At 63.1% G+C, this 56995-nt stretch carries 49 protein-coding genes and 1 other RNA gene (2 of these 50 running past the window's edge); 23 read left to right on the top strand and 27 right to left on the bottom strand.

What is annotated here, in order from left to right:
- On the top strand, nt 1-744 hold the 3' portion of the coding sequence (gene iolB / locus QQL24_RS21715; RefSeq protein WP_284314386.1) for a 5-deoxy-glucuronate isomerase. Its footprint begins 51 nt before the window's first position; 744 of the gene's 795 nt are visible here — the last part of the coding sequence; its start codon lies off the left edge, out of view; its stop codon occupies nt 742-744.
- 118 nt (nt 745-862) lie between these two features.
- Here iolB and QQL24_RS21710 read toward each other — a convergent pair whose 3' ends face one another.
- From QQL24_RS21710 to QQL24_RS21700, 3 genes are all read right to left on the bottom strand, one after another.
- On the bottom strand, nt 863-1606 hold the full coding sequence (locus tag QQL24_RS21710) for an outer membrane protein (protein ID WP_284314385.1): 744 nt from the start codon (nt 1604-1606) through the stop codon (nt 863-865).
- Nucleotides 1607-1901: 295 nt separating this feature from the next.
- Nucleotides 1902-2927 carry a S1C family serine protease gene (locus QQL24_RS21705; RefSeq protein WP_431310732.1) on the bottom strand — a complete coding sequence of 342 codons (1026 nt, stop codon included), beginning with the start codon at nt 2925-2927 and terminating at the stop codon, nt 1902-1904.
- 217 nt (nt 2928-3144) lie between these two features.
- The gene (locus QQL24_RS21700) at nt 3145-4041 is read right to left on the bottom strand and encodes a cupin domain-containing protein (RefSeq protein WP_284314383.1); all 897 of its coding nucleotides are present in this window, start codon (nt 4039-4041) and stop codon (nt 3145-3147) included.
- 909 nt (nt 4042-4950) lie between these two features.
- On the opposite strand from QQL24_RS21700, the gene pdxY reads away from it, so the two are divergent.
- The 3 genes from pdxY (at nt 4951) to QQL24_RS21685 (ending at nt 7534) form a co-directional block, all read left to right on the top strand.
- Nucleotides 4951-5799 carry a pyridoxal kinase PdxY gene (gene pdxY / locus QQL24_RS21695; RefSeq protein WP_284314382.1) on the top strand — a complete coding sequence of 283 codons (849 nt, stop codon included), beginning with the start codon at nt 4951-4953 and terminating at the stop codon, nt 5797-5799.
- A gap of 102 nt (nt 5800-5901) precedes the next feature.
- Nucleotides 5902-6804 carry a PhzF family phenazine biosynthesis protein gene (locus QQL24_RS21690; protein ID WP_284314381.1) on the top strand — a complete coding sequence of 301 codons (903 nt, stop codon included), beginning with the start codon at nt 5902-5904 and terminating at the stop codon, nt 6802-6804.
- Nucleotides 6797-7534, top strand: a complete 738-nt coding sequence (locus tag QQL24_RS21685; protein ID WP_284314380.1) for an NUDIX hydrolase — start codon at nt 6797-6799, stop codon at nt 7532-7534. The genes QQL24_RS21690 and QQL24_RS21685 overlap by 8 nt, the downstream gene beginning before the upstream one ends.
- Nucleotides 7535-8454: 920 nt before the next feature.
- On the opposite strand, the gene QQL24_RS21680 is transcribed toward QQL24_RS21685, so the two are convergent.
- From QQL24_RS21680 to QQL24_RS21665, 4 genes are all read right to left on the bottom strand, one after another.
- A complete protein-coding gene (locus tag QQL24_RS21680; protein WP_284314379.1) occupies nt 8455-9495 on the bottom strand; it encodes an L-idonate 5-dehydrogenase in 1041 nt (346 codons plus the stop codon).
- Entirely contained in the window at nt 9492-9689 is a 198-nt protein-coding gene (locus QQL24_RS21675; protein ID WP_284314378.1) for a hypothetical protein, read from the bottom strand. Before QQL24_RS21675 ends, QQL24_RS21680 begins: the two co-directional genes overlap by 4 nt.
- A gap of 35 nt (nt 9690-9724) precedes the next feature.
- Entirely contained in the window at nt 9725-9982 is a 258-nt protein-coding gene (locus tag QQL24_RS21670) for a hypothetical protein (protein ID WP_284314377.1), read from the bottom strand.
- A 189-nt stretch (nt 9983-10171) separates the two neighbouring features.
- The gene (locus tag QQL24_RS21665; protein WP_284314376.1) at nt 10172-10759 is read right to left on the bottom strand and encodes a hypothetical protein; all 588 of its coding nucleotides are present in this window, start codon (nt 10757-10759) and stop codon (nt 10172-10174) included.
- 348 nt (nt 10760-11107) lie between these two features.
- On the opposite strand from QQL24_RS21665, the gene leuA reads away from it, so the two are divergent.
- Entirely contained in the window at nt 11108-12814 is a 1707-nt protein-coding gene (gene leuA / locus QQL24_RS21660; protein ID WP_284314375.1) for a 2-isopropylmalate synthase, read from the top strand.
- 130 nt (nt 12815-12944) lie between these two features.
- Here the strand turns inward: leuA and QQL24_RS21655 are convergent, their stop codons facing one another.
- The 3 genes from QQL24_RS21655 to QQL24_RS21645 form a co-directional block, all read right to left on the bottom strand.
- Nucleotides 12945-13991 (bottom strand): ABC transporter permease, encoded by a 1047-nt coding sequence (locus QQL24_RS21655; RefSeq protein ID WP_284314374.1) that lies wholly within the window; start codon nt 13989-13991, stop codon nt 12945-12947.
- 46 nt (nt 13992-14037) lie between these two features.
- Nucleotides 14038-15561: a sugar ABC transporter ATP-binding protein gene (locus QQL24_RS21650; RefSeq protein ID WP_284314373.1), complete on the bottom strand. Its 1524-nt coding sequence runs from the start codon at nt 15559-15561 to the stop codon at nt 14038-14040.
- A 190-nt stretch (nt 15562-15751) separates the two neighbouring features.
- Nucleotides 15752-16789 carry a sugar ABC transporter substrate-binding protein gene (locus QQL24_RS21645; RefSeq protein ID WP_284314372.1) on the bottom strand — a complete coding sequence of 346 codons (1038 nt, stop codon included), beginning with the start codon at nt 16787-16789 and terminating at the stop codon, nt 15752-15754.
- 222 nt (nt 16790-17011) lie between these two features.
- Between QQL24_RS21645 and QQL24_RS21640 the strand changes: the two genes are divergently transcribed.
- Nucleotides 17012-18274, top strand: a complete 1263-nt coding sequence (locus tag QQL24_RS21640) for an FAD-dependent oxidoreductase (protein ID WP_284314371.1) — start codon at nt 17012-17014, stop codon at nt 18272-18274.
- A 106-nt stretch (nt 18275-18380) separates the two neighbouring features.
- Here QQL24_RS21640 and QQL24_RS21635 read toward each other — a convergent pair whose 3' ends face one another.
- The 3 genes from QQL24_RS21635 to QQL24_RS21625 form a co-directional block, all read right to left on the bottom strand.
- Nucleotides 18381-19697, bottom strand: a complete 1317-nt coding sequence (locus QQL24_RS21635; RefSeq protein ID WP_284314370.1) for an SAM-dependent methyltransferase — start codon at nt 19695-19697, stop codon at nt 18381-18383.
- Between the two features lie 56 nt (nt 19698-19753).
- Nucleotides 19754-20023, bottom strand: coding sequence for an usg protein (locus tag QQL24_RS21630; protein WP_284314369.1), 270 nt, complete (start codon nt 20021-20023; stop codon nt 19754-19756).
- Nucleotides 20024-20285: 262 nt separating this feature from the next.
- On the bottom strand, nt 20286-20945 hold the full coding sequence (locus QQL24_RS21625; protein ID WP_284314368.1) for a TetR/AcrR family transcriptional regulator: 660 nt from the start codon (nt 20943-20945) through the stop codon (nt 20286-20288).
- 125 nt (nt 20946-21070) lie between these two features.
- Here QQL24_RS21625 and QQL24_RS21620 point away from each other — a divergent pair, with 125 nt between their 5' ends.
- Both QQL24_RS21620 and QQL24_RS21615 read left to right on the top strand, forming a co-directional pair.
- Entirely contained in the window at nt 21071-22225 is a 1155-nt protein-coding gene (locus tag QQL24_RS21620) for an HlyD family secretion protein (RefSeq protein ID WP_284314367.1), read from the top strand.
- A 102-nt stretch (nt 22226-22327) separates the two neighbouring features.
- Complete coding sequence (locus QQL24_RS21615; protein WP_284314366.1) at nt 22328-23899, top strand: MDR family MFS transporter; 1572 nt, start codon at nt 22328-22330, stop codon at nt 23897-23899.
- A 131-nt stretch (nt 23900-24030) separates the two neighbouring features.
- On the opposite strand, the gene ilvC is transcribed toward QQL24_RS21615, so the two are convergent.
- From ilvC to serB, 6 genes are all read right to left on the bottom strand, one after another.
- Nucleotides 24031-25050, bottom strand: coding sequence for a ketol-acid reductoisomerase (gene ilvC / locus QQL24_RS21610; protein ID WP_284314365.1), 1020 nt, complete (start codon nt 25048-25050; stop codon nt 24031-24033).
- A 187-nt stretch (nt 25051-25237) separates the two neighbouring features.
- Nucleotides 25238-25780 carry an acetolactate synthase small subunit gene (gene ilvN, locus QQL24_RS21605; protein WP_284314364.1) on the bottom strand — a complete coding sequence of 181 codons (543 nt, stop codon included), beginning with the start codon at nt 25778-25780 and terminating at the stop codon, nt 25238-25240.
- 115 nt (nt 25781-25895) lie between these two features.
- Nucleotides 25896-27659, bottom strand: a complete 1764-nt coding sequence (locus tag QQL24_RS21600) for an acetolactate synthase 3 large subunit (protein ID WP_284314363.1) — start codon at nt 27657-27659, stop codon at nt 25896-25898.
- A gap of 533 nt (nt 27660-28192) precedes the next feature.
- Nucleotides 28193-28702 (bottom strand): dihydrofolate reductase, encoded by a 510-nt coding sequence (locus tag QQL24_RS21595; RefSeq protein WP_284314362.1) that lies wholly within the window; start codon nt 28700-28702, stop codon nt 28193-28195.
- 132 nt (nt 28703-28834) lie between these two features.
- The gene (gene thyA / locus QQL24_RS21590; RefSeq protein ID WP_284314361.1) at nt 28835-29788 is read right to left on the bottom strand and encodes a thymidylate synthase; all 954 of its coding nucleotides are present in this window, start codon (nt 29786-29788) and stop codon (nt 28835-28837) included.
- Between the two features lie 80 nt (nt 29789-29868).
- A complete protein-coding gene (gene serB / locus QQL24_RS21585) occupies nt 29869-30765 on the bottom strand; it encodes a phosphoserine phosphatase SerB (protein WP_284314360.1) in 897 nt (298 codons plus the stop codon).
- A gap of 18 nt (nt 30766-30783) precedes the next feature.
- Here serB and miaA point away from each other — a divergent pair, with 18 nt between their 5' ends.
- Entirely contained in the window at nt 30784-31707 is a 924-nt protein-coding gene (gene miaA / locus QQL24_RS21580) for a tRNA (adenosine(37)-N6)-dimethylallyltransferase MiaA (protein ID WP_284314359.1), read from the top strand.
- A 14-nt stretch (nt 31708-31721) separates the two neighbouring features.
- Here miaA and QQL24_RS21575 read toward each other — a convergent pair whose 3' ends face one another.
- On the bottom strand, nt 31722-32525 hold the full coding sequence (locus QQL24_RS21575) for a hypothetical protein (protein WP_284314358.1): 804 nt from the start codon (nt 32523-32525) through the stop codon (nt 31722-31724).
- A gap of 376 nt (nt 32526-32901) precedes the next feature.
- On the opposite strand from QQL24_RS21575, the gene hflK reads away from it, so the two are divergent.
- The 4 genes from hflK (at nt 32902) to QQL24_RS21555 (ending at nt 36953) form a co-directional block, all read left to right on the top strand.
- Nucleotides 32902-34047 (top strand): FtsH protease activity modulator HflK, encoded by a 1146-nt coding sequence (gene hflK / locus QQL24_RS21570; RefSeq protein WP_284314357.1) that lies wholly within the window; start codon nt 32902-32904, stop codon nt 34045-34047.
- Nucleotides 34044-34976 carry a protease modulator HflC gene (gene hflC / locus QQL24_RS21565; RefSeq protein ID WP_284314356.1) on the top strand — a complete coding sequence of 311 codons (933 nt, stop codon included), beginning with the start codon at nt 34044-34046 and terminating at the stop codon, nt 34974-34976. The genes hflK and hflC overlap by 4 nt, the downstream gene beginning before the upstream one ends.
- Nucleotides 34977-35077: 101 nt before the next feature.
- Nucleotides 35078-35281, top strand: a complete 204-nt coding sequence (locus tag QQL24_RS21560; RefSeq protein WP_284314355.1) for a DUF2065 domain-containing protein — start codon at nt 35078-35080, stop codon at nt 35279-35281.
- 163 nt (nt 35282-35444) lie between these two features.
- Entirely contained in the window at nt 35445-36953 is a 1509-nt protein-coding gene (locus QQL24_RS21555; RefSeq protein WP_431310730.1) for a DegQ family serine endoprotease, read from the top strand.
- Nucleotides 36954-37055: 102 nt separating this feature from the next.
- On the opposite strand, the gene QQL24_RS21550 is transcribed toward QQL24_RS21555, so the two are convergent.
- The gene (locus tag QQL24_RS21550) at nt 37056-37661 is read right to left on the bottom strand and encodes an SspB family protein (RefSeq protein WP_284314354.1); all 606 of its coding nucleotides are present in this window, start codon (nt 37659-37661) and stop codon (nt 37056-37058) included.
- A 55-nt stretch (nt 37662-37716) separates the two neighbouring features.
- Nucleotides 37717-38072: a transfer-messenger RNA gene (ssrA, locus tag QQL24_RS21545) on the bottom strand.
- Nucleotides 38073-38409: 337 nt separating this feature from the next.
- Between ssrA and QQL24_RS21540 the strand changes: the two genes are divergently transcribed.
- The 3 genes from QQL24_RS21540 (at nt 38410) to QQL24_RS21530 (ending at nt 39327) form a co-directional block, all read left to right on the top strand.
- Nucleotides 38410-38811: a lyase family protein gene (locus QQL24_RS21540; RefSeq protein ID WP_284314353.1), complete on the top strand. Its 402-nt coding sequence runs from the start codon at nt 38410-38412 to the stop codon at nt 38809-38811.
- 102 nt (nt 38812-38913) lie between these two features.
- Nucleotides 38914-39102, top strand: a complete 189-nt coding sequence (locus QQL24_RS21535; RefSeq protein WP_284314352.1) for a DUF4169 family protein — start codon at nt 38914-38916, stop codon at nt 39100-39102.
- A 9-nt stretch (nt 39103-39111) separates the two neighbouring features.
- Nucleotides 39112-39327 (top strand): ribbon-helix-helix domain-containing protein, encoded by a 216-nt coding sequence (locus QQL24_RS21530; RefSeq protein WP_284314351.1) that lies wholly within the window; start codon nt 39112-39114, stop codon nt 39325-39327.
- A 301-nt stretch (nt 39328-39628) separates the two neighbouring features.
- On the opposite strand, the gene QQL24_RS21525 is transcribed toward QQL24_RS21530, so the two are convergent.
- Nucleotides 39629-43306 (bottom strand): AsmA family protein, encoded by a 3678-nt coding sequence (locus QQL24_RS21525; RefSeq protein WP_284314350.1) that lies wholly within the window; start codon nt 43304-43306, stop codon nt 39629-39631.
- 405 nt (nt 43307-43711) lie between these two features.
- On the opposite strand from QQL24_RS21525, the gene QQL24_RS21520 reads away from it, so the two are divergent.
- A complete protein-coding gene (locus QQL24_RS21520; RefSeq protein WP_284314349.1) occupies nt 43712-44014 on the top strand; it encodes a hypothetical protein in 303 nt (100 codons plus the stop codon).
- A 267-nt stretch (nt 44015-44281) separates the two neighbouring features.
- Here QQL24_RS21520 and QQL24_RS21515 read toward each other — a convergent pair whose 3' ends face one another.
- Nucleotides 44282-45694, bottom strand: a complete 1413-nt coding sequence (locus QQL24_RS21515; RefSeq protein WP_284314348.1) for an FAD-binding oxidoreductase — start codon at nt 45692-45694, stop codon at nt 44282-44284.
- A gap of 152 nt (nt 45695-45846) precedes the next feature.
- Here QQL24_RS21515 and QQL24_RS21510 point away from each other — a divergent pair, with 152 nt between their 5' ends.
- The gene (locus QQL24_RS21510) at nt 45847-46365 is read left to right on the top strand and encodes a thioesterase family protein (RefSeq protein ID WP_284314347.1); all 519 of its coding nucleotides are present in this window, start codon (nt 45847-45849) and stop codon (nt 46363-46365) included.
- Here the strand turns inward: QQL24_RS21510 and QQL24_RS21505 are convergent.
- Entirely contained in the window at nt 46352-47158 is an 807-nt protein-coding gene (locus QQL24_RS21505) for a DUF817 domain-containing protein (protein WP_284314346.1), read from the bottom strand. The two genes, QQL24_RS21510 and QQL24_RS21505, sit on opposite strands and share 14 nt — an antisense overlap.
- A gap of 337 nt (nt 47159-47495) precedes the next feature.
- Between QQL24_RS21505 and QQL24_RS21500 the strand changes: the two genes are divergently transcribed.
- From QQL24_RS21500 to QQL24_RS21490, 3 genes are all read left to right on the top strand, one after another.
- Entirely contained in the window at nt 47496-48407 is a 912-nt protein-coding gene (locus QQL24_RS21500; RefSeq protein WP_284314485.1) for an ABC transporter substrate-binding protein, read from the top strand.
- Between the two features lie 87 nt (nt 48408-48494).
- Nucleotides 48495-49571, top strand: coding sequence for a quaternary amine ABC transporter ATP-binding protein (locus QQL24_RS21495; protein WP_284314345.1), 1077 nt, complete (start codon nt 48495-48497; stop codon nt 49569-49571).
- A gap of 20 nt (nt 49572-49591) precedes the next feature.
- Nucleotides 49592-51556 (top strand): ABC transporter permease, encoded by a 1965-nt coding sequence (locus QQL24_RS21490; protein WP_431310731.1) that lies wholly within the window; start codon nt 49592-49594, stop codon nt 51554-51556.
- Nucleotide 51557: 1 nt separating this feature from the next.
- Here QQL24_RS21490 and QQL24_RS21485 read toward each other — a convergent pair whose 3' ends face one another.
- The gene (locus QQL24_RS21485; RefSeq protein ID WP_284314343.1) at nt 51558-52196 is read right to left on the bottom strand and encodes a LysE family translocator; all 639 of its coding nucleotides are present in this window, start codon (nt 52194-52196) and stop codon (nt 51558-51560) included.
- A gap of 263 nt (nt 52197-52459) precedes the next feature.
- On the opposite strand from QQL24_RS21485, the gene QQL24_RS21480 reads away from it, so the two are divergent.
- Nucleotides 52460-54820: an ATP-dependent helicase gene (locus QQL24_RS21480; RefSeq protein ID WP_284314342.1), complete on the top strand. Its 2361-nt coding sequence runs from the start codon at nt 52460-52462 to the stop codon at nt 54818-54820.
- Nucleotides 54821-55096: 276 nt separating this feature from the next.
- Nucleotides 55097-55858: an SDR family NAD(P)-dependent oxidoreductase gene (locus QQL24_RS21475; RefSeq protein ID WP_284314341.1), complete on the top strand. Its 762-nt coding sequence runs from the start codon at nt 55097-55099 to the stop codon at nt 55856-55858.
- A gap of 71 nt (nt 55859-55929) precedes the next feature.
- On the opposite strand, the gene QQL24_RS21470 is transcribed toward QQL24_RS21475, so the two are convergent.
- A protein-coding gene (locus QQL24_RS21470; RefSeq protein ID WP_284314340.1) for a cytochrome P450 crosses the window boundary here: on the bottom strand, nt 55930-56995 show its 3' portion. The gene runs 206 nt beyond the window's last position; the window shows 1066 of its 1272 coding nt (coding positions 207-1272); the start codon falls outside the window, past its right edge — the gene reads right to left on this strand; the stop codon is at nt 55930-55932.

Raw genomic sequence — 56995 nt, 5'->3', positions numbered from 1 at the left:
GTCACGCCGCAAACGGCTGGATGGAGCTATGTCGGCTTCGAGGTGCACCAGCTCGCCGCAGGCGCCACGCTGAGCGCAGAGACCGGCGGCAGCGAGATCTGTCTCGTCCTCGTTGCGGGCAAGGCGGCCATCAAGGCCGGCGACCAGGATTTCGGCGTGCTGGGCGAGCGTAACGACCCCTTCGAGGCGGCGCCCTGGTCGGTCTATGTGCCGGCGAAGTCGCGCTACGAAGTGACGGCCGAGACCCCCCTCGAGCTCGCCATCTGCGCCGCACCCGGCACAGGCGCGCACCAGGCTCGCGTCATCGGCCCCGACCAGGTGGGCCAGGAGACGCGCGGCAAGGGCTCGAACACCCGCCATGTGCGCAACATTCTGCCGGAATGGGAGCCAGCGGAGAGCCTGCTGGTGGTCGAGGTGATCACGCCCTCCGGCAATTGGTCGAGCTATCCGCCGCACAAGCATGACCAGGACAATCTGCCAGCCGAAAGCCTCCTGGAAGAGACCTACTACCACCGTTTCAACCCGTCCCAGGGGTACGGCGTGCAGCGCGTCTACACCGACGACCGCTCGCTCGACGAAACCATGGCCTTCGGCGACCGCGACGTGGTGCTGGTGCCCAAAGGCTACCACCCCGTGGGCGTCGCACATGGATATGATCTGTATTACCTTAACGTCATGGCCGGCCCGAAGCGCGTGTGGAAGTTCCACAACGATCCGGATCATGAGTGGCTGATGAAGGCGTGATTCCTGTGTATCGCAAGATACCAGCAACCGGTTTGCCGCCTCAGAGACCGGTTATTCTGCACCGGCCATACAAAAGCCCGGCACACAGCCGGGCTTTGCTTAAGACACCTGTATAGGGTTAGAACTTGTAGGCGATGCCAACACGAACGTCGTTGGTCTTCAGGTCAATGTGGTCCTTGTAGCCGCCGTCCTGGATAGCGGTGATCTTGTAATCCGGGTTCACCTTGCTGCCATAGTCAGTGTAGCGGTACTCGATCCTAGCAATCAGATTGTCCGTAACGGCATATTCGAGACCGGCACCGATCGTCCACCCCCATTGAGTGTTCTGGTGAGGCACGGCCTTGTCGGTCGGGTAGAACGGACGCCATTTGACCTCGGCACCCGCGACACCACCAGCGATATAGGGCAGGAAGCGATCAATGGCATAGCCAAGACGCAGGCGCGCAGCACCATCCCAGGTCACCCGGGTTGTAGTCGGTGAATTCGGGCGACCGGCCGAGATACCGATACCCACCATGTCGTCCTTGCCATCGATAGCACCGAACTTGCCATCAGCTTCGGCGCCGACGACGAAGCTCGTATTCTCAAACTGGTAATTGGCACCGAGATAGGCCCCCCCGGAGACGCCATCCGAATTGATCGTACCGATATAATCGGCCGCACCATCCGTATTGTGCGTATTCTTTACATCGGACTTACCCCAGCTATAGGCAGCCTGGAGACCGCCGTAGAAGCCGGTCCAAGTGAAGGGAGCGGCAACGACCGGCGAAACCGGCTCGGCGGGAGCAGGCGCCAAGTCGGCAGCAAGGGCAGCGGAAGACAGCGCCAAAAGGGAAACCGACGCAAGAATCAGGCGGCTCATTGAATTGCTCCTCATATATTGAGACAATGAGTACCATATTCCGCTGGGGAAATCTGTCACCCAATTGCAACAGTCTCCCTGATTTTACTACCGTAGAGCGCGTTTAAGGGACGCAACGCTCCAGCGTAGCGCCATGTGGAGCCAAAGATTAATCAAATTATCTGAAATTTGATTACAGGAAGTTGTTTCTGATCTGCCTGGCTGCCTAACACCTACCACTTTGGCGTCAAGGGAGTGACTTACGAGATGAAGAGATTCGGCGATATGCACCTTATGATACTACCGCCGGGCTAAGTCAGGAGCCACGCCTCTCCTTGGGTGTAACCTCGAACGAACGCAACTTTCCGTTGCGCAACACATCGAAGCGCGTGCTGCGGCCGATGCATTCCTCGTTCAGCAAACGGATGAGATCATCCACCGCGGACACCTTCTGGCCGTCCAGTGCAACAATGATATCGCCCATCAGCAGGCCTGCCGATTCGGCCGGCTGCCCGATTTCCGCTGCGGAAATCATCACGCCGGCAGGCTGATCGACACCGGCCGACAACTGGACGCGCCGGGCGATCATCGCCTGCTGCGCGGCGATGCCGATCGAGGCGCGGCGCACATGGCCGTGGCGGATGAGCTGCCCCATCACGAAGCTCGCGGTGTTCGAGGCGACGGCAAAGCAGATGCCCTGCGCGCCCATGATGACGGCCGTGTTGATGCCGATCACCTCGCCCAAGGTCGAGACCAGCGGGCCGCCGGAATTGCCGGGATTGAGCGCCGCGTCAGTCTGGATCACGTCGTCGATCAGCCGACCGCTCTTGGCGCGCAACGAGCGCCCGAGCGCCGATATCACGCCCGAGGTCACGGTTGCCTCGAAGCCCAGCGGATTGCCGATGGCGACGGCCACCTGGCCACGGCGCAGCAGGCTGGAATTGCCGAGCCTCGCCGCCGTCAAATTGACCGGCTGCTCGATATGGACGAGCGCGAGATCGGTGTCGGGATCATCGCCGATCAGCCTGGCATCGAAATGGTGACCGTCCTGGGTCTGCACCGAGACGCGGGGCGTACCCTGCGCGACATGGCTGTTGGTGAGAACGAGGCCGTCCGGCGAGAGGATGACGCCGGAGCCGGAGCCCGCGGGCTTGCCGCCCTTGCGGATGTCGAGCTTCACCACGGCTTGGCCGACCCTGTCGATCACGCCGATCACCGTGTTGGAATAGGCATCCAGAAGCTGGGCATCGTCAGGCGTCCCAAGAGACAGGGGAGCAAGAGACTCGGAAGCTTGTGAGGCAGGTTCGTCGTTGAGGACGAAAGTGGGGGAAGTATCGAGCAGCATAGCGATAACCAAGGTCGGTTCATCAATCGGTCAGCGCTATATGGGTGTATTCTTTGATTACTGTAAGGGTGGCCTGCTCGCATGGCTCTGCATGGCTGCGATGAGCGGAACGGGCCCGAAGTCCGGAAGGAAGGCGGGGACCGCAAATATCCAATCCTAACCACCCCTTCCGGAGTTGCGCCGGAATCATAGCTGCTTGAGCGGCAAGGAGCGCTTACCGGCCGAGGACCTGCTTCACCGTCTTGCGCACGCCAACGCGCATCGGCGTCATCACCTGCATCACGGCGGCCTTGGCATGGTCCGCCGAAGGATGAAGACCAGGCTGCTGCGGCTTCATGCCCATCATGCGCAGATAGTGATTGGCCGAACGGGCGTTGCTGCGCTCGCGGCTGGCGTCGGTCTCGAACACGAAGGCATAGGAGACGCTGCGCACGGTGCCGGTCTGGACCCAATGCGGTGCGTTCTGGGGCTGGTGGAACGCCCTGCCCGGCTCCAGGTTGAAAACGTGTTCCTGCTTGGGATCGCAGCGGGCCAGATCGAGCTGCCCGATATCCACCACGCCTTTCACATAGAAGCGCTCGAGATCGGCCTCGTCCACCGCACTGGGGGCGAAGACATGGTAGTTCTTCGGCCCTTCGATCTGGAAGAAATGATTGATCTCGGGATCGAAATGGAACGGAGTGGTGGAGGCTGCCGAGGAGATGAAGACGGAGGACTCGAGCCGCAGAACCTTCTCGCCCCGCAGGCCGCCACGCAGATCCGCCAGGGCGTCGAATAACGTATGCAGGAGGTCGCGGAACTCGGTGTCGTGATTTTCCAAGCGCTTCAGCAGGACACGCACGGGGCTGCTATCCAACTGGCCCAGCGCCTCATGGGGTTTGAACATGCTGTGCTTCACGTCATAGAACTTCGTGCCGGGCGCGGAAGCCGAGGCGGCCACGAAGAAATCCTGCGGCTTGTCGGCATAACGCTCAGCCATCCGGGCCAGTGCCTCCGGCTGGAACATCGGCAGCTTGTGCAAGCTGTGCTGGAAGCCGAAGGGGAGCGTGTCGAAGGCACCGCGGTAACCCACCGGATCGATGGTCAAGAGTTCATCTGCAGAGGGAATCATTTTCAAGCCAACCTTGCGTCGCGGGCGCGGCCATGCGTCGTACAGTATTTTTGCTCCTTGTTTCATGACGACGCAAGTTCAGCCTCTAAGCAACTGGGTATCCAAATTTAGGTGAAGCGGCAGCGCAAGACCGCAATCTGAGGTTGATGGAGATATCTAAAGTGAGCCTAACTCACTGAAAAACCTAAATCATAATTCCGATCATGGCTGTCCGGTCGCCACATTTGACCCCTGCGCCTTATCCACGAATTACTACGAATACAGGAGCCTTAACACTTTATCGCAGGGCCACGACGGATAGGGCACCCTCCAATCAGGCTAGACCTCTACCTCCAAGGAGGAGCATTGAAAGCGCATTGCGGCTACACGATTTCTCGCCGTGGTTGCGCGAAAATCCGGCAGCCAGGCTCTGAAATTGCGTATTTCTTCGGGAAATTCGACGAATCCACTCCATCCGCTTCGATACGACAATTCAATGCAGAAGAGGTTTAAACATACCGTTGCGTCATACGTCAAATCGATGGTACATCGACACGGATAACTAAGTTATACTATGTTAATACTTTACAGTATGGCAACAAGCCGCTCCTTTGCGATACCGGCACAAAGAGCAGCGCTCGACCGAAGTCGAATCTTGGCTATCTCGAACCGGATCGATTGACATTCCCCTGCGTTATGTGGCCGGCAGGCTTCAGCAGCGGAAAAGGCACAAAGGAAGCACCAAGTAGATACCAGGCGGTGTCAGTGGCAGGCCTCACGGATCGCGGCCGGGACCACCTCGCTGGAGAGGTGCGCGGGCTTTGATCGAATCGATCAAAAATCCTGATGGTCCGGCACGCCGTCCAATATTGCGTCCAGAGGCGTTATCGTTTCATCTGCGAGCCCCTCTCCTGCCTTCCCGGTTGTGACATGAATATCCTCTCCATCCAGTCCTGGGTCACCTACGGCCATGTCGGCAATGCCTCGGCCGTCTTCCCGATGCAGCGCCTGGGTTGCGAGGTCTGGGCCATCCACACCGTGCAGTTCTCAAATCACACGGGTTACGGCGCCTGGAAGGGCCGCGTCTATGACGGCACCATGGTGGACGAACTGGTGGAGGGTCTCGCCGATCGCGGCGTGCTCGGCCGCTGCGATGGCGTGCTCTCGGGCTATATGGGCTCGTCAGATATCGGCAATGCCATCATGGCCGCGGTCGACAAGGTGCGGACGGCCAACCCCGCTGCCACCTATTGCTGCGACCCGGTGATCGGCGATGTCGGACGCGGCATTTTCGTGCGTCCGGGCATCCCGGAATTCATGCGCGACAAGGCCGTGCCTGCGGCGGACGTGATCACGCCGAACCGCTTCGAGCTCGAATATCTCTCGGGCCAGGCGATCCGCACGCTCGGCGACGCAAAGTCAGCGGTTTCAGCGCTCCATGCCCTCGGCCCGAAGGTCGTCCTGGTGACCTCGCTCGACGTGCAGGAGACACCCGACGATGCCATCGATCTCCTTGCCTCCGATGCCACCGGTTTCTACCGGCTCCGCACGCCGCGCCTCGGGCTGTCGATCAACGGGGCAGGCGATGCCATCGCCGCGCTTTTCAATCTGCACTGGAAGCGTTTCGGCTCGGCGGCGCAGGCGCTCGACCTCGCCGGCGCCTCGGTCTACGGCCTGCTCAAGCGTACGGAAGAAGCCGGCTCGCGCGAGATCTTGACCGTCGGGGCCCAGGACGAGTTCGTCACGCCGAGTTGGCGCTTTCCGGTGGAGAAGGTCTGACGGCAAGCGCGAACGAGCCGACGTTCTGTTTCCAAGAGCGGACATCGCCGCCACACTGAATGGAGTTCAATGTGGCTGAAGTCCGCGCTCCCAGGAGTTGCCATGCCCCGCCGTTTCTACACCCTCGATGTCTTCGCCGACCGCGCCCTCGCCGGCAATCCCCTTGCCGTCGTGCTCGACAGCAAGGGGCTCGACACCGCGGCGATGCAGCAGATCGCCCGTGAGTTCAACCTGTCCGAAACCGTCTTCGTGCAGCCGCCGACGGACAGCCGGCACCGCGCCAAGATCCGTATCTTCACCCCCGGCCTGGAGATGCCCTTTGCCGGCCATCCCACGGTGGGCACCGCCGTGCTGCTGGCGAGCCTCGACCACAGGAACGAAAGCGGCGACTATCTCTTCGGCCTGGAAGAACTGATCGGCACGGTGCCCTGCGCCGTCAGCCTGGGAGAAGGCGTCGCCTATGCGCGCTTTGACGTACCGGTGCTGCCCACCGAACGCGGCGCGCCCGTCGCCACCGCCCTGATTGCCGAGGCGCTCGGCCTCACTGTCGCGGATATCGGCTTCGAGAACCATGTCCCCACTTTGTTCGGCAGCGGCTTTCCCTACACTTTCGTGCCGGTTCGCACCCTGGAAGCCATGGGCCGCATCCGCATCAACACCAGCCTGTGGAAGGCGGCGTTCGGCCAGGAAGGTCTCGGCGCCGCCTATGCCTATACCCGCCACACGGTGGAACCGACATCGAGCCTGCACGCCCGCATGTTCTCGCCCGGCGACGGCATTCCCGAGGATCCAGCCACCGGTTCGGCCGTGGCAGGCCTCTCCGGCGTGCTCCACCGCTTCGACGATCTTCCCGAGGGTATCCGGCATTTCCGCATCGAACAGGGCTTCGAGATGGGCCGGCCCTCCCTCATCGATCTCACCATGCAGATCGAGCGTATGCGCCTGAGCTCCGCCTCGATCGGTGGCCATGCGGTGATCGTCAGCGAAGGGTTGCTGCATGTCTGAGCCCGAGATCGTCGAACTCGACGAGATCGACTGCCGCTTCGAACCGCGGCCCTGGGTCTTCGCGGAGGACAACCGCGAGGCGATCGCGGCACATTGGCAGGAGGTCATCGCCAGGAAGCCCGCCAGCTTCAACGGCAAGATCCTGCTCCTGCATCGCTGGGAGGTCAGCGGCCGGCGTTTTCGCGGCGCCTATCTGATGACGGACTACGCCAGCTTCCTGGCTTGGCGCGATTTCGGCACGCCGGGCGAGCCCAAGTGGAACTGCTTCGCCATGGCCGCGCTGCAGGCAGCCGATGGCGCCTTCCTGCTCGGCGAGATGGCGGAGCATACCAGCAACGCCGGCGCCATCTATTTCGCCGCCGGCACACCCGATCCCTCCGACCTCGACGGCGACACTGTCAATCTCGCCGGCAGCGTCACGCGCGAGCTGGAAGAAGAAACCGGCGTATCCCCCACCGATGTCGCCATCGCATCCGGCTGGACGGCGGTGTTCCACGGGCCACGCATCGCCATGATGAAGACCGTGCGCTCCTCGCTTCCGTCGACGGCTCTGAAGGCGCGGATCGAGGGCTTCCTCGCCGCCGACAGCGAGCCCGAGCTCAGCCGCATGCATGTCGTCCGCAGCCCGGGCGATCTCATCGCCGACCGGATGCCGCCCTTCCAGCGTGCCTATCTGCTGCATCGGCTGGCGCAGGCGCCCTCCGAGGGGGAGTGCCTCAGCGGGGCGTAGGCGTCGTCAAAAAATGAATGAATCGGCAAGCCGGCGTTCAGAAAACGCGAGAGGCGCGGCGCCTGAAGCCCCTGTTCCTGAACGATCCCTTGGCTACCCGGTCAAACGTCTCGCCCGTGCTCGAATCAATCGACAACACCCTGCCCGGCATCCTCCTTCGCCAATGATAGAGGCGTTGGAGTACGTTGAACATAAAGGATACAAATATTGATTTTTGTTCATTCCCATGCTCTCATCCCTCTCGGAACGAAGCGTCAGCGGCCGGCGTATGATCAACTCGGCTCCGAACGCCTCCATCCACCCCGAGTGCCTGTCCAAGCGGCAGGCGCGCACGGCGGTCCTGCTTCCTTCGAAGCCGGCCTCCAGGGTGACGAGCGGGACAGACGGGATCGGCACCCCATGGAAGTGCCACGCGATGGAAATACCACGCAATCCCTGGACGGAGCGTGACGGGCTTGAGCCCGGCAACGCCTTCGTCCCCACGTCCCGCCGATGCGGTGAAGACGGTTCATGCCACTGTCCGGCCAGGACTGCAGCGCTGAGCCCCTTGACCGAGCCGGCTGGCTCAGGTTTGGATGGTCCGTGCCATCCGCTCCCGGCTCGCCTCCGCCTTCATAAGGCGGAAAAAAACAGGTGGCCTTGCACGCCTTGTCAGCGCGCCAGGCAGCCGGAACGGGGCGATGGCGGCCTGCACCGACAGTGCGGCCTGCATCTTCCATGATCCTGCCTTCACGGCTGCTCCGCAGCCGCCATCGCCCGGTCTCTTCATCAACCCAGCCGGAAAGGGCGTGGGAACGAGAGCGCTTGGGAATTGCGGTGTGAAGGCCGCGGAGGCGGGCGGACAGGTCCCCAGACCCGGCTACCTAATAGGGGCACGGTCAAGAGCCGAGTCCGAAACTCGCGCCCATCAACTCAGGATTTCAAGCCTCTCCCAGGGCGAGCTGGACTTTCACCGACCGGCTCTTGTCAGCGGCAAGATCGAAGGCGCGCTTGGCCTCCTGCAGTGGCACGATCTCGGTGAGGAGCGGGCGTACGTCGATCTGCCGCCTGGCGATGTACGATACGGCGGTCTCGAATTCGGTATCGAAGCGGAAGGTGCCGATCAGGTTGATCTCCTTGGTGACGATGGCGGACATCGGTAGGTCAGCCTGCGCTCCCTGGCCAATCTGCACGATGGTTCCGAGCGGGCGCACCACCTTCAGGCCCACCAGCAGCGGCACGGCGCTGCCAGCCGCCTCGAACATCACGTCGAACCAGCCCTTCTCGGCCTCGTATCCTGCCATGGCCTCCGGCTCGCTGGCGACATTGACGGTGCGGTCCGCCCCCATCCTGCGCGCCATGGCCAGCGGGCCGTCGAGGATATCGGTCGCGACGATCTCGGCCGCGCCGGCGGCCCGGGCGGCGGCGACGGTGAGGATGCCGATCGGTCCGGCGCCCGTAACGAGGACGCGTTGGCCCAGCAGAGGCCCCGCCCGCACGACGGCGTGGAGGCAGACGGCCAGCGGCTCGGCGAAGGCCGCCTCGTTCACCGATGTGCCCTCGGGCATCGGCACGGCCTGCACGGCCTCGCAAACGACGCTGTCGCGGAAGGCGCCCTGGACATGGGGCATGCGCATGGCCGAGCCGTAGAAGCGCATGTCGAGGCAGTGATTGTGCAGCCCTTTCACGCAAAAACGACAGACGCCGCAGGCAAGGCTCGGATTGACGGCAACGATATCCCCCGGTTTCACGGAGGTGACGCCGGGCGCTGCTTCCTGGACGATGCCCGCGACCTCATGGCCCAGGATCATGGGCTCGCGCAGCCGCACGGCACCAAAGCCGCCATGCAGGTAATAGTGCAGGTCCGAGCCGCAGATACCACCGGCCCGCAGGCCCACGCGCACCTGACCGGGGCCAAGCTGCGGCGCCTCCCGTTCCTCGACGCGCAGATCGAACGGCGCATGCAGGACCACTGCTCTCATGACGGGCTTTCCTTCAGTTCATTTGAAGTGGGACCGCCGCGCTTGGCGACAACGTCGAGCGAGCGGGTCAAAAGAAGCGACACGCTCATCTTACGACTGGAAAGCAGCAAGGCCAGCGCCAAGGTGAGAATGGGGATCGCCAGATTGATCGGCCGGGTGAAGACGGTCGAGGCGTCGCGTCCCGAGACGATCATGGCGGGCCGGAAATTCCCCTCGGGCCGCCAGTCCCTCAGCGCACCGGATAGCCGTGGCGGCTCTGGGTGGCCGAGATGATCTGCTCGGCCTTGGCATCGTTGCCGGCGTTGCAGGCCTGTGTCGCCGCAGCCAGGTCCCTGCCCATGTCGTCATGGACCTTCTTGTCCACGAAGCCGGTCTTCACATCCTTGTCGATGATACGCTGCACATAGGCGATACGGCTGGTGCAGGAGGCGGCCAAGGTGGGAACGCAAGAGGCCGCCAGCAAGACGGCGCAGATCAGAAGGCGCATCGAAGACATTCCATCAGGTTCATGGTCGGGACGGTCATTGCGGTAACGCGGCCCCCTCGCCTCTCCCTAGCGCAAGTTCGTTTAAATACCGTGAGGCGCCTCGCCCGAGGGCTCCGAAAACCGACAAGGAGAGGGTGGCCCCACCCTTGTCAACCAGAATTCGGAGACCCTCGGCCTCACCGGGTTCGATCACGGCTTGGGCGGCGGCACGATCTTCAGGTCTGGAGCGAGCTTGTAGGTCGCACTGAAACGCGCCGTGTCGCCGCCGCTTTGCATCGTGCCCTCGGTCTTCACCGGCAGGCGGCTCGCCGGATCGACATAGACGGTCATCGGCACGGTGAAATTCGCGATCGCAGCGTCATATTTGAAGCCAAGATATTTGGTGCCGTCGACCATCGTCTCGCCGAGGCATTGGATGTTCTGCGCCTTGTCGGAATAAAGGATGCCGGCCTGCGCAAAATCGGTCTGCATCTGGCGCGCGGTCGCTTCGTCGAGCGCCAGCCAGAACCCCTTCACATTGCCCCAGGCCTGGCTGCCGGTGACGATCACCTCCTGGTCGCCCTGCGACGTGCTGACATGAACATGGGCGGCATCGGGTGGGATGACCTCGGTCACCGTCACCATGCGCCGCGCACCCACGGATGCTTCCCCATCGACACGGAAAGGCCCGACTTCGCGCCCATGATGCATGATCGTCGCGAAATCGGCGGCGCAGTCGGCCCGGGCGCCGGCAGTGCCGAGCAGGACCGCCGCGAAGGCAAAGAAAGCAAGACGCATGCGTACTCCTCAAGAGAAGGCTTGCGCGACCCTACAGCACAGCATCCGATTCCGAAAACCGGCATCGCGCCCACGTGGGAATGGTCTTGCCCACGCGGCAACATCGCTGTACAAGCCCCTCATCCCGCGCGGCTTCAGCCGCAGCACAAAGAGGACTGAGCCGTGGCGACATCGCCCGCCAAAATCGAAACGCTTGCGCTCTCCGCGCCGGCGCTGGCGCTCGCCCTTCTTTCCGGCCTCCTCCTTAGCCGCCCCTGAGGGCCGGCCGGGCATCAGCCTGGGCGCTCAGGGGACCATGCTCCAGCGGCCTAACCCGCCGCCCTTCCCTATGGCTGAAGAGTTTTCATCATGACATATGCTGCCAAAGTCTCGCAGTTTTCCGCCCCGAAGGTCGACGTATCTGCCAAATACAAGCCCTGGCCGCCGATCGACTTGCCGGACCGCCAATGGCCGTCGAAGACCATCACCCATGCGCCAACCTGGTGCGCGGTAGACCTGCGCGACGGCAACCAGGCCTTGATCGAACCGATGGGCCATGAGCGCAAATTGCGCATGTGGGACACGCTGGTCGGCATGGGCTTCAAGGAGATCGAGGTCGGCTTCCCCTCGGCCTCGCAGACCGATTTCGACTTCGTCCGCTTCCTGATCGAATCCGGCCGCATTCCCGACGGCGTCGCCATCCAGGTGTTGACGCAGGCCCGCGAGGAGCTGATCCGCCGCACCTTCGAAAGCCTGAAGGGCGTCAAGTCAGCGATCGTCCATCTCTACAATTCCACCTCGGAACTGCAGCGCCGCGTCGTCTTCCGCCAGGACCGCGCCGGCATCAGGGACATCGCGGTCAAGGGCGCGGAACTGATCGTCCAGCTCACCAGGGAGCTGGGCATGGAAGACAATATCCGCCACCAGTATTCGCCCGAGAGCTTCATGGGTACCGAACTCGATTTCTCGAAGGAGATCTGCGAGGCGGTGATGGATGTCTACAGGCCGACGCCCGAGAAGAAGCTGATCCTGAACCTGCCGCTGACGGTGGAGATGTCGACGCCGAACATCTATGCCGATCAGATCGAATGGATGTCGCGCAACCTCAAGGACCGCGACAGCGTGATCATCTCGCTGCATCCCCACAACGACCGCGGCACCGGCGTCGCCGCCACCGAGCTCGGCCTGATGGCGGGCGCCGACCGCGTCGAGGGCACGCTGTTCGGCAATGGCGAGCGCACGGGCAATGTCGACCTCGTGATCATGGCCGGCAATCTGATGATGTCCGGCGTCGATCCGGAAATCGACATCACCGACGTGAACGGCCTGGTTCGCGTGGCCGAACATTGCAACCAGCTGCCGATCCATCCACGCCATCCCTATGCCGGCGAACTGGTGTTCACCGCCTTCTCCGGCTCGCACCAGGACGCGATCAACAAGGGGTTCAAGGCGATGGAGACGGCGACCACTCCGGTGTGGGAGGTGCCCTATCTGCCGATCGACCCGAAGGATCTCGGCCGCTCCTATGAGGCCGTCATCCGCATCAACTCGCAATCCGGCAAGGGCGGCATCGCCTTCATCCTCGAGAAGGAGCACGGCATCGAGCTGCCGCGCCTCCTGCAGGTCGAGTTCTCCAAAGTTGTGCAGGGCATCGCCGACGGCGAGGGCGTCGAGCTCAGCGCCGACCGGCTCTGGCATGCCTTTACCGGCGAATATCTCGACAATGGCCGCTACTCCTTCGTTTCCCACCAGGTCACCAGCGATGGCGAGGGCGAGGAGCGCACCATCACCGCGCGCATCCGCGACGAGGGCGTCGAGAAGACGGTGACCGGCCAGGGCAACGGCCCGATCGATGCCTTCGTGCAGGCGATGCGCCAGCAGAGCGGGCTCGACTTCGACGTCGCCAACTACCGAGAGCATGCCATCGGCTCCGGCGCCAATGCGGCCGCCGTCTCCTATGTCGAGCTGCGTGTCGCGAATGGCTCGACCTTGTTCGGCGTCGGCATCGACAAGGACACGACGAAGTCCTCGCTCAAGGCGGTGCTCTCGGGCGTGAACCGGATTTTGAAGAGGTAATCCGGGAGCGCGGACTTCCAGTCCGCTCTTGAAACGGCACACGTGCAAAAAGGGCGCTACCGTCGAGGTCAGCGCCCTTTTCTATTTGAGTCGAGGTTCAAGAGCGGACTGGAAGTCCGCGCTCCCGGGATTACCCTGCCGCCGCGCCCTCGTCCCTCAGCCTCTGGGTGTAGACGTTCATCACCAGGGCCGCGAGCAGGATGATGCCACGGATCAGGATCTTCTGGAAACTGTCGACCTGCTCCATGTGGTCGAGGCCGTTGTTGAGAACACCCAGCACGCAAAGGCCAACAATGGTGTTGCCGATGCCGCCGCGCCCGCCGAACAGGCTGGTGCCGCCCACCACCACGGCGGCGATGGCATCGAGCAGGTAGCTGGTGAATTCATTCTGCTGGGCGCTGCCAAAATGGGCGACGCCGATCATGCCGGCAACGCCAGAGCACACCGCCGATATCACCATCACCGAGGCCAGGATCATCTTGATGTTGATGCCCGAGAACTCCGCCGCCTCGCGATTGCCACCCACCATGTAGATGTAGCGCCCGAACCTCGTATAGGTCAGCACGACGTGGCCGACTGCCAGAAAAACGCCGAGCACGATGACGATCCAGGGTACGCCGCCAACGCTGCCGGCTCCCAGCGTGGTGACCAGATCGGGCACCGCATAGGCAATCTGCCCGCGCAAGAGCACGGCACTGATGCCGTCGGCAATCTGCATCATCGCCAGCGTCATGATGAAGGAAGGAATGAGAATCCGGGTCACGCCGAAAGCATTCACCAGGCCAAGCACGGCACAAACCACCAGGGCCAGCACGATCGCCACGCTGCCAGGCACAATGAAATCGGTATTGGCGATGTTCACGTAGGATTCCTGGGCCGTGAAGAAGGCCACCGCCACCCCGGTGACATTGGCGATGGAGGCCACCGACAGATCGATCTCGCCGCACAGGATCACGAAGGTCAGCCCGACGGCGATCACGCCGGTCACCGAGATCTGCACCAGGATGTTGGACAGATTGTCGAGCGTCACAAAGGATGGGCTCGCGACGGCAAAGAAGACCACCAGCGCCAGCAGGGTGACGAAGGGGGCGATGTTGCGCATCTGGTTGCGCAGGATCGATCCCAATCCTTGCCTTGCGAAGGCCGCCTGGCCGCCATCCTGAACCGGTGTGCTCATCAGCTAAAACTCCCAGGCCTAATCGATGGTGCGAGGAAGCGCTGCTTCACGCGGCTTCCAGCAATCTGTCTTTTGAAATCGTCTCATTGGCGAATTCGCGCACGATCCGCCCTTTTTTCATTACCACTACGCGATCGGCCAGCGAGAGCACTGTTTCCGGCTCGGCCGAGACGACGATCACGGCCAGACCCTTGTCGCGGAGATCGCGCACGATCTTCACCACATCGTCCTTGGCGCCCACATCCATGCCGCGTGTCGGCTCGGAGAGGATCAGAACCTTGGGTGGATAGGTCAGCCATTTGGCCAGCGCGACCTTCTGCTGGTTGCCGCCCGAGAGAGAGCCCAGCAGCGCGTTCACCGAAGGCGGTCGGATATGCAGCGCCTCGATATGGGCCTGCGTCGTCTTGCGCTCGACATTCGGCTTCAGCCACAGCCGCGAGATCCGCTGAAGGATGGAGATGGAGACATTGCGGTAGATCGGCTGGTGGTAGAACAGCATCGAGCGCCGGCTCTCCGGCACGAAGGCGATGCCCGCCTCGCGCGCCTGCGCGGTGTTGCGCAGATGGCGCGTCCTGCCCTGCAGTTCCAGATGACCGCGCGAGGGCTTGAGCTTGCCGAACAAAGTGCGGGCGAATTCGAGCTGGCCACAGCCCATGAAGCCATAGACGCCGAGCACCTCTCCGGCGTGCACGTCGATGCTGACATCGTCGAAGACGCGGCCATAGGACAGGCCCTGCGTCGCCAGCACAGGTGTGCCCGCGGGCTTGGCCGGCAGGCTGATCGAGCCGGAATAGCTCTCCTCCAGCCCTTCATGGCCGCGGCCGATCATGTGCTCGATCACCCAGTTCTTGTCGATCCCTTGCGTGGAGTGGGAGATCACGTGCCGGCCGTTGCGGAAGATGGTCACGACGTCCGAGATCGAGAGGATGTCGTCGAGGAAATGCGAGATGAAGACGATGCTGCGGCCATCGGCCCTCACCTTGCGCAGCACCTCGAACAGGCGCGCCACCTCGGGCGGCGAAAGCGCCGAGGTCGGCTCGTCCAGGATGATGATCCGCGCGCCAGAGAACAGCACGCGGGCAAGCTCGATCAATTGCTGCAGGCCGATCGGCAGGGCACCGATGCGCATCTTCGGATCGACATCGATGCCGAGATTCTTGAGCTGCTCGCGCGCGCCCTTCACCATCGCGGGCCAGTCCACCGCGCCGAAGGCATTGAGCGGCTGCTTGCCCAGATAGACGTTCTCCGCGACGGTCAGGTCCGGCACGATGCTGAGCTCCTGATGCACCATGCGAATGCCGGCCGCCAGGGACTCATGCGCCGAGCGGAAGTGGACCTCCTTGCCGTCGATCTCGAGCTTGCCCTGATATTCGGTATGAACACCGGCAATGATCTTCATCATCGTCGACTTGCCGGCGCCATTCTCGCCGACCAAGCCATGAATCTCGCCGGCCAGCAGCGTGAAATCAACGCCCTTCAGCGCAGCGACGCCACCGAAGGATTTGGAGATGTCGGTCATCTTGAGACGCGGCGTTTCGCCCACGCCTGCCTGTGTTTCATCAGTCGACATCACGCCTCACAGGACGGAAAAGGAACACCGGGAGCCAAACGAGGCTCCCGGATCGGTGTGTTGGTCTTCACAGCCACATCGGCTGTCAGTCGATGTGGCGGGACCGGCATCCTCAGAGCAAGGCGGTGCCTGTCAGGGCGACATCGACAATGCGTCGATAGCACCGGGAAGACAGGCACACCATTCCCGCTCAGATCAGGAAGTGCTTTTCCATCCAGAGCATGCCCTCGGCATTGTCCTTGGTCACCACGGGACCGTCGGTCACGATGTTCTTCGGAATGCCATCTGCACCGGTCTTCTCGCCGCCGACTACGGCCGCAACACCGGCGACGATCGCGCCGCCATGGATACGGCAGGACGGATTGCGCACCGTGGCGAACATGCGGCCGTCGATGACCGCGCTGATGGCCGGCGGCATGGCATCGACACCACCGATCTTGATGTCGGTGCGGTTGTGGGCCTTCATGATATTGGCCGCGGCCAGCGCCATATCGTCATTGTGGAAGAAGGCCGCATCGATCTGCGGATATTTGGTGAGATAGGTCTCCCACAGACGGGCCGTCTTGGTGACGTCCCAGTCGGCAGGCTGGGTGTCGAGCACCTCGATGCCGGGAAACTGCTTGACCACCGATTCGAAGCCCCTCGCCCGGCCCTGCGCGCCCGTATGGCCGAGAGCTCCCTGGGTCATGATGATCTTGCCTTTGCCGCCGATAGCGTTGCACAACGCCTGCGTCACCGAGGCGCCCATGAACTCATTGTTGGGCGCAAGGAAGGAATGCACGTTGATCTTGTCGAGCGGGGCGATCAGCGTGTCCATGTCGATGACCGGGATGCCGGCATCGATCATCTTCTGCACGGGCTGGGTCAGTGTGCCGATGCCGAAGGCCTGGATGGCGACGAAGTCCCACTTCTGCGAGGCCATGTTGTCGATGGCGGCGCGCTGCTTGACGGCATCGAGCTGGCCGTCGAACCAGGTCACTTCGACATTGAAGAGCTTGCCCCAATATTCGGCCGCCTGCTTGCCCTGGGCGCACCAGGTGGCCTGAAGGCCGGCATTGGAGAAGGCCGCCTTCAGCGGCTTGTCTGAACGCCCCGCCACCTCGGCGACCTCGGCCGCGAAAGCCGGGTTCATACCGAAGCCTCCGAACAGAGCAGCGGCAGCACCTGCGGAAAACGAAGCGGTGCGAATAAAGTCCCGCCGCGTGTGCGGCGTCGAATCCTTGGTCATCATGTCCTCCGTAGCGATCTTTGCTTTCAATGCGCGCGCATTGATGCGGCCTTTTTGAGCCTGACGCAGCCAGTTGAGTCCGTTGCGCTCGGCTCATCTTATGATTGTTCGGACAAATGACAACTAGGATTCTTCGTCAATATCTCTCCCGGCCCTACCACAATTGTGGATCAAGGGCGGTGCCAACTGGTTGCGCGCATCGTTTCGACGCTAGGATCGGACATGAGCAGCCTTTCCATCGCGATCGTCGGCGCCGGCATTGCCGGACTTGCAGCAGCCTCCTTTCTTGCCGATGCCGGCCACAGGCCGGTGCTCTTCGAGCGCTTCGAAGAGGCCAAGCCGCTCGGGGCCGGGCTGCTGATTCAGCCGACGGGCCTGGCGGTGATCGAGCGCCTCGGCCTGCGGGAGGAGGCCACGAGACTGGGCTCGCGCATCGAGCGCCTTTACGGCCGCTGCGGGCCGGATGGGCCGCTGATCTTCGACCGGCGCTATGATGAGCTCTTGCCCGGCCTGCATGGCACGGCGATGCATCGGGCAAGCCTGTTCCACCTCCTGATGGGCGCCGCACTCGCCCGCGGCATCGCCCTCGAACAGGCTGCTGATATCGCGGGCGTCGAGGACCTCACGGGCCGCCCCATCCTCCTGGACGGTATGGGACGGCGGCTCGGCCCGTTCGACCTGGTTGTGGATGCCAGCGGTGCGCGCTCACGCCTGCGCGAAGCGGCCGGCCCTGTACACATCCGGCCCTACGCGCATGGCGCCGTCTGGGGCGTCGCGCGCGATACCGGCTTCCTGCGCGATGCCCTGCAGCAGCGCTACAGGACGGCGCGCTTCATGATCGGCGTGCTGCCCGTGGGGCGCCTGCCCGACGATCCCGCACCACTGGATGCCTTCTTCTGGAGCCTGCCGGTGGAGAATCTCGAGCGCTGGAACCAGACCGATCTCGGCGCTTGGCGCGAGGAGGTCGCGGCGATCTGGCCGGAAACCCTGGCTCTCACCGCACAATTCACGCGCAACGACCAGCTGACGCAGGCGCGCTACGCGCAGCTCACCGTCGCGGAGCCGGTGCGCGGGCGCCTCGCGCTGATCGGCGATGCCTGGCACCAGACCAGCCCCCAGCTCGGCCAGGGCGCCAACATGGCGCTGCTCGATGCCGCCGCGCTTGCCGATGCCATCGCCCTCCATAGCAATCTCGGCGAAGCCCTCGCCGCCTTCGTCGCCGGCCGCCGTGCCCATATCCGCTTCTACCAGATGGCCAGCACGGTCCTGACGCAGTTCTTCCAGTCCCATTCCCGGCTCACAGGCCCGCTGCGCAACGCCACCTTTGGCCCGATGGGCAGGCTGCCCTGGCTGAAGACAGAAATGGTCAAGACGCTGGCAGGACTGAAGACGGGGCCGTTCTCGTGGAAGAAGGCGGAGGAACTGGCGGGGTTGAAAGGGCGAATGCCTCGGCCAATTCGAGGGCTTGCCGAGGAGCAGCCCTGACGGAGCAAGGCGCCGTGGCTGGGACCGCGGGCGTCCTCGTTCGCTCTTGGAAACGGGTCGCTCCACGATAGGGGAAGAGCGGACGAGGACGTCCGCGCTCCCAGAGCTACCGATAGAGGTCCTCTCTCGTCGGCGGCAGCCCCGACGGGCCTTTCGCCTTCTTCGAGGCCAGCGTCTGGAAGATGCCCACGGCCGAGCGCTCGAAGGCAAGAGAGCAGCCAGCAAGATAGAGCAACCAGATCCGCGTCTTCGCCTCACCCACCTCGCCGGCGGCCTCATCGCGCCTGGCGTAGAGGTTTTCGGTCCAGGCCTTGGTGGTGCGGGCGTAATGTTCGCGCCAGGCCTCGACGTCATGCACCTCGAAACCATGGCTCTCCAGGCCATTGGCCGACATGCCGACGGTGTCGAGCTCGCCGCCCGGGAAGATGTAGCGTGTCAGCGCCGCAAATTCCGGGCGCTTCCTGCGGAAGGTCTTCATGTTGCGCTTGGCCGGGCGGGCGATGGCGTGATGGAGGTAGAGGCCACGCGGACGAAGCAGGCTGTGGATCTTGCGGAAATAGGCGTCGTGATTGTCGAGGCCGACATGCTCGAACATGCCGATCGAGGCGATCTTATCGAAGCTGCCGGTGACATCGCGGTAGTCCTTCAGTTCCACCGTCACCTTGTCCTGCAGGCCGAGCCTGGCGATGCGCTCCTGCGCGAAGTCGTATTGCTCCTGCGCCAGGGTCACGCCATGGGCGGTGACGCCGTAATGCTGGGCAGCGTGGCAGATCAGGCCGGCCCAGCCCGAGCCGATGTCGAGCATGCGATCGCCTGGCTGCAGGCGCAGCTTGCGGCAGATCATGTCGAACTTGGCGGTCTGCGCTTCGTCGAGCGTGGTCTCGGGCTTCGGCCAATAGGCGCAGGTATAGGCCATGGTCGGGCCGAGGAAGAGGCCGTAGAACGCGTTGGACAGGTCGTAGTGGAATTGCACCAGCGGCTTGTCGTCCCGCCCTTTTTCGACCTTGTCGGCGATATCGCCGGCATAGTCGTGCTTCTCCAACTGCTCTTCTTTCTTCGGGAGCGAGCGCATGAGAAAGGGCCAGAGGCCGCGGGCGAGTTGCACCTTGCTGAGGCGCTTGAACAGGCCCTTGGTGTTCATGCTGCCGCGCCGGGCGGCGACATCGAGCAAGGTGCCGCCTTCGATGCGCAGGCTGCCATCGGCCAGAAGCTGGATGAGCTGGTCGAAGCCCTTGCCCAAGGGCGCCTTGCGCACCAGCCTGGTAATGGCTTCCGGGTTCATGATCTTCAGGCGAAGATCGGTGCGGGCGTCCTTGCCGAGCGGCAATACCTCGCCATTCCATAATTCGACGGCAAAATCCGCCTGCAACTGGTCGGCCAGATGGGTGATCAGCCGCCTTGCCACTTCAATATATCTGTCCACGGAGCCTCCGCCTATTGCGAGGCGTTATACCGTGATCTCCTGGCGGCGCCAGTATTTCAGTGAAGCAGGAACTCCTGCCCCACGGCCCGCAATTCAGCCGGCTTGATCAGGCCGCTATGCGAGACGGTGACCGAATGAAGCGCCCCCTCGAGCCTGTCCCGCCAGAAGGCGAGGAATTTGTGCAGCTCGGGGAAGACGGGGGCCAGATCGTATTCCTGCCAGATATAGGTCTGCAGCACGGCCGGATGATCTGGCAAGCGATAGAGAATACTGGCCGTGGTGAGGCCGTACCCTTCCAACTGACGACGAAACGCAACCGACACCATAGATGGTACCTCCTGCGAGAGTAACGCGCATATTGCACCGCAAGAGTCACATTCCTGCAATGAAAATTTTGTTAATAATTGTTCAAAATCAATATGTTAGCACTCACCCTCCAAGAGTGCTGCCAGAGGAGAAAGCGCAGGTCGGTGTGAGACCTCCAGCTCGACATGGAAACGAGACGTCACAAGGAAGGACCGCCCTGGAGATGAGCATCTTTTCCGCATACACAGCGCTTCCGTGCCGATCTGGAGGTCGGCACACCGTTTACCTCGGCGCCTTGGCGCAGCAGCCTCTCAGAAATACTTTCGCGCAAAGCCTGGCACGGTAGGCGATCTCCTCCTCGTCGGGGGCTTTGCGGCGCCCGAGCATGACGGCGCGCTGCAACTCCATGATCATCATGCCGCGCAGCATGCCGGTCGCCGCCTGGGTATCCGACAGGTCGAGGAGTCCGCGCTCGGTCTGCCGGCGCAGCCAGGTCTCGATGGCCGTGTTGGTGCGCATCACGGCGGTCTCGTAGAAGACGTTGCCGATCTCCGGGAAACGGTCGGATTCCCCGATCACCAGGCGGTTGAGGGCAATCGTCTCCTCGCTCAGCGTCAGCTTGCCATAGGCGACGAGGATGCGTTCCAGCGCCGGCACAAGCCCGTCCTCGTCCAGCGCTTCATCATCGATCACCAGCATGAACAGGTGGATGCGGTCGGCCACGACCTTCGCAAACATGTCAGCCTTGGTCGGGATCAGCCGATACATCGTCTTGGTGGAGACCCCTGCCCGCTGCGCCACCGCACTCATGCTGGTGCCTGCATAGCCATTGACCTGGAATTCCTTGGCCGCGGCTTCGATCACCAGATGCCGGGTCTCCTCATCGGACCGGACCTGAGGCCGGCCGCGCTGGCGCTTCACCAGGAGTTGATTTTGTCGCATGGCGATTTTCCAATTTTCCATTGACAGCGGGCTATTGCATCTTATTTTAGAAAACAATTGATTTCCTAATTAAGACATGCCGACCGGCCCTGCAAGGGCGGCCATAGGAAAACGAGGCAAATAACATGACCAAGCATTCCCCATCCCTCGAGATCGACCGCCCAATTCCGGCCGCCGAGGCTGCTCCCGGCCTGGATATCACCGCCAAGCCGGCCGTGCCCCCCGTTGTTGCACCCCCTGCTCCCACGAAGAAGAGCCGCCTGCGCAAACCGCTCCTGATCGGCGCCAGCTTGCTGATTCTCGCCGGCGCCGCCTATTACGGCGAACAGTACTGGACGGTCGGCCGCTTCCAGGTTTCGACCGACGATGCCTATGTCCAGGCCGACAACACCACCATCGCTCCCAAGATTTCGGGCTACCTTTCTGACGTCCTGGTCGGCGACAATGAAACCGTCAAGGCCGGCCAGGTGCTCGCCCGCATTGACGACCGCGACTTCAAGGTGGCGCTCGACCAGGCCAAGGCCGATGTCCTCGCCGCCCAGGCGGCCATCGCCGGCAAGCAGGCGGCGCTCGACACCCAGCAGTCGATCATCGACGCCGCCAAAGCGACGATCACGGTCGACCAAGCCAACGAGACCTTCGCCGAACAGGACGACAAGCGCTATGCCTCCCTCGCCAATCAGGGCTTCGGCAGCGTGCAGAACGCCCAGCAGGCGAGTGCCCGCATCTTGGCCGCCCGCGCCACCATCCAGCGCGATACCGCTGCCCTGGTCACCGCAACCAAGCAGGTCGACAGCCTAAAGGCCGAGCTGGCCCAGGCGCAGGCTACGCTCGCCCATGACCAGGCGGTGCAGCACCAGGCCGAACTCAACTTGTCCTATACGAACGTCGTCTCGCCGGTGGCTGGCGTGGTCGGCAACCGCACGCTCAGGGTCGGCCAATATGTCCAGGCTGGCACGCAGCTGATGGCGGTGGTGCCGACGCAGGCGGCCTATATCGTGGCCAACTACAAGGAGACCCAGCTCACCGACGTCCACGCCGGCCAGCCCGTCGATATCGATGTCGACATGTTCCCAGGCGCCAGCTTCAAGGGCCATGTCGACAGCCTGGCCCCGGCGAGCGGACAGGAATTCGCGTTACTGCCGCCCGATAACGCCACCGGCAACTTCACCAAGGTGGTGCAGCGCATCCCGGTGAAGATCGTGCTCGATGCCGGCAGCCCGCTGGCGAGCGAGTTGCGCCCCGGCATGTCGGTCTACCCGACGATCGAGACGAAGTAATCCCGGGAGCGCGGACGTCCTCGTCCACTCTTCCCCCAACCCCAACCCGTCGCGTTTCCAAGAGGCGGACGAGGACGTCCGCACTCCCAGGGAATCACGTCCATGTCCAACCCAGCCATCCCAGCCCCTGAAAAGGCCAGCATCACCACCTGGATTGCAATCCTCGCCGGCATGATCGGCGCCTTCATGGCCATCCTCAATATCCAGATCACCAATGCATCGCTGCTCGATATCGAGGGCGGCATCGGCACCGGCGTCGACAATGGCGCCTGGATCTCGACCTCCTATCTGATCGGCGAGATCGTGGTGATCCCGCTGACCAATTATTTCAGTCGCGTCTTCTCCTTCCGCAATTACATGATCGCGAGCACGGTGTTCTTCGCCCTGTTCTCGATGGCCTGCGCCTTCACCCATGATCTCGGCTCGATGATCGCCATGCGCGGCCTGCAGGGTTTCGCCGGCGGTGTGCTGATCCCCATGGCCTTCACCATGGTGGTCACCAAGCTGCCCAAGGCCCAGCAGCCGGTCGGCATGGCGATGTTTGCCCTCGCGGTGACCTTCGCGCCCGCCATCGGCCCCACCATCGGCGGCTACCTCACCGAGAATTATGGCTGGCAGACCATCTTCTTCATCAACACGGCCCCGAGCATCATCATGGTGATCGCGCTCTATTTCACGCTGGAGCGCGAGCCGATGAACTTCGGTCTCCTCAAGGAGGGCGACTGGGCGGGTATCATCACTATGGCTGTCGGTCTGTCGGCTCTGCAGACCATGCTTGAAGAAGGCAACAAGGACGACTGGTTCCAGTCCACCTTCATCGTGCGCCTCGCCGTCACCGCCTTCGTCTTCCTCAGCGCCTTCATCTGGATCGAGCTGACGGTGAGCAAGCCGCTGGTCGATCTCAGACTGCTGAAGAACCGCAATTTCGGTATCGGCACGCTGTCCAATGTGCTGGTCGGTTTCGCCCTGTTCGGCTCGGTCTATGTGCTGCCGCAATATCTCGGCCAGGTGCAGGGCTATAATGCCGAGCAGATCGGCCAGGTGTTGGCCTGGACCGGCCTGCCCCAGCTCCTGCTCATCCCGCTGGTACCGCGCATGATGAAGAGCTTCGACGTGCGCCATATCGGCTTTGTCGGCATCGCGCTGTTCGCCATCAGTTGCTTCATGAACATCTCGATGTCGGCGAACTATTCGGGCGACCAGTTCTTCGTGCCCAACATGGTGCGCGCGGTCGGCCAGGCCATGGTGATCACGCCGCTGACGGCGATCGCCATGCTCGGCATCGGTCCCAAGGACGCCGCCAATGCCTCGGGCCTGTTCAATATGCTGCGCAATCTCGGCGGCGCGGTCGGCACGGCGAGCCTCTCGACCATCATCACCAAGCGCGAGCAGTTCCACTCCAACATCATCGGCCAGTCAGTGACGACCTATCGGGACGTGGTGCGCGAGCGCATCGACCAGATGACGGGCTATTTTCAGTCGCACGGCATCACCGACCAGGCCCTCGCCCATCACAAGGCGATCGCCGCCCTCGGCAACATCGTCAAGAAGCAGGCCCTGATCCTGGGCTTCAGCGACACCTTCGCCGTGATCGGCGTGATGTTGGCGATCGCCGCCGTCTCGCTGCTGTTCGCCCGCAAGGGACAAGTGACGGGCGGGGCCGGGACGCACTAACCTGGGAGCGCGGACTTCCAGTCCGCTCTTGAACCGCCTACGCAAACGACAAGGGCGCCAACGTTATGGTTGGCGCCCTCTCTTTTATTCGAGCTGTTTCCAAGAGCGGACTGGAAGTCCACGCTCCCAGCTTAATTGCGGGCCTTGTCGACCAGCTTGTTCTTGCCGATCCAGGGCATCATGCCGCGCAGCTTCTCGCCGACGGCTTCGATCTGGTGGGCGTCGTTCTGGCGGCGGATGCCCTTGAAGCGCGAAGCGCCGGCGCGGTATTCCTGCATCCATTCCGAGGTGAACTTGCCGGTCTGAATGTCCTTGAGCACACGCTTCATCTCGGCCTTGGTCGCATCGGTGATGATGCGCGGGCCGGAGACATATTCGCCCCACTCGGCGGTGTTGGAGATCGAATAGTTCATGTTGGCGATGCCGCCCTCGTAGATGAGGTCGACGATTAGCTTCACCTCGTGCAGGCACTCGAAATACGCCATTTCGGGAGCGTAGCCGGCTTCCACCAGCGTCTCGAAGCCAGCGCGGATCAGCTCGACCAGGCCGCCGCAGAGCACGACCTGCTCGCCGAACAAGTCCGTCTCGCACTCTTCCTTGAAGTTGGTCTCGATCACACCCGAACGGCCGCCGCCGACGCCGCAGGCGTAGGAGAGCGCGATGTCATGGGCGTTGCCGGAAGCATCGTGATGGACGGCGATCAGGCAGGGCACGCCACCGCCCTTCTGGTATTCGCCGCGCACGGTGTGGCCCGGGCCCTTCGGGGCGATCATGATGACGTCGACGGTCTTCTTCGGCTCGATCAGGCCGAAATGCACATTGAGGCCGTGGGCGAAGGCGATGGCGGCGCCGTCCTTGATGTGGGGCGCGATCTCGTCGCGATAGATGTCGGCTTGCAGCTCGTCAGGGGTCGCCATCATCAGGAGGTCGCCCCACTTGGCGGCTTCCGGCACGGTCATGACCTTGAGGCCGTCGGCCTCGACCTTCTTGGCGGTGGTGGAGTCGGGGCGCAGCGCGATGGCGATGTCCTTGACGCCGGAATCCTTGAGGTTCATCGCATGGGCGCGGCCCTGGGAGCCATAGCCGACGATGACGACCTTCTTCTTCTTGATCAGGTTGAGATCGGCGTCACGATCATAATAAACGCGCATGGTCCTTCGTCCTTCAGACATTTCCAGGGGGAAGATGATTGATGGGGGCGAATAGCCCTTCATCGGGTGGGTGGCAAGTTTCGTTGCGGGAAAAAGCGCGGGAAGCTTTGTTTATTTCGCGCTCGAGTAATAAGACGATGGAAACTCGATCTACACCCTCCCCATCAAGGGGAGGGTGAAAGGCGGCTCAGCCACCGAGCGGGTCCGGGCCGCGCGAAATGGCGGCGATGCCGGTGCGGCAGACTTCGACGAGGCCGATCGGGCGCATCAGCTCGATGAACTGGTCGAGCTTGTCGCCCCTGCCGGTGAGCTCGAACACGAAGCTCTCGACGGTGGCGTCGATGACGCGGGCGCGGAAGGCATCGGCGATACGCAGGGCCTCGCCCCTCTGCTCGCCCTTGCCGCGCACCTTGATCAGCATCAGCTCGCGCTCCAGCGCCCTGCCGGTCTCGGTGAGGTCGACCACCTTGTGCACCGGCACGAGGCGGTCGAGCTGCGCCTTGATCTGCTCGATCACGCTCTTGGTGCCCGTGGTCACCACCGTGATGCGCGAGACATGCTCGGCATGCTGGGTCTCGGACACCGTAAGGCTCTCGATATTGTAGCCGCGGCCCGAGAACAGTCCGACGACGCGGGCAAGAATACCCGGCTCGTTGTCGACCTCGACCACCAGCGTGTGGGTGGAGATGGTCTCGGCCGTGGAGGCCATGAAGTAGGCAGATCCGGTCATAATATCTTCCTGGGAGCGCGGACATCCTGTCCGCTCTTGGAAACGATGTGCTTGCTGGAAAAGAAGAGCGGACAGGATGTCCGCGCTCCCTGCGCACGCAAGTGCGTGCGCGGAATCACACCAATTGCTTGCCCTTGGCGTCGATCACGCTGCCGATATCGACGGCCGCATCGCCCAGGATCATCTCGTTATGCGCCTTGCCCGAGGGGATCATCGGGAAGCAGTTCTCGGACTTGTCGACACGGCAGTCAAAAATGACCGGATGCGGCGAATCGATCATCTCCTTGATCGCCGCGTCGAGATCGCCCGGCCTGGAGCAGCGGATGCCGACGCCGCCATAGGCTTCCGCCAGCTTGACGAAGTCGGGCAGCGCCGCCGAATAGCTCTCCGAATAGCGCCCGCCATGCAGCAATTCCTGCCACTGGCGCACCATGCCCATATATTCGTTGTTGAGGATGAAGATCTTCACCGGCAGGCGGTACTGCACCGCCGTCGACATCTCCTGCAGCATCATCTGGATCGAGGCCTCGCCGGCGATATCGATCACCAGCGCCTTGGGATGGGCGAGCTGCACGCCGATCGCCGCTGGGAAGCCATAGCCCATGGTGCCCAGGCCTCCGGAAGTCATCCAGCGCTTGGGATCCTGGAAATGGAAATGCTGGGCCGCCCACATCTGGTGCTGGCCGACCTCGGTAGTGATGTAGACGTCGCGATCCCTAGTGAGCTGGTAGAGCCGCTCGATGGCGTATTGCGGCTTGATCACCTCGTCCGAGTGCCGGTAGTTGAGCGACTTGCGCGCACGCCAGCCCTCGATCTCGCTCCACCAGCTCTTCAGCGCGGCCTTGTCCACCGTCGGTTTCAGTTCGCGCCAGGCGGTGAGCATCTGCTCCAGCACATGGGCGCAATCACCGACGATGCCGATATCGACCTTGACGTTCTTGTTGATCGAAGAGGGATCGATGTCGACATGGATCTTGCGGCTATGCGGCGAGAAGGCGTCGATGCGGCCAGTGATGCGATCGTCGAAGCGGGCGCCGATATTGATCAGCACGTCGCAATCATGCATCGCCATATTGGCTTCGTAGGTGCCGTGCATGCCGAGCATGCCGAGCCACTGCGGATCGGCAGCCGGATAGGCGCCGAGGCCCATCAGGGTCGACGTCACGGGATGACTCGTCAGCTTGGCGAATTCGCGCAGCAGCGCCGTGGCGCGCGGGCCCGCATTGATCACGCCGCCGCCGGTATAAAACACCGGCTTCCTGGCGCTGGCGATCAGCGCCACCGCCGCCTTCACCTTGTCCTGGTCGCCTTCCAGCCGAGGCCGGTAGGTCTTGTGGATGTTGTCGGTGGGCTTGAAATATTCGCCCACCTTGAACTGGATGTCCTTGGGGATATCGATCAGCACCGGGCCGGGCCGGCCGGACGAGGCGATCAGGAAGGCCTCGTGCAGAATGCGAGGCAGGTCCTCGATGCGCTTCACCAGGTAATTATGCTTGGTGCAATGGCGGGTGATGCCGATGGTGTCGGCTTCCTGGAAGGCGTCCGAACCGATCAGATGCGTCGGCACCTGGCCGGTGATGCACACCAGCGGGATGGAGTCCATCAGGGCGTCGGTCAGGCCGGTCACGGCATTGGTGGCGCCGGGGCCGGAGGTCACCAGCACGCAGCCCACCTTGCCGGTCGAGCGCGCATAGCCCTCGGCGGCATGAACGGCGGCCTGTTCGTGGCGGACGAGGATGTGACGGAGCTTTTCCTGATGGAAGATCGCATCATAGATCGGCAGAACCGCACCGCCGGGATAGCCGAACAGGGTGTCGGCACCCTGGTCGATCATGGCTTGCACCACCATTTCCGCGCCGGTCATTTGCTTCGTCGACATCGCCTTTTTCCTTGGCTTTCAGACTTCGAATTTCATTCGTCGGGTTTTAGGCAATAAAAAAGGCCCTCAAGGGGCCCATGTGCGTCATCGCAGGAGATTCGGGACCTATGCCCGCTCCACCGACGACGCCAAACCTACGATAAGAATGTTGCGCAACGGAGCGCTCCTCTTTGCGAAAGTTACGGGGTTTTAAGAGCTTGAGTCGAAGCGGTCAAGCGCTGATTACGAGAAAGTGATATTTGCTGCACGTTCCCGGGGGGCGGGTCTTCAGACCCGGCTCTTTCCCGCCTATGCTCTTGGTAAGCCGGGTCTGAAGACCCACCCCCCCATTGCGTCCCGCTGCATCGCGCCTACCCGTTCGCCCTCGCCATGCCCTTGTCGGCATCCGTGGGACCTGCGATGCGCACCTCCTCGCCCTCCTCCAGCCCATCGGGCGGCAATGCGATCAGGCGGTCCTTGGCCGTCAGGCCAGAGCCGATCTCGATCTTGTCCAGCGCAACAATCGCAGCGAGTTCAGGGCACGGTATCCGTTCCTATCGCCGCTGCCAGCTCACCACCGCGAAGGAAGCATCGTCCCCCTCCCCACGCGGGAAGGCCACGCGCGAGATTTCCTGCCATTCCTGCGACGAGAAGGCAGGGAAGACGGCATCGCCCTTGGCTTCGAGATCGAGCTCCGTGAGCAACAGCCGATCGGCCTTGGCCAGGGCCTGCTGGTAGATGGTGGCTCCGCCGGCGACAACAATGGCGTCGGCACCCATCTCCGCCGCGACTTCCTGGCCGCGCGCCAGGGCGGCCTCGATGCTGTCCGCTACCTCCACGCCCTCGGCGATGAAGGCCTTGTCATGCGTGACCACGATGCTGCGCCGTCCCGGCAGCGGACGGCCGATGGACTGGTAGGTCTTGCGCCCCATGATCAGCGGCTTGCCCATGGTCGCCGCCTTGAACTGCCTGAGGTCCGAACGCATGTGCCAGGGCAGGCCGTTGTCGACGCCGATGACGCGGTTGCGGGCCATGGCGGCGACCATGATGACGGGAACGGGCATGGGCTCTCCTGGGAGCGCGGACGTCCTCGTCCGCTCTTGGAACCTCGGCGTAGCAGGAAGATGCGAGACCGTCGTGCCTTCGTCTGAGAGGCCGCCGGTTCAAGAGCGGACAAGGACGTCCGCGCTCCCAGGCTACACCGCGATCGGCGCCTCGATTGCGGGGTGCGACTGGTAGTCCTCGATCACGAAGTCCTCGAACTTGTAATCGAGGATCGAAGCGGGCTTCCTGGCAAAACGCAGCTTCGGCCAGGGCAGCGGCGTGCGGCTGAGCTGCTCGCGCACCAGATCGCCGTGATTTTCGTAGACATGCGTGTCGCCGCCGAACCAGACGAACTCGCCGGGCTCAAGGTCGCATTGCTGCGCCAGCATGCGGATCAGCAGCGAGGCCGTCATGATGTTGTAGGGAACGCCGAGGCCGACATCGCAGGAGCGCTGGTGTAAGAGGCCCGAGAGCCGGCCGTTCGCCACGAAATACTGATATGTCGTGTGGCAGGGCGGCAGCGCCATGCCGTCGAGTTCAGCCACGTTCCAGCCGGTGAACATCAGCCGCCGCGAGGTCGGGTTGGTGCGGATATCGTGTATCAGCTTGGCGATCTGGTCGATGCCTTCGGGATCGCGGCGATAGAGCTGCTCTTCGCCCTCGACATCGGTCGGCACGAATAGCGGCCAATGCCGCCATTGCGCGCCGTAGACCGGACCGAGATCGCCCCAACGCTCGGCAAAGGCTTCGTCGGCGACGATGCGCGCCTCGAAATCCTTCTGGGAGATCGGGTCGCCGGTCTCACTGCGATATTTGGCGAGAGGCCAGTCCGTCCAGATCGTCACCTTGTCGCGGAGCAGCGGCCGGATATTGGTGCCGCCATCGAGGAACCACAGCAGCTCGCGCACAATCGTCTTCCAGGAGACGCGCTTGGTGGTGAGCAGCGGCATCGTGCCGTCGGAAAGATCGAAGCGCAGCGTCTGCCCGAACAGAGCGCGCGTGCCGACGCCCGTACGGTCGCGCCGCGGCGAACCCTCACGCCAGACGCGTTCGAGGAGTTCCAGATAGGCCTGTTCGGGATGTGGTTTGTGGGTGCGATCGAGCATGAGGCTTATATAACCTCCCAAGAGCGATTCCGCGACGTCCGAACAGTGTCATCCACCGATGATCAACGCCGAGTAAACGATCATAATGCAAGCGTGAAATCGCGGAGCGCATGTCCCTGCGCATAGAGCAGTGCCGTCAGGTCCCCATGCTCCACCCGCATCCGCGCGGCGGCCGCCACAGCGGGCTTGGCGCGGAAGGCGACGCCGAGCCCCGCTTCCCCCAGCATGGCGAGATCGTTGGCCCCGTCGCCTACTGCCACGGTGTCGGAAGCCGCCAGCCCCCTCTCCCGCCGCAAGCGTTCAAGATTGGCGCGCTTGGCCTCCTTGCCGAGAATCGGCTCCGCCACCTCGCCGGTGAGATGGCCGTCTTTCACCAGCAGAACATTGGAGTGATGCTCGTCAAAGCCCACCATCTCGCCAATCCGTGCCGTGAACAGGGTGAAGCCGCCTGAGACCAGCGCCGTATAGGCGCCGTGCGCCCGCATGGTGCGCACCAGCTCGGGCCCGCCCGAGGTCAGCGTCAGGCGCTCGCGGATCACCTCGTCGACGATACCCGCCGGCAGGCCCTTGAGCAGCATCACGCGCTCGCGCAGGGCCGGCTCGAAGGCGATCTCGCCGCGCATGGCCCGTTCGGTGATCTCGGCCACCAGCGCCTTGGCGCCGACGAAATCGGCGAGTTCGTCGATGCATTCCTGGCCTATCATGGTCGAATCCATGTCGGCGAGGAAAAGATGCTTGCGCCGTCCCGCGCCTTCCTGCACCACCAGATCGACCGGGATGCCGGCCAGCGCCTCGCGCAGTCGCGCCTCGATGGCCTGCGACGCGGCATCGGCGGCGCAGGCGATGTCGGCGGCGATGCCGGGGGCAAGGATCACCGGGCTCTGTGGAGCGCTCAGCGCCTCGGCTGCCCGCGACAGCGCCTCGGCGTTGATGGCGGGCCGGTCGGGATGGGAGATCAGCGTGGCGACAAGGGACATGACAGCAAAGGACTTGAGGTGACAGCCAGACAATTCGATGCGGTGCTTCTGGCAGGTCCGACCGCCAGCGGCAAGTCGGCTCTCGCTCTCGACCTCGCCGAACGTTTCAGCGGCAGTGTCATCAACGCCGATTCCATGCAGGTCTACCGCGATCTCCACATCCTCAGCGCCCGTCCCGACGCGAGCGAAGCGGCGCGAGCGCCTCATCTCCTCTATGGCCATGTCGACGGCGCCATCAACTATTCGGTCGGCCGCTGGCGGGCAGACGCAGCGGCGGTGTTGCGGAGCGTGCAGGACGAGGGGCGGCTGCCCATCGTGATCGGCGGTACGGGGCTCTACTTCAAGGCGCTGGAGCAGGGTCTTGCCGACATGCCGGCCGTGCCGGAAGCAGTGCGCGAGGCGATCCGCCTCAGGGCCGAACCTTTGGAAACGCCCGCGCTTCATGCGTGGCTGGCGCAGGACGATCCGGCCACCGCCGCCCGGCTGCGTCCGAGCGATCGCCAGCGCCTGATCCGCGCGCTCGAGATCTTCGCCGCGACCGGGCGTTCGTTGTCGTCCTGGCAGCAGGAGGCGCACTCCGCGCCTTTGCTCGAGGCCTCACGCTGCCTGCGCCTCTTCCTCGAACCGGAGCGGGCGTTGCTCTATGCCAAGATCGACCGGCGCTTCGACCTCATGATCGAACAGGGCGCGCTCGAGGAAGTCCGCGCTCTCGCTGCTCGCGGCCTCGATCCGGCCTTACCGGTGATGCGGGCACATGGCGTGCCCGGCCTGATCCGCCATCTTCGGGGTGAGATCCCGTTGCGCGAGGCCATGGACGGCGCTAAGGCCGACACGCGCCATTATGCCAAGCGGCAGTTCACCTGGTTCCGCCACCAGATGCCAGGCTGGCGATTCGTTTCGCCGGATGATGCGCCGGCCCTGGGGCGGGAAGCCCTCGACTGACCAGCGTTGCCACGCTACTTGATCACACGCAGCTTCGGTGTTGTCGGCGCAGCCGCCTTGGCCATTGCCTGCAGGGCTTCCAGCCAGTCCTGATGGCGGTCGAGATCGCAGAAGGCGTGTTTCAACTTGGAGTAGGCCAGATCGGGGGCGGCGCGCAGCACGATCTTCTTGTCGATGCCGCGCACACTGCAAAACAGCGCCGTGGCGAAGCAGAGTTCGGGCAAGGTCATGTAATACATGAACAGCTTCCTCCACTCATGCGCGATCTCGGGCGTCATCACCCGGCGGTCGGCCCGAAACTGCATGAGATAGAGCCCGAACCCGCAGAACACCGCGGTGAAATCCGTGCGCATTTCCTCGAATTCCGAATCGCCGGGCGGTGCGCGCTGCGCACCAAGGTCGAGGATCGCATGGGCGGTTTCGTGCGCCAGTACGGCAATCAGATCGGCCGGCACCTTGACCAGTCCGGCGTCATAGCTGATCTCCCTGCCCCGCTCGCCATGCCGATAGGTTCCCGCCGCGTCGCTCCTGGGCTGAATGCCGGTGGCTCCGCTGAACCGCCCACTCGTTCCGAGCGGCGAGAGCGTGATCGGCAGGCCGGCCATTCCGGCAAAGACCTTCACCTGCTGAAACAGGCGCTCGGCAAGGGCGTGCCCGGCAACCCCATTGATCGGAAACACCCGCTCCGACAGAGGCAGCAATTGCGCCTGCGCGAAGGCAGCCCGATGAGAGTGTGCCGTCAGGAGCCATTCGGCCTGCCCGAACATCCACTCCATGATCTCCGGATCGAGCAGCGACTTGCGCTTGAAGGGCCACATGCCTGACCTACTGTGATCGACGCCTCGATGAGGATATATTACGTTAGGTCAGCTACGCTAGGATAAGCCTTGGCGGACCGCAAGCGTTTGACAGGAAAGACGGTTTCTACAGCGATAAGCGTGCGTGAACGAAATTTAACGCCCTCATGGCAGCAGGAGGGCGCCTGTCTCTTCCATTGATAAATTCGAAGCAATATCAATAGCATAAATATAGATTGGGCGCTGCCGGGACGAAGATTGCGCGCTTACGCCAGCCTCGCCGTCGAGTTCCACCTTTTTGTTTCGATTGATCGCAGGGGCGACGTTCCTATATGCAGCCTCTCCATGGACCCGTTTGCCCAGCGGCACGGGGGTGGTGCATCATAAGGACGGAAACATGCCTTGGAGTAACCAGAGCGGCGGTGGTGGCCCCTGGGGGAGCGGCGGCGGCGGCAGCAATGGCGGCGGTGGGCGTCCCGGTGGCGGTGGCCCCTGGGGAGGCGGTCCGTCGGGCGGCGGCACCCCGCCTGACCTCGAAGACTGGCTGCGCCGGAGCAAGGACGGTCTGAGGAACCTGCAGGGCGGCGGCGGCTTCACGCCGCGCAACATCGCCATTGGCCTGGTCATTCTGGTCGCCATCTGGCTTCTGACAGGCTTCTACCGCGTGCAGCCCAACGAAGTGGGCCTCAACCTCGTCTTCGGCGATTACAAGACGCTGAGCCCGCCGGGCCTGCGCTACAACATTCCCTACCCGATCGGCACGGTCGAAAAGCTCACCGTCACCAATGTCGAGACCATCAATATCGGCGCCCGCGGTGACAGCGACAGCGATAACGAGATGCTGACCGGCGACGAGAACATCGTCAATATCGGCTTCACCGTGCAGTGGCAGATCAACCCAGCCAATCCACAGGACTATGCCTTCAACCTGGCCGATCCGCGCGGCACCATCCGCGCCGTCGCCGAGAGCGCCATGCGCGAGGCCATCGGCCAGCGCAACATCACGCCGATCCTCACCGGCGACCGCCAGGCGATCGAGCAGCAGGTACAGTCCGAAATGCAGAAGGCGCTCGACAGCTACAAAGCCGGCGTCCTCGTCCGCCTGGTGCAGTTGCAGAATGTCGACCCGCCACCCCAGGTGATCGATGCCTTCCGTGACGTCCAGGCGGCTCGCGCCGACCAGGAGAACACCATCAACCAGGCGCAGGTCTATGCCAACAAGGTGATCCCCGAGGCCAAGGGCAAGGCATCCACCATCACCCAGGCCGCCGAGGCCTACAAGGTTCAGACCATCGCCGAGGCCAGCGGTGAGGCACGGCGCTTCAACGAGGTCTACACCGCCTACCAGAAGGCCCCCATCGTCACGCGCGAGCGCATGTATCTGGAAGCCATGACGTCGGTCCTTTCCGGCACCAACAAGGTCATCGTCGACGACAAAGGTCAGAGCCAGGGTGTCGTGCCCTATCTGCCGCTCGATCAGTTGCTGAAGCGCAAACCGCCCGTGCCGCAAGCCCCGCAAGTCCAGCAAGGAGCCACGCCATGAGATCGCCTCTTGCAACCGGCGGCCTGATAGCAGTGGTCGCCGCCCTTATCCTGGTGTTCTTCTCGGCCTATACGGTCACGCCGCGCGACTACGCCCTGCCGCTGCGCTTCGGCGAGCCACAACCGGCGAAGACGGAACCGGGCCTGTACTGGAAGTGGCCCTTCATCGAGAATGTCGAGTATGTCAACAAGCAGGTTCTCGACCTCGACTCGACGCCGCAGGAAGTGATCGCCAGCGACCAGAAGCGCCTGAAGGTCGATGCCTTCGGCCGCTACCGCGTCAAGGATCCGCTGCGTTTCTTCCAGACCTCGCGTTCCGAGAAGGGCGCCGAGTTGCAGTTGTCCTCGATCCTGTCTTCGGCCGTCCGCCGGGTGCTCGGTCAGGCGACTTTCTCCGCCGTGGTGCGCGACCATCGTACCGAGCTGATGGAGAAGATCCGCTCCGAGGTTAATCGCGAGGCGGAGGGTCTGGGCATCGAGGTGGTGGATGTGCGTATTCGCGGCGCCGACCTGCCGGAAGCCAACAGCCAGGCCGTCTACAAGCGCATGCAGTCGCAGCGCCAGACCGAGGCCCAGCAGATCCGCTCGAAGGGTACGCAGGACGGCCTGGGCATCCGGGCGGACGCGGACCGCCAGGTCGCGCAGATTCTCGGTGACGCCAACGGCCAGGCTTCGGCGACCACCGGCGAGGCGGATTCACAGAGGATCAAGATCCTCGCCGATGCCTACAACAAGGATCCGGAATTCTTCCAGTTCTACTTGTCGATGCGCAATTACGTCGACGCCTTGAAGCCTGACAACACGCAGGTGTTCGTCAGCCCCAACTGGGATTATTTCCGCTATCTGCGATCGCCCGCCGTAGCGGGCGCAGCCGTCGCACCGGCCCCCCCTGCCCCAGCGGCGCCGACGACCTCGGCCCCGTCGCAATAGGCTTGACGTCGGCTCTGGATAAAGCTCCATTGCGCCGGCCGCTCCTTGCGGCCGGCGTTTTCATGGAATACCAAGAACCCTTCGTATAATGTGTGGGGCGGATGGGCATTTTCTCTTTCGGCGATTTCATCACGGCGCTGGGTCTCGCCTTCGCAATCGAAGGTCTGGTCTTTCTCGCTTTCCCTGACCCGGTGCGGAAGATGATGGTTTCGGTCGCCACCTCCCCCAACGCACAATTACGCATTGCCGGTTTCATTTCGGCCATCATCGGCATCATCATCATCTGGTGCGTGCGTGGGCTCTGACGCAGGGCCACTTTCTGTCTCTTTTGGAACAGAATGGGCACAACATCGCGTGATTGACCGGGCATGTCACGCTCGCGCCGCATTCAGCCCTTGAAATCAATTTCGATTGCTCACCACATCAGCGGCCAATCAACCTGGGAAAGCCGCATCCACCGAGGATTCTATGCTGATCGACTCCAAGAGCCTGATGCGCCGCAGCGGCGCCGTCGCCCTCGCCGCCTTGCTCGCCGCCGGCCCGGCTGCCCTGATCGCCCCACCTGCCCTCGCAGCGGCCGGGCCCCCCTCCGTTGCCGACCTGTCGGCGCAACTGATCGATGCGGTGGTCAACATCTCGACGTCGCAGACGGTCACGGCCGACAACGGCGACAATGGCGACGATGACGATGCGCCACCGCAGCAGCCTATGCCCAAGCTGCCGCCGGGAGCCCCCTTCGAGGACTTCTTCAACCAGTTCTTCAACAAGGATGGCAAGGCCCCCCCGGCCCAGCCACACAAGGCCGAGGCACTCGGCTCGGGCTTCGTCATCGACTCCTCGGGCATCATCGTCACCAACAACCATGTGATCGATGGCGCCGACGACATCGAGGTCAATTTCAACGATGGCAGCAAGCTGAAGGCCAAGCTTATCGGCCGCGACAAGAAGGTCGACGTCGCGGTTCTCAAGGTCGATCCCCCCAAGCCCCTGAAGGCGGTGAAGTTCGCCGACAGCGACAAGGTGCGCGTGGGTGACTGGGCGATGGCCATCGGCAACCCGTTCGGCCTGTCCTCGACGGTGACGCTGGGCATCATCTCGGCGCGCAACCGCGACATCAATTCGGGGCCTTACGACAACTACCTGCAGACCGACGCCGCCATCAACAAGGGCAATTCCGGTGGTCCGCTGTTCGATATGGATGGTGACGTCATCGGCATCAACACCGCCATCATCTCGCCAACCGGCGGGTCGATCGGTCTCGGCTTCTCGGTACCCGCCGCCACGGTGCAGCCGGTGATCGAGCAGCTCGAGAAATATGGCGAGACGCGCCGTGGCTGGCTGGGCGTGAAGATCCAGGGCGTGACCGACGATATCGCCGAGAGCCTCGGCATGGATCATGCCGAGGGCGCGCTGATCGCCGGGGTCGACGACAAGGGCCCCGCCAAGCCGGCCGGCCTGGAGCCAGGCGACGTCATCGTGAAATTCGACGGCCACGACATCAAGGAAATGCGCGACCTGCCTCGCATCGTCGCCGATACGCCCGTGGACAAGCAGGTCGAGGTGGTGATCCTGCGCAAGGGCCAGAGTCTCACCAAGACCGTCACGGTTGCCCGCCTCGACGAGGGCGACACGGTGATCAAGGCTTCGGCCGAACCGGCCGTGCCCCCCAAGCCCAAGACCGCCAAGGCGCTCGGCCTTGAAATGTCGGGCCTGACCAAGGACCTGCGCGACCAGTTCAAGCTCGGCAGCGATGCCAAGGGCGTGCTGATCACCAAGGTCGATGACGGCTCCCCGGCCGAGGACAAGCAGGTCAAGCCCGGCGATCTCATCCTCGAGGTCGGCCAGCAGGCCGTCTCCAGCCCCGACGACGTAACCAGGCGTCTGGACGACCTGAAGAAGACCGGCACCAAGCAGGCCCTGCTGCTGCTCTCCAACGCCCAGGGCGAACTGCATTTCGTGGCCCTGGCGCTGAACTGATCGAAATATACGGGGCCGGCCAGCGGGCCGGCACCTCTCCAAAAACGAAAGCCCCGCTCCAACACCGTGGAACGGGGCTTTCGTTTGTGGCCGGAGGCCGCGTTACTTCTTCTTGCGGAATTGGTCGAGGCTGACGATCTTTTCGCTCTCAGCCGACTTATCTTCCTCGGCCGCCGGCCCTGCCTCGGCCTCCACCACCGGAGCCGGCTCCTCGACGGCCGGCTCGGCCTTCTTGCCGCGTGCCGACCTGGAGGGGATCGCCTTCTTCACCACCGGCTCCTCGGCGGCTGATGGCACGGCCCGCACGACCGGCGGTATCGGACTGATCTCGGCAGCCACCGCGTCTTCCGGCTCGTCGACCTCGAACTTCACGCCGAAATCGACGGAAGGGTCGAAGAACGCCGTCACCGCCGCGAAAGGCACCACGAGACGCTCGGGCGCGTTGCCGAAGGACAGGCCGACCTCAAAGCCGTAATCACTGACGTTCAGATCCCAGAACTGGTGCTGGAGGACGATGGTGATCTCCTCGGGAAACTTCTCCGCCAGGCGCAGCGGAATGCTCACGCCGGGATATTGCGTTTTGAAGGAAATGAAAAAGTGATGTTCGCCGGGCAAGCCCACACGCGCGGCATCGGACAGTACGCGGCGAACCATGCCACGCAGCGCGTCCTGCGTAAGAAGATCATAACGGATATGGTCAGTACTCATCGCGCTTCTTACCAGGCCAGCACATCGGAAAGGCCTGCAGGCAGACCGGAATTGAAGTGGAGGCTTCTGTTGCCAGGTGCCTCCGAACCCCGCCTGCCGGTGCTACCCGTCAGGACTTGATTTCGGTCTAGTTACCGCTTACGCGGCAACCGCAACCGGAGCATAGTTGTCGTTGGCAACTATTGAAACGGCCCGATATCGGCGGAACCATGCCGAGCAAAAGCACACCCTTTACACCCTCGTCGATCCTATTTCGCCCCCGCCGCAACCCGCCCTTGCAGCACGGATTGGGGTGGAGGCGCCGGGTACTGCCCCCGGGTCCGATAGGTTTATTTCGATGACCGTTTATCGCCATAGCCGGCGCGAGCCGGCAAAGGGAATATAGGCTGCCTCTTCGGCAGAAAAAAGAGGCGATTGCTGCTTGTCCGTGCTTTCGTCGGAATTGCCCAACGCTCTTTGAACAGAAATATTGTGAAGGCACCTGAGAGATGACGATGAACGGGCACGCGCTGGCCATCCGGCAGGAAAGCGTCTCCTTCGGGTCCGGCGATGTTCTCGCCACCCATTGCTGCGTGCCCTGACCCAGCGCTCCCTGCAGAACTTCCGCACCGGCGGAAAGGATGCCGCGCCCGTTCATTCACGCGCCTGGGCTGATAAAACGCGCCGCGGCGCCTATCAATCGGGAACTTGGCGCGCTCGATGCGCGTTTGGGGTGCCGAGCAAGGGCGACCCCACCTAATGCGAGGCGATGACCATGGTTTGGGTGCGGGTGTTCGGCGACCACACCAGCGTGACTTTCGCGGGCAGCCAAGGTCTTCTGAAGCCGAATGTCTTCAGACCCGTCATCGCTGACGCAATATTACGATCTATACGCCTTTCGGAGGATGCCGCTGCTAATTTTACTCAACATCGTGTCGTCGGTCGCGCAGCGGACGCTGCGCGAATCAGCGATCTTGTCTCGCATTCCCCGATGCCGATGACCGCGCTCGCGCCGATCATAGGTTATGATAAGGCTGCTCATATTGCGAAGGCTGCCCACCGGAACGGTACCACGCTACTTAAAGAAGTAATGGCAGCGAAAATAATGGACAAAAGGGCAATTGAGGATGCAATCCGCCTTGCACCTATGATCACAAGAGATAAAGAATGACCGAATGGTTGTTTTTTATCAACCATTATATGGGGTAAGCTGCGTAGCCTGGGGTAGCGGCTGAATTACTCATTTAGGAGAAAATTCCTTTCAGGTAAGTTTATGGCTGAGATTGTAAATTTGGGGAGAGCTCGCAAGGCTCGGGCAAAGAGGAACGGTGAGCAGGAGGCTGCTCGGAACCGCTCAGTACATGGGCTGTCTCGAGCGCAAAAAGAAAGGCTTAAGGCGGACAAGAGAGATGCTGATAAACATCTCGAACAACACCGACTGGAGCCCAAGATTGAAGAGTGATTGGCCGCTATGAAGAGCAAAGTTGTAAAACGTTCGATCGTGATCGCCGGACACAAGACGAGTGTGTCGCTGGAGGATGCGTTTTGGGATGCGTTGAAGGAGCTCGCCGCCAAACGTGATCTGACACTCTCGGATGTCGTAGCCGAAATCGACGCCACGCGCGCCCAGGGAAACCTCTCTTCGGCGATCCGCCTGTTCGTGCTCGAGAACGTTCGTCGCGGTTGAGGCAGGCCGTCATGCCTGCCCGTTCACCGTTCCATTCGCGCATTTGGTGCAGAACAACTTGCCGACCTCACATGCGAGTCCGTGGGATCATTTGAAATCAGATCTCATGTCTTCGCCTCAGCGCTGACAGGCACCGGCCGTTCAGCGTTCGCCCGGAACGGCGAAGCCATCACCGTCTTCCAGGTCCCGACATCGCGACCTTTCCCGAAACCGCCACCGGGCTCTCCCACCCTGCGATCTGTTTCCATCACATCCTCGCGCGTCTGGCGGCGGATCCGGCTGCAGACCGGGTCCGCACATCTTACGGCGCCACAGGCTGTGGCGGGGCACCGGGTGATTGCGGTCCGGCGCTTGGCACGTTCGGCGCCGGCATTACGGTGGTGGGTGCGGGCACCACCGGCGTCACCGGCAGGCTGTTGAGGGACGGCATCTTCATCACGGGCGCGCCCCGTCCGCCAATCTGCGGTACGGGTGCGGGCGCCGGGCCCACCGCCGCTGGTGGCAGTTGATCCTTGGGCGGGCCCGCCGGCCCAGGTTGCAGCAGAAGGGCCTTGAGGCGGGCGGCATCGATCGCCTTCTGCATCTGGGCCGCCTCGGCACGGCGAGCCTCGTCGGCAGCCTTCTCCTCCGCCTGGCGCTGGGCCTCCAGCTGTTCGAGCTTGCGCGCCTGCTGCTCGGCGCCCCTGATGCTCAGCCAGGCGACCAGGCCGGAGACATCGACATCGCGCTGCAGATTGTCGATCGCGCCGCGGATCTGCACCGGGATGGAAGGCGACGGACCGCCGAAGCCGTCGGCCATGTCGGCCGGCATCAACGCGACATCGCTCTTCACCGTCAGGTCGGAAAGGTCGAGCAAGCCCGACAACGTCACCGTGCTGTTGGCCGAGGCCGTGCGTGTGGAAGAAAGGCGCAGGATCCCGCCCGCGAGCGAGACATTGCCGGTGATCGGGCTGACATTCAGCGCCTCGCCGGCAAGACTTTGCATGAAGGCGGGCTTCACATGCATGGGATCGTTGGCAAGGCCGCCATCGACAGCAGCGACTGTCTCCTTGAAGGCGTTCTCCGAAAAGCCCGACAGTACCGGCTCCTTCAGCTCCAATGTGCCGCCACCGGTCAACGACGACATCAAGCTGTCAGCCGAACGGCCCGTTCCCTGGAAATCGAGGCCCGCATTCAGCCTGCCACTGACATCCGGCGTCCTGAGATCGACATCTTGCAGGTTGAAGCGGCCCGTGACGGCGGTATCGAGGGCCGCTCGCGAGAGCTGCAAGGCCCCTGTGACGGTGCCGCCGCCAACGCTGGCCGTGAAATTGTCGACGGCGACGGACCGAGGGCCGAAACTCACCTCACCCTTTACGTCGCTGAGATCGGGCAGGCGATGCGACAGCTGCAGGGCCTGGGCCGAGACACTCAGGTGCCCGGCCAGATTGTCGAGGGCGGTCGGCCCGAATGCCTCATCCGAGAAGGCATTGCCGCTGGCATTGCCGGCGCCGAGATCCGCACCCGCCAGCAAGGAGCCCAGGACCTGGCCATCGGCTTCCGCGAAGCTCAGCTGGCCATCGAGACGCAGCGGCTTGCCGGCATTGACCGTGAGCGAGCCGCTCACCGGCATGCCGAGCAGCGTGCCGAACAAATTGTCGAAGGCAAAGTGCCCTGCCCGCATGTGCATGCCCGAGGAGAGCGTCACGCCCTGCGCTGGCGTCACACCTGGCAGCGCCACGCCGAAAAGCCGGGCGGGCGCGAGGATATCATCCGCCCCCGCGGTTATCTGCCCGTCGAGAGCCGGCGCCTCGAAAGATCCGGTCATCTGGCCCTTGCCGCCGAGATCGAGGCCGGCGCCCTTGAAGGCGGCGGTCCAGCTCATGGCGCCGCCGGGCACGCCGGACAGATTCATGTCGAGCGAGGCACGGCCGGGAATGTTTCCGACGGCAAGGACAAGCCCCGCCTGGCGCAATAGCGTCGCCAAGTCGAGGCTGTCGGCTTTCAGCTTCACGGCGACCGCGGACTGGCCGGACCCGCTGCCGAGATCGGTATCGAGCTGGATGACGCTGCCGCCGAACTTGCCATCGACCGAATAGCGCTCCGAATTGCCAAAGGCGATGACAAGATTGCCGTTGGCTGGCGAAAGCGATGCGGCCCTGTCGGCAAAGGCATTGACCCAGAAGGGTGGCAGGGCGCTGCGCTTCAATGTGGCGGCTAGACCCGTCAGGTCACGCCCGTTCAGGCTGATGCGGATCTCGCCCTGCGGCAGCACGCTGATATTGTCGATATGGCCGTTCGCGGTGAGATTGGCGCCGCCGAGATCGTTCACCACCACGTCCTCGAGGGCGATCAGCTTGCCGCCGGCCTTGATATGACCGCTCACGGACTTTGCTTCGATGCCCGCAAGAGCCAGCTCCTGGGCCTGGAGCCTGATATCGGCCTCGCTGAAAATGTCGCTGCTGCCAGGCAGCAAGGCGGCGACGGAGGGCAAGGCATCGAGGTCGATACGTTGTGCGGCGAGATTGGCTTCGACGCGGCCCGCGGCCCGCCCTTGCGCGAGGCGGCTCCAGGCAAGCTCGCCCTTGACGGCGGCATTGTCGACCGCGAGCGTCAGCTGGGAAAGGTTGACCTTGTTGGCGTCCGCCGCCAGGTTCGCCTGCAATGTCAGCTTCTTGGCGGCATCCGGCCGGCCGAGCACGGGCTGGCCCTGGAGCCAGCCGATCAGGCCGGTGGCGCGATTGGAATTCAGGCTGAGATTGCCCTTGAAGCCGCCGCCATCATCGTTCACATCACCGGCAAGCAACAGGTGCGACTGGCCGGGCAGATCGGCCTCGAGGCGATCGACCTGCAGCTTGCCATCATTCATGCGCAGGCTGGCGCGGGCATTGCGCATCAGTTCGCTGCCGAGCATCAGGCCCTGCACCGACAGATCGAGATGCGAGGAGGCCGAGAGATCGGAAAGGCCCGGAATGGCCTTGGCGAGCCGCGCCAGCACGGCGGCCGGCGGCAGACGCTGGTCGGGGCCGATGCCGGCGAAACGGTCGAGTTGCAATTGCTTGCCCGACAGCGTGCTCTCCAGCACCGTGCGGGTGCCGAAGGACATGTTCAGCGTACCGTCCAGCTTGAGGGAGGTCTCATCCGGGCCGATCTGGACCGCGACCTTGTCGGAGATCAAGCCGGCCGGTGACGCGGTGACCGGACCGCTCACGCTCCAGGGCGTCTGGTTTTCGCCCGAAGCGTCAGCCGAAGTGTCACCCCCATTACCCTTGCTGGCGAAGAGCGGCCGCATAAGCGTCGCATTGCCAGCGAAAGTCGGCTTGCCATCCGCGATTCTGATCTCGCCATCGAGATCGAGGGTCACCGGCCTGTCGGCCGGAACGACCGTGAGGCGCAGATGCAAGCCGGCTTTGTCGGCCGTTCCGGTGGTCAGCTTGACGGTATGAGGGACGCCCGCGAATTGGACGCCGCCCTCGGCCTTGTAGGGTCCGAAGACCGAGCCGCCCTCGCCCACGAGATTGATGCCCGACAGCGTGATATCCTGGCCATCGGCCTTGTTGACATAATGGAGCGAGCCGCCGTTGAGCTCGAAATTTTCGACGGCTGCATCGAGAGAAACCGCGTTCTGGGCGAGCGGCGCGACCAGCCCTTGGTCATCGGCGATAACGGTCAGCACCGGGCTACGGACCACGACATTCGACAGATCGATATCGCCGCGCAGCAGGCCGCCAAGGCTGACATCCCCATCGATCCCCGCGACCTTAAGCTTGGTGGAACCGTAGGGGTCGCCGATCGAGACATCGCCGAGAGAGAGCCAGGGCTGCGGCAGGATCCGCGCCTGGATCGGGCCCTTGATGATCACGGGCGTACCGAAATGCTCGGACAGGCGGGCGCCAATGTCGTCGCGCCAAGCGTTCCAATCCATATAGAGCGGCGCGGTAAACAGGGCCGCAAACGCCAGGATCAACAAGAAACCAACAACGGTGAGCGCCTCGCGCACGCCGAACTTCCTTTCCTTCAGCCCAAAATTGTACCTGCCCTAGGAGCACGGCACTCCCTGGCATTGAGCCCACTCGTGAATCTCATCCAATCTTCGGACCATACGCGAAAATTGAGACAAATCGAAACTATCAACAGGAAGAAAGTGTGATCTGCACAAGAAGCGGGCGCAGTTCACATTTTCACCAAAACTTTAGATTTCATTAAGGCTCGCAGAAATTTTGTGCTATTAAAATGGATACCGGGATAAATGCAAAAGCATGAGCCGGTTGGGCTGTTTCCGGATGATCCCACAACAAAAAGAGGGATCCCCGGGATAGGGGTGGTCGATTTCGTGACCATCGTCATAACAGCGTCGCGTCAATAGAGGAACGGTATCTCTCGCTTTCAGTGAGGTGGGTACGCAATGTTACGCTTGATCAGCTCCGCCGGAGTCGCATTGGCGTTGGGCGTTTTCGGCGCAGGCTTCTACACGGTTGGCACTCACACGATCCAAAATCCGTTGGCTCGGAGTGAACCTACCAGTCGTGTTGCGGCGGCAAACATGCTCGTGTTTCTTTCAGTGGACAAGCAGACCCAGCAGGCGGGCTATCTCGATGGCCGGCCGGTCCCCTCCGGGTTGACAATGCCGATCATCGTTCGTGTCAAGCCGAAGGATGCTACTGAAGGAACAAAGGCTGTTGGCCAGCCCGTGGTGGTGACGCCATAGCAAGTGGCATTTTCTGACGATGCGTTCCGGTCTCGCTGGGAGCCGGATCCCCTGAGGAGAGTGCCAATGACAGAACAGAATTTTGCGGCAGGCGGGTGTTTTTAGGGAGAACACCCGCCTGTTGCATGTCTAGAGCAAACTGCGTTCAGGCAGAAGCGGATTTCAAGATTAACTTACTGGTATCAAAAGAATTTTTCGATTCTTGGTGCTTCGATCTGAAAGTAAGACGCTCCGGCCCCATTCACGGGTCTTCTCCTGCCCGCCAGCTCAATCCGAAAAGATCTTCCCCGGGTTCATGATGCCCTTGGGGTCGAGCGCCTGCTTGATCGCCCGCATGGCGGCGAGTGCCGCTTCGCCGTGCTCGGCCTTCAGATATTTGCGCTTGCCCTGCCCCACCCCATGCTCGCCGGTGCAGGTTCCCCCCATGGCAAGTGCGCGGGTCACCATGCGCTCCAGGAAGGCCTCGCAGGCCCTGACCTCGCGGGGATCGTCGACATCGATGATCGGCTGGACATGGAAATTGCCATCGCCGACATGGCCGACGATGGGGGCGATCAACCCGGTCTCGTCGATGTCGCGGCGCGTCTCGGCCACGCATTCGGCCAGGCGCGACAGCGGCACGCAGACGTCGCTCGCCACGCTCCGTCCGCCCGGCCGTAGGGCGGCGCCCGACCAATAGGCGTTGTGGCGGGCGGTCCAGAGCTTGGTGCGCTCCTCCGGCTTGGTGGCCCAGGAGAAGGGGCCACCGCCATGGTCGGTGGCAATCTCGCCGAACCGTTCGGCCTGTTCGGCAACGCCCGCCTCGCTGCCGTGAAATTCCAGGAACAGCATCGGCACCTCCGGCAGGTCGAGACCGGAATAGGCATTGGCCGCTTTCACCATCAGGGCATCGAGCAATTCGATGCGTGCCACCGCGAGGCCCGACTGGATGGTGGCGATCACGGCATCGCAGGCTTCCTTCTCGGTGGCAAAGGGGCAGATCCCGGCGCTGATGGCCTCGGGAATGCCATGCAGACGCAGAGTCACTTCGGTGATGATGCCGAGCGTGCCTTCCGAACCGACGAGAAGGCGCGTCAGATCATAGCCGGCCGAGCTCTTCTTGGCCCGGCTTGCGGTGGCGATGATCTCGCCATTGGCGAGCACGGCGCGCAAGGACAGGACATTGTCCTTCATCGTGCCGTAGCGCACCGCATTGGTGCCGGAGGCGCGCGTCGCCGCCATGCCGCCAATGGAGGCATCGGCGCCGGGATCGATGGGGAAGAACAGGCCCTGGTCGCGCAGATAGTCGTTGAGCTGCTTGCGGGTGACGCCTGGCTGCACCACGACGTCGAGATCCTCGGCATGCACGGCGACGATCGCATTCATACGGCTGGTGTCGACGCTGATGCCGCCCTCCGGCGCATTCACATGCCCTTCAAGACCGGTACCGGTGCCATAGGCAATGACGGGCACATTATGGTCGGCGCACAGGCGCACGATCTCGGCGACCTCGGCCTCGCTTTCAGGAAAGACCACACCATCCGGCGCCTGAGGCGGCAGCCAGGTCAGGACGCTCGCATGTTGATCGCGCAGCGCTTGGCCGATCGAAAATCGCGATCCGAAGCGCGAGGCGAGCCGGTCGCATACTAATCCAAGGTCATCGGCTGTGTACCGCCGGGCCTTTTCGCCAGAATCAACCATATTATGCTGCTTTTTCTTGAGGTATTGTTCATTTTGCATACACTGAGTTCAGAGGCCAGCGCGAGGGTCTGCTCTCAACCAGGGTCAGGAGTCTCAATACCGGTTCCAGGTCCGCGCGATCCCAGAAGAAAATCTGTTGCGTGGGAGCGAAAATGTTTGACACCAATAAGCTACCAGCACTGTTCTTTGCGCCTTTCGTCTCCTCCTCCATGCGCATCGAGCCGCACTGGATCGATTATAACGGCCATCTGAACATGGCCTATTATCATGTCCTGTTCGACAACGCGCTCGGCGAGGCGCTTTCGCTTGTCGGCCTGGGCGAAGACTATATGGAGCAGCGTGGCATGTCCTTCTTCACAGGGGAAGTCCATGTCATCTACAAGCGTGAACTGCATCTCGACGATCCCGTGCGCGTGCGCCTCCAGCTCGTCGGCTACGACGAGAAGCGCCTGCATATCTACGAGGAGCTGTGCCACGCCACCGAAGGCTGGGTGTCAGCCACCTGCGAGCTGATTTCGCTCAATATCGATCTGGCGACCCGGCGCGTCGCCCCCTTCCCCGGCGACATCATCGACAATCTCGCCGAGATGCGCTCTTCACATGATTATCTGCCGACGCCCGAGATTATCGGCAGTGCCATCCGCCGGCCTGCGCCAATCAACCGGCAATAAGCTTGCTGAGTGGGCGGCGCAGCAATACGGGCCTGTGCACCAGCGAAACCAGCACGAAGCTGACGATCATCAGAAGATACCAGGCGCCGAGCTTGCCGAAGGAGACGAGCGCAAAGCCGCGATGCTGGTTCGGATAGATCCAGACCTGGCTGAAGCTGCCGATATTCTCGGCGATCCAGATGAACAGCGCCACCAGGAAGAAACCGAGCAGCAGCGGCATCGAGCGCCGCTCACGGTCCACCGTGAAATAGACCTGCGTGTTCCGGAACAGCCAGGCAATCCATGCGAACAGCGCGAGGCGGATATCCGGCAGGAAGTGATGGGTGAAGAAATTCACATAGATCAGTCCGGCCAGAAGAAGCGTCCAGCGCATGCGTGGATAGGCGCTGTAATGGAAATCGAACAGCCTGGCGGCCTGGGCGATATAGCTGCCGACCGCCGAATAAAGAAAGCCTGAGAAGAGCGGCACCAGGCCAATCTTCAGCACGCTCGCCTCTGGATAGGTCCAGGAGCCGACGGTGGTCTTGTAGATCTCCATGATCGTGCCGACGAGATGGAAGACGGCGATCACCGCCGCCTCCTCCCAGGTCTCGAGCTTCAGGACCAGCAACAGGCCCTGGATACCGAACGCGGCGAAGACCAGGAAGTCGTAGCGGCTGAGCCAGGGCTGCGCCGGATCATAGAAACGCGTGGCCAGGATGAGGGCCAGGAACGAGCCTCCGAAGAGACAGGCGGAAGCCTGCTTGAGCCCAAACAGCCAGAATTCGCGGAGGAAGAGCTTGAGGAGCGCCATGCCAAAGGTTGACACTCTGGCGGGCAGCCCTGATGCAGGACGAATGCTCCAAATGTGGAAATGCCGCATGCGCCATGAAGCTGCAAAACCATGCAACCTGACCAAAAACCTGCCAACAACTGATTGAAATATAACCGTTATTCTTGATATTAAAAATACTTGCTTGACAGGGAACTCTGCGCCAATCTTGAGGCGCTGTGGCCGGCAACAACGCTTATCATACAACCATTGGTTATCGGCCAGCCGGGAACAGAAATTGGCCAGAGGGGTGTCAGCCATGAGATTTCTGAAATATGTTCGACGGAATGCTTACGCGGCCGTAGGGGCGGGCCTGCTGATGTGGACTTCCCCTGTTCTTGCAGCCTCGCCGGAGTCCACGGACCCAATCAAGATCGCCCTTTTCGATTGGACCAGCGTCAATATCAACGCCAAGATCCTGGGCGGCGTTCTCGAAAAGCTTGGATATACGGTCGAATACCCGACGGCCGACTATCTCTCCAGCCTGACCACCGGTCTCACCAATGGCGACCTCACGCTGGGCATGGAATTTTGGGACACCACGGCCGGGGAAGCCATGAAGGCCTCCGACGCCACCAAGCAGACGGAGCGTCTCGGCAAACTTGGGCCGAAGGCGAAGGAGGAATGGTGGTATCCCCTCTACATGAAGGAGAAATGCCCCAGCCTGCCCGACTGGCATGCCCTGCTCGATCCCAAATGCGCCGAAGCCTTTTCGACGCCCGATACAGCACCGAAGGGGCGCTATCTCGGCGGCCCGGTGACCTGGGAGGGCTTCGACGATGAACGTGTCGCGGCGCTGAAGCTGCCCTTCACGGTGATCCATGCCGGCACTGATGGCGCGATGTTCGCCGAGCTCGATTCCGCCTATCAGCGCAAGGCGCCGATCATGCTGTGGATCTATTCGCCGCATTGGGCACCGGCCAAATATCAGGGCGAATGGGTGCAATTCCCCGAATATGAGCCGCCCTGCTATACGGACCCGAAATGGGGCGTCAATCCGGACGCGAAATATGACTGCGGCAAGCCCCATGGCGAGATCTGGAAATATTCCTGGGCCGGCATGAAGGACAAATGGCCGACCGCCTACAAGGTGGCCAAGGCCTATACGATCGACACCGCGGAGCTCAACAAGATGAGCGGCCAGGTCGATCTCGACGGCAAGAGCATCGACGATGTCGCGGCCGCCTGGATCGCCGACCATGAGGCAACCTGGCAGGCTTGGGCGAAGTAAGTCCCAATCAGAGAGTAGCAAGATCCGCTGGAGGCTCGGCAGCAGACGAGCCCCCAGCCCGCTTATTTCTCGCGAAAGGCAGCCGGGATGCATGGCGCAGTGGCACCCTCGGGCATGCAGGCATCGCAGCGGCGGGTGAAGCTCGCCTGCCGCGGTCTGTGGAAGGTTTTCGGGCACAACGCGGCGCATGTCCTGGCGCTGCACAAACACCAGCCCTCCGAGGAGGACCTGGCCAGGGCCAGCCTCGTCGCCGCCGTCCGCCAGTCTGAGCTGACGGTGCATGAGGGCGAGATCTTCATCATCATGGGCCTGTCGGGGTCGGGCAAGTCGACCCTGCTGCGCTGTCTCTCCCGCCTCATCGAGCCAACCGCCGGCGAGGTCGAGTTCGACGGCAGGAATCTGCTGGCGGCAAGCGAAGCCGAGATGATCGAGCTGCGCCGCCACAAGATGGGCATGGTCTTCCAGAACTTCGCCCTGCTGCCGCATCTTACCGTGATCGAGAACGTCGCCTTTCCCCTGGCGGTTCAGGGCGTGGCCAAGCCCGAGCGTCTCAGGCGGGCGCAGGAAATGGTGGAACTCGTGGGCTTGCAAGGCCGCGAGGGCTTCTATCCGCGCGAGCTTTCCGGTGGCCAGCAGCAGCGTGTCGGCATCGCCCGCAGCCTTGCGGTGGGGCCGGAACTCTGGTTCCTCGACGAGCCCTTCTCTGCGCTCGATCCCCTCATCCGCCGCGAGATGCAGGACGAGTTGGTCCGCCTGCAGACGGCGCTGAAGAAGACCATCGTCTTCATCACCCATGATTTCGACGAGGCCATCCGCCTCGCCGATCGCGTCGCCATCATGAAGGACGGCGCCATCATCCAGACCGGCACGCCCGAGGAACTCGTCACCCGGCCGGCCACCGATTACGTGGCGGACTTCACCCGCGACGTGCAGCGAGCCAAGGTGGTCTCTGCCGGCGGCCTGATGCGGCCGGCTACCCCTGGCACGAGCCATGCCGGCACGCTGGCCCGAAGCGCCAAGGTCGCCACCTTTGCTGCTGAGGTGATCGGCGCCGGCGCGCCCTTCGCGGTGGTGGACCCCGCCGGCCTCATCCTGGGCGAGGTTACGCCGGCGGCCGTGCTCGACATCCTCACCGGCACCGACCAGCGCAGGACGGCGGCTTGAGCAACCTCGCGCCCACCGCTATCGCCGAACCGCAGGCGCAAGCCCGCCGCGCCTCAGCCTGGCCGCTCGTCTGGGCCCTCGCCCTGGCCTTTGCCCTCGCCCTCTATCTCATGCGCGACCAGATCCCCTGGGCCAATGCCTGGCCGGAGAGCGATGCCCTGCCCTTCGCGCCCTGGCTCTCGGCTATGATGGCCTGGCTGAAGGTCAATTTCACCTGGGCGACACGCGCCATCGCCGCGGTTCTCGACGTGCCCCTGGAGGTCACCTTCGGGCTGCTGGCCAAGCCCACCAAACTGGTGCTCGCGGGCACCAGTTTCATGGTGCCGACCCTGTCCTGGGCAGGGGTGATCGCTGCAGGGATCATCGCAGGCCATGCGGCGGGAGGCAGGAGGCTCGCTTTGCTGATAGCCGCCTGCCTCGGCTATATTGCCCTGTTCGGCCAGTGGCAGAGCGCCATGCTCTCCCTCGCCCTCATCGTCATCGCCGTGCCGCTCTGCGTCATTGTCGGCCTGCTGCTCGGCATCCTCGCCTGGCGCTCGCCGCGGATTGAAAAGCTCGCGGTGACGCCGCTGCTCGACCTCATGCAGACTATCCCGACTTTCGCGTATCTCATTCCGATGCTGATCCTTTTCGGCAACAGCCCGGTCTCGGCGATGATCGCCACCAGCATCTTCGCTACCCCGCCCATGGTGCGGGCAACCATGGTGGCGCTCTCGCGCGTGCCGGCGGAGATCGGCGACTTTGCCGTGATGGCCGGCTGCACGCCGCGCCAAAGGCTGTGGCGGGTGCTGATCCCGACCGCCCGGCCGATGCTGATGGTCGGCGTCAACCAGGTGATCATGCTGGCGCTGAACATGGTGATCATCTCCTCGATGATCGGCGCCGGCGGCCTCGGCTATGACGTGCTTCTCGCCCTCCGCGCTCTCAAGATCGGCCAAGGCATGGAGGCCGGGCTTGCCATCGTGGTGCTCGCCATTGCGCTCGACCGGCTTTCGCAGGCTTTCGCTTCGAAGGGCGGCGCGCCCGTGCACCATGCCCAGAGATCCCTGCTGGCGCGACACCCGCATCTCGTCCTGGCACTGACGGTTTTGCTGCTGACCACGCTGGCGAGCCTCGTCCTGCCCGTCTTCGCCAAGTTCCCGCCAGGCTGGACCCTGTCGACAGCGCCCTGGTGGAAGGCGGCAGTCGACTGGATCACCGTGCATTTCTTCGACTGGATCGAGGCCTTCCGCGTCGCCCTGCTCCTCTACGTCCTCAACCCCATGCGTGCCTTCTGCGAGGGCTTTCCCTGGCTTGGCGCCCTCGTGCTGCTGGCGCTGGCCGGCTACCGGCTCGGCGGCTGGCGGCTCGCCGGACTGGTCGGCCTGCTGGTGCTGTTCTGCGCCTCTTGCGGCCTGTGGGAGAAGACGATGTCGACCGTCTATCTCTGCGGCGTCTCGGCGATCATCGCTTTGCTGATCGGCATTCCCATCGGCGTGTGGGCCTCGCGCAGCGACCGCGTCTTTGGCTTCATCGAACCGATCGTCGATACGCTGCAGACGCTGCCTTCCTTCTGCTTCATCATCCCGATCGTCATGCTCTTCCGTGTCGGCGACGTCACCGCCTTGATCGCCACCGTGTCCTTCGCCATCGTGCCGGCGATCCGCTACACCAATCACGGCCTGCGCCAGGTGCCGCCCACCTTGATCGAGGCGGCCAAGACGGCCGGCTGCACGCGACGCCAGACCTTCTGGCGCGTGCAACTGCCGATGGCGCTGCCCGAGGTGCTGCTTGGCCTGAACCAGACCATACTGCTCTCGCTCAGCATGATCATCATCTGTGCGATGATCGGCACGCGCGATCTCGGCCAGGAAGTATTCATTGCGCTGGCCAAGGCGGATGCAGGGCGCGGCATCGTCGCCGGTCTCGCCATCGCCTTCATCGGCATCGTCGCCGACCGCCTGATCGGCGGCGCCAGCGCGGCGGCGCGCAAACGGTTGGGGTGAGCTATCCCCGCGCCGAGACGAGGCCACGAGCGCCGTCGAACAGCGACTTCGCGCCGAAGCCGACGAAGGCCACGCCGACGATGCGCGTCACCCACACGCCATAGCGGGCGAAGAAGCGCCGCACGGGCGTAAGGCCGATGGCGACGAAGAGGATGAGGTCAGCCGCCACAAAGCCGAGAAAGGCGCTGGCGATCAGGGCCGGCGTCTCGCCCCAGGTGATGGCCGAGCCATAGGGCGCCACCAGCGCGCCGAAGGTGGCGAAGGCCACCGGATAGGATTTCGGATTGGTGAGGCCGAAGAGCACGCCGTTCAGAAGCGGTCTGTCGGCGCCGATCACCGCAGCCTTGCCATCCTTGTGGGTCGTAATCGCCCGCACACCCAAATAGATCAGGTAGACGCCGCAGCAGATGCCGAGGATGTCGAACAGCATCGGCCCGACCTGGCTGACACCGACGATCGCCGCCAGCGCCGCCACCGACCAGGTGACATCGCCGACCAGATGCCCCGTCATGAACCAGGCCCCCGGCCGCCGCCCTTTGGCCGCACCGAGAGTGAACAGGGCAAGGAAGGCCGGGCCGGGCGCGATCGTGTAGATGAAGCCGGCAAGGAAGGTGGCGAACAGGAGCGACAGGCTGATCATGGGGAGAATCCGGAGGCGGGTGAGGCGCATTGCTGCATGGAAGGGCGGGAAGCGCAAGCTGGGAGCGCGGACGTCCCGTCCGCTCTTGAAGCGAAACCGCTGCAAGTAAAGATGCAACGCTCGTTATAGTGCGTCGTTCTTCATTCTCGAGCCGAACCGCTTCAAGAGCGGACGGGACGTCCGCGCTCCCAGGCTTCCAAAACTCGACGCAGCCCCCCATCTAAGCCATTATCCGCCATCCGAGAATCATCCGAAAGCGCACCTTGTCCGACGAGCGTTCCCCTTCCCTCGCCCACCAGCCGGCCGCCGGCGGCATTGCCGCGCGTGCCATGGCGGCGGCGAGGCCTGCCGCCTATCTGCAGGGTCTCAACCCCGAGCAACGCGCGGCGGTGGAGACGCTCGACGGACCCGTGCTGGTGCTGGCCGGCGCCGGCACGGGCAAGACGCGGGTGCTCACCACCCGCATCGCCCATATCCTTGCCACCGGCCGGGCCGCACCGTACCAGATCCTGGCGGTAACCTTCACCAACAAGGCCGCCCGCGAGATGCGCGAGCGCATCGGCGTGCTGATCGGCCAGAGTGTCGAGGGCATGCCCTGGCTCGGCACCTTCCATGCCATCGGCGTGAAGATCCTGCGCCGGCATGCCGAGCTGGTCGACCTCAAGTCTAACTTCACCATCCTCGACACCGACGATCAGGTCCGCCTGATGAAACAGGTGATTGCCGCCGCTGACATCGACGAGAAGCGCTGGCCCGCGCGCCAGCTCGCCAATGCCATCGACAGCTGGAAGAACCGAGGCCTCACGCCGGCCCAGGTACCAGCCGGCGAGGCAATGTCCTTCGCCAATGGCAAGGGCGGCGAGCTCTATGCCGCCTACCAGGCCCGCCTGAAGACGCTGAATGCCGCCGATTTCGGCGATCTCCTGCTCGAATGCATCCGCCTCTTTCGGGAGAACCCCGGCGTGCTCGCCGAATATCACCGGCGCTTCCGCTTCATGCTGGTGGACGAATATCAGGACACCAATGTCGCCCAATATCTCTGGCTGCGCCTGCTTTCCCAGGCACCGGCGGGCGAGAAAGTAAATCTATGTTGTGTTGGCGACGACGACCAGTCGATCTACGGATGGCGAGGAGCAGAAGTAGACAATATATTACGGTTTGAGAAAGACTTTCAAGGATCAACTATTATTAGATTGGAGCGCAACTACCGCTCCACTGGCCATATCCTTGGCGCGGCCGGTCATCTCATCGCCCGCAACGAAGGTCGACTCGGCAAGACCTTGTTCACCGACGATGTCGAAGGCGAGCGTGTTACAGTAGCCGGCGCCTGGGATTCCGGCGAGGAAGCCCGCGCCATCGGCGACGAGATCGAGAACCTGCAAAGGAAAGGCCACGCCCTCAACGACATCGCCATCCTGGTACGCGCCTCCTTCCAGATGCGCGAGTTCGAGGATCGCTTCGTCACGCTCGGCCTGCCCTATCGCGTCATCGGCGGCCCGCGCTTCTATGAGCGCGCCGAAATCCGCGATGCGCTCGCCTATTTCCGCGCCACCATGCAGCCGGCCGACGATCTTGCCTTCGAGCGCATCGTCAACGTACCCAAGCGCGGCCTCGGCGATGCCACCGTGCAGATCTTGCACGACTATGCCCGCCACAACAGCGTGCCGATGATGCAGGCGGCCCGCGTGCTGGTGGAAACGGAGGAGCTCAAGCCCAAGCCTCGCCAGACGCTGCGCGACCTGATGACCGCCTTCGGTCGCTGGGCAGCGCAGAGCGAAGTGCTGGGCCACCAGGAGCTCGCCGAACTGATCCTGGAAGAATCCGGCTACACCGACATGTGGCAGAAGGATCGCACGGCCGAGGCCGCCGGGCGGCTGGAAAACCTCAAGGAACTCGTGCGCTCGATGGAGAGCTTCGAGAACATGGCCGGCTTCCTCGAGCACATCTCGCTGGTGATGGACGCCAGCGAGGAAGGCGCCAGCGAGGACAAGGTTTCGATCCTCACCTTGCACGGCGCCAAGGGCCTCGAATATGACACCGTCTTCCTGCCCGGCTGGGAGGAGGGCCTGTTCCCGCATCAGCGCTCGCTCGACGAGAATGGCCGCGCCGGCCTCGAAGAGGAACGGCGCCTGGCCTATGTCGGCCTCACCCGCGCCCGCCGCCGGGCCAAGGTATGGTTCGCCTCCAACCGCCGCATCCACGGCCTCTGGCAGGCGACGATGCCCTCGCGTTTCGTCGACGAATTGCCGGCAGCCCATGTGGATGTGGTCGAGCCCTCAGGCTCCTACTCCTCCGGCGGTGCCTTTGCCATGAGCCGCTTCGACAAGGCCCAGCCCTTCTCTGGCTCGACTTATTCCACGCCCGGCTGGCAGCGCGCCCGTGAGAACATGGCCTCCGGCTTCAAGGCGACGCAGCCGCCGCCGCGCCGCGAGCCCCTGACCATCGAGGGCGAACTCGTCGCCCGTTCCACCGGCACGGCCTCGGTGCACAAGGTCGGCGACCGCGTGTTCCATGTGAAGTTCGGCTATGGAGACATCGCCGAGATCGACGGCAACAAGCTCACCGTGGATTTCGACAAGGCCGGACGTAAGCGCGTGGTGGACAGCTTCGTCGCCGCGGCGTGAGTTGATGTGAGTAAACTCCACGGTTGGGCGAGATGCGGCGGACAAGGAAAAAGGGTCGCCGTTTGCGCCCCCTCTTCTCGTAAACGTGGCGGGGGACCTCGAAGGCCCATCTCATTGTTGAGCGCCCCTCTCGCCCAACCGAAAAATCAGCACGGCCGCTTCGCACGGCAGGCTTGCCCTGCCTCCCACGATCTTTTGACTTGGCCGTGGCACCGTTTCCGCGAATGATGGCATTGGTCTGAACAATCCCAAAACCATCAATCAAAGGAAACGTCCATGCAACTCGATCTTGCAGGCAAGGGTGTGCTGGTCACGGGTGCGAGCACCGGGATCGGCGCCGCCGTGGCCAAGGCCTTCGCAGCGGAAGGCGCCCTCGTTGCCGCGCATTACAATTCGAGCGAGGCCGAGGCCAGGGCGGTCGAGAGTGCCATCAAGGCGACGGGCGGCAAGGTCTGGCTGATCCGTGGCGACCTCGGCAAGGAAGGCGAGGCCAAGCGCGTGGTCGAGGAAGCGGTGACACTGCTGGGGCGGCTCGACGTGCTCGTCAACAACGCGGGGTCGCTGATCGCCCGCAAGCCATTTCTAGAATTGGACCGCGACCTTTACGACAAGGTCCTCAACCTGAATGTCGCCGCCGTGATCGAGGGCACGCAGGCTGCGATCCCGCATCTGGAGAAGCAGGGTGGCGGGGCCATCGTCAATCTCGGTTCGATTGCCGGCAACAATGGCGGCGCACCGGGCTCGGCCATCTATGCCGCCGCCAAATCCGCCATCCACAACCTGACCCGCCACATGGCGACGGATCTGGGAGCAAAGAACATCCGCGCCAATGCCATCGCGCCGGGCGTAATCACCACCCCCTTCCACGCCTCGACCCCGCCAGAGCGCCTGGAATTCGTGCGCCAGAGCACCGTGCTCGGGCGTTTGGGCGCGGCGGAGGAATGTGCCGGCGCGGTGCTGTTCCTGGCTTCGGATGCGGCGGCCGGCTATATCACCGGGCAGATCCTGCACATCAATGGCGGGCAGTTGATGCCGTAGCTGGGAGCGCGGACGTCCCCACGACACGCATAAATGCGTGTCGGGCGATCCGCTCTTGGAAACGTGGCGTTCTACGATGAAGGAAGAGCGGACGAGGACGTCCGCGCTCCCAGGCTTACCTCCAGCGCTCTCAGCCCATGGAAATGATAGGTGTCGCCATAGAGCGGTACCCCATCCAGCCGCAATCCCGGCAGGCGCTCGAACAGGATCGGCACGGCGACCTCGAGCTCCAGCCTCGCCAGCGGCGCCCCCACGCAGAAATGGATGCCGCCACCGAAGCTGACATGCGGTGGGCGATCGCGACCAGGCAGGAAACGCTCCGGCTCCGGGAAGCGGGCCGGATCATGGTTGGCGGCGCCGAGCAGCAGGCCGACCTGCTCGCCCTTGCGGAGGGTCGCGGGGCCGAGCGCGACATCCTCCAAAGCATAGCGCTTGAACATGTGCAGCGGCGGGTCGAAGCGCAGCATCTCCTCCACCAATCCCTCCCCGCCGGCTTGAACCGTAGACGCGTCGAGACCGGCCCGCAGGATCGCCTTCACGCCATTGCCGATGGCGTGCACTGTCGCCTCGTGGCCGGCATTGAGGAGCAGGATGCAGGTTGAGATCAGCTCGTCCTCGCTCAGCCTGTCGCCCTGCGCTTCGGCAGCGATCAGGTGGCTGATGAGATCATCGCGTGGCGCAGCCCTGCGTTCCCTGACATAGCCGCGCAGGAAGGCGCTGAATTCCTCAGCTGCGGCAACGGCCTGATCCTCGATGCTGCGTGTGCGGTTGAACTGATACATCGCCACCATGCGGTGCGACCAGTCGAGCAGCTGCGGCGCCATGCTGGCGGGAACGCCGAGCAACTCGGCGATCAGGATCACAGGAATGGGCGTTGCGAAAGCCTCGATGAGGTCCACCCTGTCCCTCGGCTCGAACCCATCGATCAACTCATGTGCGAGCGCGGCAATGCGCGGGCGCAGCCGTTCGATATGCCGGGAGACGAAGGCGCGGTTCACCAGTGTGCGCAGGCGCGTGTGCACCGGCGGCTCGCGCTCCAGCATTGAATAGGCGTCGACGGCGTCGAAGGGGGCGAGATGGGTCTGCGGCTCCGGCCAGCCAAGTTCCTGGCGCGTCGCCACATGCAGGATCTCGCGC

The organism is Labrys miyagiensis, from assembly GCF_030160835.1.
Taxonomy (GTDB): domain Bacteria; phylum Pseudomonadota; class Alphaproteobacteria; order Rhizobiales; family Labraceae; genus Labrys; species Labrys miyagiensis.
Note: the sequence above shows the minus strand (reverse complement) of the source record. Positions and strands in the feature narration are given on the sequence as shown.

What these genes read in the sequence shown, in the direction of transcription:
- QQL24_RS21505 (WP_284314346.1), bottom strand. Translation starts at nt 47,158, where the DNA reads ATGGCGCTCCTCAAGCTCTTCCTCCGCGAATTCTGGCTGTTTGGGCTC.
- QQL24_RS21575 (WP_284314358.1), bottom strand. Translation starts at nt 32,525, where the DNA reads ATGTGGCCCTTCAAGCGCAAGTCGCTGCTCGATCCGGAGATCATGGAG.
- QQL24_RS21630 (WP_284314369.1), bottom strand. Translation starts at nt 20,023, where the DNA reads ATGGTGTCGGTTGCGTTTCGTCGTCAGTTGGAAGGGTACGGCCTCACC.
- QQL24_RS21700 (WP_284314383.1), bottom strand. Translation starts at nt 4,041, where the DNA reads ATGATTCCCTCTGCAGATGAACTCTTGACCATCGATCCGGTGGGTTAC.
- QQL24_RS21655 (WP_284314374.1), bottom strand. Translation starts at nt 13,991, where the DNA reads ATGAGCACACCGGTTCAGGATGGCGGCCAGGCGGCCTTCGCAAGGCAA.
- QQL24_RS21625 (WP_284314368.1), bottom strand. Translation starts at nt 20,945, where the DNA reads ATGCGACAAAATCAACTCCTGGTGAAGCGCCAGCGCGGCCGGCCTCAG.
- QQL24_RS21650 (WP_284314373.1), bottom strand. Translation starts at nt 15,561, where the DNA reads ATGTCGACTGATGAAACACAGGCAGGCGTGGGCGAAACGCCGCGTCTC.
- QQL24_RS21555 (WP_431310730.1), top strand. Translation starts at nt 35,445, where the DNA reads ATGCTGATCGACTCCAAGAGCCTGATGCGCCGCAGCGGCGCCGTCGCC.
- QQL24_RS21495 (WP_284314345.1), top strand. Translation starts at nt 48,495, where the DNA reads ATGCATGGCGCAGTGGCACCCTCGGGCATGCAGGCATCGCAGCGGCGG.
- ilvC (WP_284314365.1), bottom strand. Translation starts at nt 25,050, where the DNA reads ATGCGCGTTTATTATGATCGTGACGCCGATCTCAACCTGATCAAGAAG.
- QQL24_RS21510 (WP_284314347.1), top strand. Translation starts at nt 45,847, where the DNA reads ATGTTTGACACCAATAAGCTACCAGCACTGTTCTTTGCGCCTTTCGTC.
- QQL24_RS21475 (WP_284314341.1), top strand. Translation starts at nt 55,097, where the DNA reads ATGCAACTCGATCTTGCAGGCAAGGGTGTGCTGGTCACGGGTGCGAGC.
- hflC (WP_284314356.1), top strand. Translation starts at nt 34,044, where the DNA reads ATGAGATCGCCTCTTGCAACCGGCGGCCTGATAGCAGTGGTCGCCGCC.
- QQL24_RS21680 (WP_284314379.1), bottom strand. Translation starts at nt 9,495, where the DNA reads ATGAGAGCAGTGGTCCTGCATGCGCCGTTCGATCTGCGCGTCGAGGAA.
- QQL24_RS21620 (WP_284314367.1), top strand. Translation starts at nt 21,071, where the DNA reads ATGACCAAGCATTCCCCATCCCTCGAGATCGACCGCCCAATTCCGGCC.
- QQL24_RS21500 (WP_284314485.1), top strand. Translation starts at nt 47,496, where the DNA reads ATGTGGACTTCCCCTGTTCTTGCAGCCTCGCCGGAGTCCACGGACCCA.
- pdxY (WP_284314382.1), top strand. Translation starts at nt 4,951, where the DNA reads ATGAATATCCTCTCCATCCAGTCCTGGGTCACCTACGGCCATGTCGGC.
- QQL24_RS21530 (WP_284314351.1), top strand. Translation starts at nt 39,112, where the DNA reads ATGAAGAGCAAAGTTGTAAAACGTTCGATCGTGATCGCCGGACACAAG.
- serB (WP_284314360.1), bottom strand. Translation starts at nt 30,765, where the DNA reads ATGTCCCTTGTCGCCACGCTGATCTCCCATCCCGACCGGCCCGCCATC.
- QQL24_RS21670 (WP_284314377.1), bottom strand. Translation starts at nt 9,982, where the DNA reads ATGCGCCTTCTGATCTGCGCCGTCTTGCTGGCGGCCTCTTGCGTTCCC.
- QQL24_RS21485 (WP_284314343.1), bottom strand. Translation starts at nt 52,196, where the DNA reads ATGATCAGCCTGTCGCTCCTGTTCGCCACCTTCCTTGCCGGCTTCATC.
- QQL24_RS21685 (WP_284314380.1), top strand. Translation starts at nt 6,797, where the DNA reads ATGTCTGAGCCCGAGATCGTCGAACTCGACGAGATCGACTGCCGCTTC.
- QQL24_RS21540 (WP_284314353.1), top strand. Translation starts at nt 38,410, where the DNA reads ATGACCATGGTTTGGGTGCGGGTGTTCGGCGACCACACCAGCGTGACT.
- QQL24_RS21560 (WP_284314355.1), top strand. Translation starts at nt 35,078, where the DNA reads ATGGGCATTTTCTCTTTCGGCGATTTCATCACGGCGCTGGGTCTCGCC.
- QQL24_RS21645 (WP_284314372.1), bottom strand. Translation starts at nt 16,789, where the DNA reads ATGACCAAGGATTCGACGCCGCACACGCGGCGGGACTTTATTCGCACC.
- QQL24_RS21710 (WP_284314385.1), bottom strand. Translation starts at nt 1,606, where the DNA reads ATGAGCCGCCTGATTCTTGCGTCGGTTTCCCTTTTGGCGCTGTCTTCC.
- thyA (WP_284314361.1), bottom strand. Translation starts at nt 29,788, where the DNA reads ATGCTCGATCGCACCCACAAACCACATCCCGAACAGGCCTATCTGGAA.
- QQL24_RS21640 (WP_284314371.1), top strand. Translation starts at nt 17,012, where the DNA reads ATGAGCAGCCTTTCCATCGCGATCGTCGGCGCCGGCATTGCCGGACTT.
- QQL24_RS21675 (WP_284314378.1), bottom strand. Translation starts at nt 9,689, where the DNA reads ATGATCGTCTCGGGACGCGACGCCTCGACCGTCTTCACCCGGCCGATC.
- hflK (WP_284314357.1), top strand. Translation starts at nt 32,902, where the DNA reads ATGCCTTGGAGTAACCAGAGCGGCGGTGGTGGCCCCTGGGGGAGCGGC.
- ilvN (WP_284314364.1), bottom strand. Translation starts at nt 25,780, where the DNA reads ATGACCGGATCTGCCTACTTCATGGCCTCCACGGCCGAGACCATCTCC.
- QQL24_RS21550 (WP_284314354.1), bottom strand. Translation starts at nt 37,661, where the DNA reads ATGAGTACTGACCATATCCGTTATGATCTTCTTACGCAGGACGCGCTG.
- QQL24_RS21600 (WP_284314363.1), bottom strand. Translation starts at nt 27,659, where the DNA reads ATGTCGACGAAGCAAATGACCGGCGCGGAAATGGTGGTGCAAGCCATG.
- QQL24_RS21535 (WP_284314352.1), top strand. Translation starts at nt 38,914, where the DNA reads ATGGCTGAGATTGTAAATTTGGGGAGAGCTCGCAAGGCTCGGGCAAAG.
- leuA (WP_284314375.1), top strand. Translation starts at nt 11,108, where the DNA reads ATGACATATGCTGCCAAAGTCTCGCAGTTTTCCGCCCCGAAGGTCGAC.
- QQL24_RS21615 (WP_284314366.1), top strand. Translation starts at nt 22,328, where the DNA reads ATGTCCAACCCAGCCATCCCAGCCCCTGAAAAGGCCAGCATCACCACC.
- QQL24_RS21520 (WP_284314349.1), top strand. Translation starts at nt 43,712, where the DNA reads ATGTTACGCTTGATCAGCTCCGCCGGAGTCGCATTGGCGTTGGGCGTT.
- QQL24_RS21515 (WP_284314348.1), bottom strand. Translation starts at nt 45,694, where the DNA reads ATGGTTGATTCTGGCGAAAAGGCCCGGCGGTACACAGCCGATGACCTT.
- QQL24_RS21690 (WP_284314381.1), top strand. Translation starts at nt 5,902, where the DNA reads ATGCCCCGCCGTTTCTACACCCTCGATGTCTTCGCCGACCGCGCCCTC.
- QQL24_RS21595 (WP_284314362.1), bottom strand. Translation starts at nt 28,702, where the DNA reads ATGCCCGTTCCCGTCATCATGGTCGCCGCCATGGCCCGCAACCGCGTC.
- QQL24_RS21665 (WP_284314376.1), bottom strand. Translation starts at nt 10,759, where the DNA reads ATGCGTCTTGCTTTCTTTGCCTTCGCGGCGGTCCTGCTCGGCACTGCC.